At 70.2% G+C, this 57,671-nt stretch carries 47 protein-coding genes, 2 tRNA genes and 1 pseudogene (2 of these 50 cut by a window edge); 33 read left to right on the forward strand and 17 right to left on the reverse strand.

Annotated elements, in window-relative coordinates:
* Positions 1-476 carry the 3' end of an allantoicase gene (gene alc, locus OG322_RS25115; protein WP_124284001.1) on the forward strand. 670 nt of this gene lie to the left of the window's left edge, so 476 of the gene's 1,146 nt are visible here — the last part of the coding sequence; the start codon falls outside the window, past its left edge; it ends in the stop codon at positions 474-476.
* 78 nt (positions 477-554) lie between these two features.
* Here alc and pepN (OG322_RS25120) read toward each other — a convergent pair whose 3' ends face one another.
* Entirely contained in the window at positions 555-3,131 is a 2,577-nt protein-coding gene (gene pepN, locus OG322_RS25120) for an aminopeptidase N (RefSeq protein WP_329306962.1), read from the reverse strand.
* Between the two features lie 113 nt (positions 3,132-3,244).
* Here pepN (OG322_RS25120) and OG322_RS25125 point away from each other — a divergent pair, with 113 nt between their 5' ends.
* The gene (locus OG322_RS25125; RefSeq protein WP_329306963.1) at positions 3,245-3,745 is read left to right on the forward strand and encodes a DUF1203 domain-containing protein; all 501 of its coding nucleotides are present in this window, start codon (positions 3,245-3,247) and stop codon (positions 3,743-3,745) included.
* Positions 3,746-3,921: 176 nt separating this feature from the next.
* On the opposite strand, the gene OG322_RS25130 is transcribed toward OG322_RS25125, so the two are convergent.
* From OG322_RS25130 to pepN (OG322_RS25145), 4 genes are all read right to left on the reverse strand, one after another.
* Complete coding sequence (locus OG322_RS25130) at positions 3,922-4,950, reverse strand: aspartate-semialdehyde dehydrogenase (RefSeq protein ID WP_207319307.1); 1,029 nt, start codon at positions 4,948-4,950, stop codon at positions 3,922-3,924.
* 177 nt (positions 4,951-5,127) lie between these two features.
* Entirely contained in the window at positions 5,128-8,439 is a 3,312-nt protein-coding gene (locus OG322_RS25135) for a S8 family serine peptidase (protein ID WP_329306964.1), read from the reverse strand.
* Positions 8,440-8,615: 176 nt separating this feature from the next.
* Complete coding sequence (locus OG322_RS25140) at positions 8,616-9,683, reverse strand: hypothetical protein (RefSeq protein ID WP_329306965.1); 1,068 nt, start codon at positions 9,681-9,683, stop codon at positions 8,616-8,618.
* A gap of 237 nt (positions 9,684-9,920) precedes the next feature.
* Entirely contained in the window at positions 9,921-12,521 is a 2,601-nt protein-coding gene (gene pepN, locus OG322_RS25145; protein ID WP_266412010.1) for an aminopeptidase N, read from the reverse strand.
* 134 nt (positions 12,522-12,655) lie between these two features.
* Between pepN (OG322_RS25145) and OG322_RS25150 the strand changes: the two genes are divergently transcribed.
* The 4 genes from OG322_RS25150 (at position 12,656) to OG322_RS25165 (ending at position 15,559) form a co-directional block, all read left to right on the forward strand.
* Positions 12,656-13,306, forward strand: coding sequence for a mycothiol-dependent nitroreductase Rv2466c family protein (locus tag OG322_RS25150; RefSeq protein ID WP_123471073.1), 651 nt, complete (start codon positions 12,656-12,658; stop codon positions 13,304-13,306).
* Between the two features lie 69 nt (positions 13,307-13,375).
* Positions 13,376-13,834 (forward strand): GNAT family N-acetyltransferase, encoded by a 459-nt coding sequence (locus OG322_RS25155; protein WP_123471070.1) that lies wholly within the window; start codon positions 13,376-13,378, stop codon positions 13,832-13,834.
* A 41-nt stretch (positions 13,835-13,875) separates the two neighbouring features.
* On the forward strand, positions 13,876-14,106 hold the full coding sequence (locus OG322_RS25160; protein ID WP_164494298.1) for a hypothetical protein: 231 nt from the start codon (positions 13,876-13,878) through the stop codon (positions 14,104-14,106).
* Positions 14,096-15,559: a pyridoxal phosphate-dependent decarboxylase family protein gene (locus OG322_RS25165; RefSeq protein WP_123471064.1), complete on the forward strand. Its 1,464-nt coding sequence runs from the start codon at positions 14,096-14,098 to the stop codon at positions 15,557-15,559. The genes OG322_RS25160 and OG322_RS25165 overlap by 11 nt, the downstream gene beginning before the upstream one ends.
* A gap of 25 nt (positions 15,560-15,584) precedes the next feature.
* Here the strand turns inward: OG322_RS25165 and OG322_RS25170 are convergent.
* From OG322_RS25170 to OG322_RS25180, 3 genes and pseudogenes are all read right to left on the reverse strand, one after another.
* Positions 15,585-15,701, reverse strand: a pseudogene (locus OG322_RS25170) (NUDIX domain-containing protein); the annotation flags it as partial.
* 39 nt (positions 15,702-15,740) lie between these two features.
* On the reverse strand, positions 15,741-16,706 hold the full coding sequence (locus OG322_RS25175) for an aldo/keto reductase (RefSeq protein WP_123471493.1): 966 nt from the start codon (positions 16,704-16,706) through the stop codon (positions 15,741-15,743).
* Between the two features lie 156 nt (positions 16,707-16,862).
* Positions 16,863-17,702, reverse strand: coding sequence for an MOSC domain-containing protein (locus OG322_RS25180; RefSeq protein ID WP_329306966.1), 840 nt, complete (start codon positions 17,700-17,702; stop codon positions 16,863-16,865).
* A gap of 102 nt (positions 17,703-17,804) precedes the next feature.
* Here OG322_RS25180 and OG322_RS25185 point away from each other — a divergent pair, with 102 nt between their 5' ends.
* The 4 genes from OG322_RS25185 (at position 17,805) to OG322_RS25200 (ending at position 20,929) form a co-directional block, all read left to right on the forward strand.
* The gene (locus OG322_RS25185; RefSeq protein ID WP_123471059.1) at positions 17,805-18,473 is read left to right on the forward strand and encodes an O-methyltransferase; all 669 of its coding nucleotides are present in this window, start codon (positions 17,805-17,807) and stop codon (positions 18,471-18,473) included.
* Between the two features lie 224 nt (positions 18,474-18,697).
* On the forward strand, positions 18,698-19,369 hold the full coding sequence (locus OG322_RS25190; RefSeq protein WP_123471057.1) for a hypothetical protein: 672 nt from the start codon (positions 18,698-18,700) through the stop codon (positions 19,367-19,369).
* 384 nt (positions 19,370-19,753) lie between these two features.
* On the forward strand, positions 19,754-19,903 hold the full coding sequence (locus OG322_RS25195; protein WP_164494320.1) for a hypothetical protein: 150 nt from the start codon (positions 19,754-19,756) through the stop codon (positions 19,901-19,903).
* 153 nt (positions 19,904-20,056) lie between these two features.
* Positions 20,057-20,929, forward strand: coding sequence for an alpha/beta fold hydrolase (locus OG322_RS25200; protein ID WP_206432309.1), 873 nt, complete (start codon positions 20,057-20,059; stop codon positions 20,927-20,929).
* Between the two features lie 135 nt (positions 20,930-21,064).
* Here OG322_RS25200 and OG322_RS25205 read toward each other — a convergent pair whose 3' ends face one another.
* Together OG322_RS25205 and OG322_RS25210 are read right to left on the reverse strand one after the other, a co-directional pair.
* Positions 21,065-21,706, reverse strand: a complete 642-nt coding sequence (locus OG322_RS25205; RefSeq protein WP_123471054.1) for a superoxide dismutase — start codon at positions 21,704-21,706, stop codon at positions 21,065-21,067.
* A gap of 201 nt (positions 21,707-21,907) precedes the next feature.
* The gene (locus tag OG322_RS25210) at positions 21,908-23,326 is read right to left on the reverse strand and encodes an amino acid permease (RefSeq protein WP_124283999.1); all 1,419 of its coding nucleotides are present in this window, start codon (positions 23,324-23,326) and stop codon (positions 21,908-21,910) included.
* Between the two features lie 490 nt (positions 23,327-23,816).
* Here OG322_RS25210 and OG322_RS25215 point away from each other — a divergent pair, with 490 nt between their 5' ends.
* Positions 23,817-24,413: a biotin transporter BioY gene (locus OG322_RS25215; RefSeq protein WP_123471049.1), complete on the forward strand. Its 597-nt coding sequence runs from the start codon at positions 23,817-23,819 to the stop codon at positions 24,411-24,413.
* Here OG322_RS25215 and OG322_RS25220 read toward each other — a convergent pair.
* Together OG322_RS25220 and OG322_RS25225 are read right to left on the reverse strand one after the other, a co-directional pair.
* The gene (locus tag OG322_RS25220) at positions 24,394-25,716 is read right to left on the reverse strand and encodes an FAD-binding oxidoreductase (protein ID WP_329306967.1); all 1,323 of its coding nucleotides are present in this window, start codon (positions 25,714-25,716) and stop codon (positions 24,394-24,396) included. The two genes, OG322_RS25215 and OG322_RS25220, sit on opposite strands and share 20 nt — an antisense overlap.
* An 87-nt stretch (positions 25,717-25,803) precedes the next feature.
* Positions 25,804-27,264 (reverse strand): amino acid permease, encoded by a 1,461-nt coding sequence (locus OG322_RS25225; RefSeq protein WP_124283997.1) that lies wholly within the window; start codon positions 27,262-27,264, stop codon positions 25,804-25,806.
* A 229-nt stretch (positions 27,265-27,493) separates the two neighbouring features.
* On the opposite strand from OG322_RS25225, the gene OG322_RS25230 reads away from it, so the two are divergent.
* Positions 27,494-27,982, forward strand: a complete 489-nt coding sequence (locus OG322_RS25230; RefSeq protein ID WP_073739017.1) for a ribose-5-phosphate isomerase — start codon at positions 27,494-27,496, stop codon at positions 27,980-27,982.
* Between the two features lie 88 nt (positions 27,983-28,070).
* Complete coding sequence (locus OG322_RS25235; protein WP_123471042.1) at positions 28,071-28,880, forward strand: Fpg/Nei family DNA glycosylase; 810 nt, start codon at positions 28,071-28,073, stop codon at positions 28,878-28,880.
* A 42-nt stretch (positions 28,881-28,922) separates the two neighbouring features.
* Here the strand turns inward: OG322_RS25235 and OG322_RS25240 are convergent, their stop codons facing one another.
* Positions 28,923-30,155 carry a GNAT family N-acetyltransferase gene (locus OG322_RS25240; protein ID WP_123471040.1) on the reverse strand — a complete coding sequence of 411 codons (1,233 nt, stop codon included), beginning with the start codon at positions 30,153-30,155 and terminating at the stop codon, positions 28,923-28,925.
* A gap of 106 nt (positions 30,156-30,261) precedes the next feature.
* Between OG322_RS25240 and OG322_RS25245 the strand changes: the two genes are divergently transcribed.
* A complete protein-coding gene (locus OG322_RS25245) occupies positions 30,262-31,407 on the forward strand; it encodes a PP2C family protein-serine/threonine phosphatase (protein ID WP_123471038.1) in 1,146 nt (381 codons plus the stop codon).
* Positions 31,408-31,457: 50 nt separating this feature from the next.
* On the opposite strand, the gene OG322_RS25250 is transcribed toward OG322_RS25245, so the two are convergent.
* Entirely contained in the window at positions 31,458-32,621 is a 1,164-nt protein-coding gene (locus tag OG322_RS25250; RefSeq protein WP_123471036.1) for a cation:proton antiporter, read from the reverse strand.
* A gap of 293 nt (positions 32,622-32,914) precedes the next feature.
* Here OG322_RS25250 and OG322_RS25255 point away from each other — a divergent pair, with 293 nt between their 5' ends.
* The 3 genes from OG322_RS25255 to OG322_RS25265 are packed head-to-tail and all read left to right on the forward strand — an operon-like array spanning position 32,915 to position 36,747.
* Entirely contained in the window at positions 32,915-33,769 is an 855-nt protein-coding gene (locus OG322_RS25255) for an ABC transporter ATP-binding protein (RefSeq protein WP_123471034.1), read from the forward strand.
* Positions 33,769-36,252, forward strand: coding sequence for an ABC transporter permease (locus OG322_RS25260; RefSeq protein ID WP_123471032.1), 2,484 nt, complete (start codon positions 33,769-33,771; stop codon positions 36,250-36,252). Before OG322_RS25255 ends, OG322_RS25260 begins: the two co-directional genes overlap by 1 nt.
* Before the next feature lie 9 nt (positions 36,253-36,261).
* The gene (locus OG322_RS25265) at positions 36,262-36,747 is read left to right on the forward strand and encodes an HD domain-containing protein (RefSeq protein WP_123471029.1); all 486 of its coding nucleotides are present in this window, start codon (positions 36,262-36,264) and stop codon (positions 36,745-36,747) included.
* Between the two features lie 47 nt (positions 36,748-36,794).
* Here the strand turns inward: OG322_RS25265 and OG322_RS25270 are convergent, their stop codons facing one another.
* Positions 36,795-37,946, reverse strand: coding sequence for an acyltransferase family protein (locus tag OG322_RS25270; RefSeq protein ID WP_123471027.1), 1,152 nt, complete (start codon positions 37,944-37,946; stop codon positions 36,795-36,797).
* A 480-nt stretch (positions 37,947-38,426) separates the two neighbouring features.
* Between OG322_RS25270 and OG322_RS25275 the strand changes: the two genes are divergently transcribed.
* A complete protein-coding gene (locus tag OG322_RS25275) occupies positions 38,427-38,621 on the forward strand; it encodes a hypothetical protein (protein WP_123471025.1) in 195 nt (64 codons plus the stop codon).
* Positions 38,622-38,732: 111 nt separating this feature from the next.
* Here the strand turns inward: OG322_RS25275 and OG322_RS25280 are convergent.
* A tRNA-Gly gene (locus OG322_RS25280) sits at positions 38,733-38,806 on the reverse strand.
* Positions 38,807-38,972: 166 nt separating this feature from the next.
* Between OG322_RS25280 and OG322_RS25285 the strand changes: the two genes are divergently transcribed.
* The 5 genes from OG322_RS25285 to clpX all read left to right on the forward strand — a co-directional run bounded on the left by OG322_RS25285 (position 38,973) and on the right by clpX (position 43,696).
* A tRNA-Pro gene (locus OG322_RS25285) sits at positions 38,973-39,049 on the forward strand.
* A gap of 150 nt (positions 39,050-39,199) precedes the next feature.
* On the forward strand, positions 39,200-40,606 hold the full coding sequence (gene tig / locus OG322_RS25290) for a trigger factor (RefSeq protein WP_123471022.1): 1,407 nt from the start codon (positions 39,200-39,202) through the stop codon (positions 40,604-40,606).
* Between the two features lie 265 nt (positions 40,607-40,871).
* Positions 40,872-41,477 (forward strand): ATP-dependent Clp protease proteolytic subunit, encoded by a 606-nt coding sequence (locus OG322_RS25295; protein ID WP_164494417.1) that lies wholly within the window; start codon positions 40,872-40,874, stop codon positions 41,475-41,477.
* A gap of 79 nt (positions 41,478-41,556) precedes the next feature.
* Complete coding sequence (locus OG322_RS25300; protein ID WP_123471017.1) at positions 41,557-42,240, forward strand: ATP-dependent Clp protease proteolytic subunit; 684 nt, start codon at positions 41,557-41,559, stop codon at positions 42,238-42,240.
* 157 nt (positions 42,241-42,397) lie between these two features.
* Positions 42,398-43,696, forward strand: a complete 1,299-nt coding sequence (clpX, locus tag OG322_RS25305; protein WP_123471015.1) for an ATP-dependent Clp protease ATP-binding subunit ClpX — start codon at positions 42,398-42,400, stop codon at positions 43,694-43,696.
* Positions 43,697-43,768: 72 nt separating this feature from the next.
* On the opposite strand, the gene OG322_RS25310 is transcribed toward clpX, so the two are convergent.
* Positions 43,769-44,761, reverse strand: coding sequence for a hypothetical protein (locus OG322_RS25310; protein ID WP_266412026.1), 993 nt, complete (start codon positions 44,759-44,761; stop codon positions 43,769-43,771).
* Positions 44,762-44,911: 150 nt separating this feature from the next.
* On the opposite strand from OG322_RS25310, the gene OG322_RS25315 reads away from it, so the two are divergent.
* The 10 genes from OG322_RS25315 to OG322_RS25360 form a co-directional block, all read left to right on the forward strand.
* Positions 44,912-47,533, forward strand: a complete 2,622-nt coding sequence (locus OG322_RS25315) for a valine--tRNA ligase (RefSeq protein ID WP_123471010.1) — start codon at positions 44,912-44,914, stop codon at positions 47,531-47,533.
* Between the two features lie 115 nt (positions 47,534-47,648).
* Positions 47,649-49,172: a bifunctional tetrahydrofolate synthase/dihydrofolate synthase gene (folC, locus tag OG322_RS25320; RefSeq protein ID WP_123471007.1), complete on the forward strand. Its 1,524-nt coding sequence runs from the start codon at positions 47,649-47,651 to the stop codon at positions 49,170-49,172.
* Positions 49,173-49,177: 5 nt separating this feature from the next.
* A complete protein-coding gene (locus tag OG322_RS25325; protein ID WP_123471005.1) occupies positions 49,178-49,534 on the forward strand; it encodes a DUF4233 domain-containing protein in 357 nt (118 codons plus the stop codon).
* A 115-nt stretch (positions 49,535-49,649) separates the two neighbouring features.
* Complete coding sequence (gene ndk, locus OG322_RS25330; protein WP_123471003.1) at positions 49,650-50,063, forward strand: nucleoside-diphosphate kinase; 414 nt, start codon at positions 49,650-49,652, stop codon at positions 50,061-50,063.
* A gap of 293 nt (positions 50,064-50,356) precedes the next feature.
* The gene (locus tag OG322_RS25335) at positions 50,357-51,376 is read left to right on the forward strand and encodes a rod shape-determining protein (RefSeq protein ID WP_024492993.1); all 1,020 of its coding nucleotides are present in this window, start codon (positions 50,357-50,359) and stop codon (positions 51,374-51,376) included.
* Between the two features lie 98 nt (positions 51,377-51,474).
* Positions 51,475-52,527, forward strand: coding sequence for a rod shape-determining protein MreC (mreC, locus tag OG322_RS25340; RefSeq protein WP_123471000.1), 1,053 nt, complete (start codon positions 51,475-51,477; stop codon positions 52,525-52,527).
* Between the two features lie 11 nt (positions 52,528-52,538).
* A complete protein-coding gene (mreD, locus tag OG322_RS25345; protein WP_123470998.1) occupies positions 52,539-53,204 on the forward strand; it encodes a rod shape-determining protein MreD in 666 nt (221 codons plus the stop codon).
* A gap of 61 nt (positions 53,205-53,265) precedes the next feature.
* Positions 53,266-55,431, forward strand: a complete 2,166-nt coding sequence (mrdA, locus tag OG322_RS25350; RefSeq protein ID WP_123470996.1) for a penicillin-binding protein 2 — start codon at positions 53,266-53,268, stop codon at positions 55,429-55,431.
* Positions 55,431-56,621 (forward strand): rod shape-determining protein RodA, encoded by a 1,191-nt coding sequence (rodA, locus tag OG322_RS25355; protein ID WP_123470993.1) that lies wholly within the window; start codon positions 55,431-55,433, stop codon positions 56,619-56,621. The genes mrdA and rodA overlap by 1 nt, the downstream gene beginning before the upstream one ends.
* A gap of 48 nt (positions 56,622-56,669) precedes the next feature.
* Positions 56,670-57,671: the 5' portion of a CYTH and CHAD domain-containing protein gene (locus OG322_RS25360; RefSeq protein WP_123470990.1), read on the forward strand. The gene runs 516 nt beyond the window's last position; only the first 1,002 of its 1,518 coding nucleotides appear in the window; its start codon is at positions 56,670-56,672; its stop codon lies beyond the right edge, outside the window.

Here is a 57,671-nt window from a genome sequence, read left to right on the forward strand (position 1 = left end):
CGTTCGACCTGATCTCGGTCCTGAACGGCGGCAGCTACGAGGACGCCTCCGACCGCTTCTACTCCTCGCCGACCCAGATCATCCTGCCCGGCACCTCCCGCAAGATGGACGACGGCTGGGAGAACCGCCGCCGCCGGGTCCGCGACACCAACGACTGGGTGCGCTTCCGGCTGCCCGCCCAGGGCGCGGTCCGCGCGGTCGAGATCGACACGGCCTACCTCAAGGGGAACGCGGCCGGCTGGATCTCCCTCCAGGGCCGCAACGGCGAGACGGGCGAGTGGTTCGAGATCATCCCCCGCACCAGGCTCCAGCCCGACACCCCGCACCGCTTCCCGCTCCGCGCCCAGGCCGTGGTCACCCACGTCCGCCTGGACGCCTTCCCCGACGGCGGTGTGGCGCGGATGCGCCTGCACGGCTCGCTGACGGAGTCCGGCGCGGCCGCACTGGCCGCCCGCTACGAGGAGTCGGGCGCGTAGTTCCGCCCGGTACCCCCCGCTCCCGCCCGGCGGACGGCTGCGCTGCTGCGCCTGCCCGCCGGGCGGTTTCCAAGAGGGCTACGCGGTCGTTGCCGCCGCGTCCGCCGCACGGGCCCTCAGCGCCCGCTCCACACCCGAACGGGACTCCGAGATCAGCCGGCGCAGGGCCGCGCTCGGCTCGGCCGAGGCCAGCCAGGCGTCCGTGGCGTCCAGGGTCTCCTGCGAGACCTGGAGCGCCGGGTACAGACCGATGGCGACCTGCTGGGCCATCTCGTGGCTGCGCGAGTCCCAGACGTCCTTCACCGCGGTGAAGAACTTCTCCGTGTACGGAGCCAGCAGCTCGTGCTGGTCGGTCTGGACGAAGCCGCCGATGACCGCCTCCTGGAGGGAGTTCGGCAGCTTGTCGGACTCGACGACCGAGGCCCACGCCTCCGCCTTCGCCTCCTGGGAGGGACGCGCCGCACGGGCGGACGCCGCGTGGCGCTCGCCCGCCGCCGTCCGGTCGCGCTCGTACTCGGCGGCGATCTCGTCCTCGTCCAGCAGCCCCGTCGCGGCAAGCCGCTGGACGAAGGCCCAGCGCAGCTCGGTGTCCACGGCCAGGCCCTCGATCGCCTCGGTGCCGTCGAGCAGCGACTGGAGCAGATCGAGCTGCTGGGGGTTGCGGGCCGTGGCCGCGAAGGCACGGGCCCAGGCCAGCTGGTGGTCGCTGCCCGGCTCCGCCGCACGCAGGTGCGCGAGCGTCGCCTCGGTCCACTGGGTCAGCCCCGCCTCACGCCACTGGGGCGCCGAGTACAGGTCCAGCGCCATCTTCACCTGGCGGTGCAGCGACTGGACGACGCCGATGTCCGACTCCTTGCCGACACCGGACAGGACGAGCGACAGGTAGTCCCGCGTGGCCAGCTCGCCGTCCCGGGTCATGTCCCAGGCGGAGGCCCAGCACAGGGCGCGCGGGAGCGACTCGGCGAAGTCGCCCAGGTGCTCCGTGACGACCCGCAGCGACTCCTCGTCGAGCCGGACCTTCGCGTACGACAGGTCGTCGTCGTTGAGCAGGACCACGGCGGGACGGGCGGCGCCGGCCGGGAACGGCACAGTGGTGCGCTCGCCGTCGACGTCCAGCTCGATCCGGTCCGTACGGACCAGCTTCCCGGCCGCGTCGAGCTCGTAGCAGCCGATGGCGATCCGGTGCGGGCGCAGCGTCGGCTCGCCCTTCGCCCCGGCGGGCAGGGCGGGCGCCTCCTGGAGCACGGTGAACGAGGTGACACGGCCGTCGCCGTCCGTCTCGATCTCCGGGCGCAGGATGTTGATGCCGGCCGTCTCCAGCCACGCCTTCGACCAGGTCCTCAGATCGCGGCCGGAGGTCTCCTCCAGCGCGCCCAGCAGGTCCGACAGCTGGGTGTTGCCGAAGGCGTGCGCCTTGAAGTAGGCCTGGACGCCCTTGAAGAACTCGTCCATGCCGACGTACGCCACCAGCTGCTTCAGGACCGAGGCGCCCTTGGCGTACGTGATGCCGTCGAAGTTGACCAGGACGTCGTCCAGGTCACGGATGTCGGCCATGATCGGGTGCGTCGAGGGCAGCTGGTCCTGCCGGTACGCCCAGGTCTTCATGGTGTTGGCGAACGTGGTCCAGGAGTGCGGCCACGCCGAGCCCTCGGCGTACGCCAGGCAGGCGATCGAGGTGTAGGTGGCGAACGACTCGTTCAGCCAGAGGTCGTTCCACCATTCCATGGTGACGAGGTCGCCGAACCACATGTGGGCCAGCTCGTGCAGGATCGTCTCGGCCCGCGTCTCGTACGCCGCGTCCGTCACCTTGGAGCGGAACACGTACTGGTCGCGGATGGTGACCGCGCCCGCGTTCTCCATCGCGCCCGCGTTGAACTCCGGGACGAAGAGCTGGTCGTACTTGGCGAAGGGGTACGCGTAGTCGAACTTCTCCTGGAACCAGTCGAAGCCCAGCCGGGTCACGTCGAAGATCGCGTCCGCGTCGAGGTACTCGGCGAGCGACGGGCGGCAGTAGATGCCCAGCGGGACGGACTGGCCGTCCTTCTCGTAGCTGCTGTGCACCGAGTGGTACGGGCCGGCGATCAGCGCGGTGATGTACGTGGAGATACGCGGCGTCGGCTCGAAGGACCAGATGTCGTCCCGGGGCTCCGGCGTCGGTGAGTTGGAGACCACGGTCCACCCGGCCGGGGCCTTCACGGTGAACCGGAACGTCGCCTTCAGATCGGGCTGTTCGAAGCTGGCGAAGACGCGGCGCGCGTCCGGCACCTCGAACTGGGTGTAGAGGTAGGCCTGCTGGTCGACGGGGTCGACGAACCGGTGCAGGCCCTCACCCGTGTTGGTGTACGAGCAGTCGGCGACGACCTTCAGCTCGTTGGAGCCCGCCGCCAGGTGCGCCAGAGTGATCCGGGAATCGCGGAACACGGCCGCGACATCCAGGGCCTTGCCGTTCAGCTCGACCTCGTGCACGGCCGGGGCGACCAGGTCGATGAAGGTCTCCGCGCCGGCTTCGGCGGATTCGAAGCGCACGGTGGTGACGGACCGGTAGGTCCCGCCCTCCTGCGCTCCGGAGAGGTCGAGATCGATCTCGTACGCGTCCACGGTCAGCAGGCGCGCCCGCTCCTGTGCCTCTTCGCGGGTCAGATTCGTGCCAGGCACGCGGTCATCTCCTTGGTGTGTGATGTTTCCGGTCATCCTTCCACGTGACCTGTACCCAAGGCGATGTCCGTTTTCCGCCGGACCGGGCGGGTGGGGCGGGTCATTCTCGCTGTATGACCAGTTACGAGGCACGCGCGATCGACCCGGCCGCGCTCAAGGAACTGCGCAAGACCGATGACGCGGAACGCCCCTGCGTCCCGTACACCGCCACGGACGCGGGCAGCCCGCTGCGCTGCTGCCTGCGGGGCAGCGAGGTGGGGGAGCGCATTGCCCTCGTCTCCTACGCGCCGCTGCGCCGCTGGGCGGCCATGACCTGGGCGAGGCCGGGGGCGTACGACGAGCAGGGCCCGGTCTTCATCCATGCCGAGGAGTGCGACGGGCCGGCGCCCGGCAGGACCGGCTATCCGTTCTCCCGGGCGGGTGCGCTGCGCACCGTGCGGCGCTACGACGCGGACGGGCACATCGTCGGCGGCCGGCTGATGGAGATCCCGGCGGACGAGGAGCGGGGGTACGACGAGGCCATCGCGGAGGCCTTCGCCGATCCGGAGGTGGCGCTGGTGCACGTACGGGCCGTGGAGTACGGGTGCTTCCACTTCGCGGTGCTACGGGACTGACACCAGTGGTAGCCGCACCGTTCCTGCCATGGGTGGGATGTCAGGCATGAAGATCAGTGTGAGCCTGCCGCGGGAGGATGTCGCCTTCGGCCACGGGCGCGCACACGCACGAGGAGGGGCGGGCCACCGGAACCCGGTGGCCCGCCCCTCCTCGTGCGTGGACGGAGAAGCGGGTGTCAGCCCTTCAGCTCCGCGGCGACCAGCTCCGCGATCTGGACCGCGTTCAGCGCGGCGCCCTTGCGCAGGTTGTCGTTGGAGACGAACAGCGCGAGGCCGTGCTCGACCGTCTCGTCGTTCCGGATACGGCCCACGAACGAGGCGTCCTTGCCGGCTGCCTGGAGCGGGGTCGGGATCTCGGAGAGCTCGACGCCCTCGGCGTCCTTCAGCAGCTCGTAGGCGCGCTCGACGCTGATCGGGCGGGCGAAGCGGGCGTTGATCTGGAGGGAGTGGCCGGAGAAGACCGGGACTCGGACGCAGGTGCCGGACACCTTGAGCTCCGGGATCTCCAGGATCTTGCGGGACTCGTTGCGGAGCTTCTGCTCCTCGTCCGTCTCGAAGGAACCGTCGTCGACGATCGAACCGGCGAGCGGCAGCACGTTGAAGGCGATCGGGCGCTTGTAGACGCCCGGCTCGGGGAAGTCGACCGCGTCGCCGTCGTGCGTCAGCTTGTCCGCGTCGGCGACGACCTTGGAGGCCTGGCCGTGCAGCTCCGCGACACCTGCGACACCGGAGCCGGACACCGCCTGGTAGGTGGCGACCGTCAGCGCGTCGAGCTGCGCCTCCTGGTGCAGCGGGCGCAGCACCGGCATGGCGGCCATCGTGGTGCAGTTCGGGTTGGCGATGATGCCCTTGGGGCGGTTCCTGATCGCGTGCGCGTTGACCTCGGAGACCACCAGCGGGACCTCGGGGTCCTTGCGCCAGGCGGAGGAGTTGTCGATCACCACGGCACCCTGGGCGGCGACCTTCTCGGCCAGCGCCTTCGAGGTCGCGCCGCCCGCGGAGAACAGCACGATGTCCAGCCCGGTGTAGTCCGCCGTGGAGGCGTCCTCCACGGTGATGTCCGTGCCCTCGTACGTGATGGTGGAGCCCGCGGAACGCGCGGAGGCGAAGAGCCGCAGCTCGGCGACGGGGAACTTCCGCTCGGCCAGGATTGCGCGCATGACTGTGCCGACCTGACCGGTGGCGCCGACGATTCCGACCTTCACAGGAACTCCTTCAAGCGTACGAGCGGCACGGTTGCCACTCCATGATGCGTCTGTCCACGGCTTTCTTGTCCAATCCATTGTCCGGGGAGCGGACAGTGCGCGCACAGCACGGCGGGGCGGGAGCTCCACGAGCTCCCGCCCCGCTGTCGTGCAGATCACATGTTCAACGCGGTGCCGCTACGGCGTGACCTTCTCGATCACGACGCTGCCGGTGCCCGCCGCGGTGCCCCGCGCGTTCACCAGCTGGACCTCGCCGAAGAACTGCCGGCCCTCGGGGGCCGCCCCGGCGACCGCGACCTCGGCGCCGACCTGCGCCGATGCACCGGCGGCCAGGTTGACGGCCTTCGACTCGTCGACGGAGATCGTGCCGAGCGACGGCGTGTAGTACACGTCGCGGTAGCCGTACTCGGTGGTCCCGGCCGGGACGTCGTAGCCCTCGACGACGACCGTGTACGTGCCGGCGGTGGGCTTCACCAGACTGACCGCCTCCTCGGAGCCGGCCGTGGTGGAGGAGCCCACCTGGGTGGCGCCCTTGTAGACGTACATGTCGAGGTCGGCGTTGGCGTCCGCGGTGCTTCCGATGGCGACGTCCAGCTTCTCGACGCCCTCACCGATGGTGACCGTGGTGGTCCGGGTGTCGCCGGTGCCGATCGACGGGCGGTCGACCTTGGCCGAGCCCAGCGAGCCGCCCTTGAGCCTGCCTTCCAGGGCGCCCGCGTTGTTGGTGACGGTCCAGTCCACCGTGGCCGGGGTGCCGATCTTCGCCTCGGCGATGGTCTGCACCGCCGGGTCGAAGGTCGCGCCGAGCAGCGAGACATCCAGCTTGTACGGGTTGTCCAGCAGCGGCGACGTACGCCGGGCCTCGACCTCGATCTCCCAGACACCGGCCTGCGGCTTGGCGTACGAGCGCGCGTCGGGGCGGCAGGTGTTGGCCGGGTTCTCGTAGTTCGGGTAGCAGAACGGCGTCCCGCTGTTCTCCACCGCGACCCCGTACGGGTGGATGGAGATGAAGCGGGTCTGGCTGCCCGAGCGCAGGGCGCTCATCGCGACCTCAAGGGTCTTGGCGCCCTCCGGCACGTTCACGAAGTACGACGTGGTGCCGTTGCGCTGCACGGAGCCGGACGCCTTGAACGCGTAGCCCGGCTTCACCAGGTCCTTGGCGACGACGACCGTGGTGAGGATCTGCTGGTCCACACCGGAGGTCTTCGCGTCGTCGAGCTGGAGGATCGCACTGTGCACGCCCGCGCTGCCCGGCTTCGCCTGGACCTTGACCGTCACCGGCTTGCCGAGCGGCAGCGAGACGTCCGGGGAACCGGTCAGCTTGAAGGTGCCGTCGTTGTACTTCCACGACAGCTTGTGCTTGACGTCCTTGTCCGGGCCCGTGGTGCGGGTGACCGTGACGTCGTACGACTTCTTCTGGCCGGCCTTGAGGCCGCCCTCGCGGTCGTACAGGCCGGTACCGAAGCCCGGGGTCTTCAGCGCGAAGTCGATCGCGGTGTCGACCGGGGCCTTGACCTTGTACTCGTGCGCCGGGGCGCCCTGCTTCTGGATCTGCTTCCAGGCGCCGATGATGTCGATCAGACCGGCACCCTGGGCGTGCGCGGGCACTCCCTTGATCTGGGTGGCGGTGCTGGTCAGCGCGGTGCGCAGATCGGCCGGGGGCAGCTCGATGTGCTTCTGCTTCGCGGCGGACAGCAGCAGCGCCGTCGCACCGGCGGCCTGCGGCGAGGCCATCGACGTGCCCTGGAGCATGGAGTAGCCGGCGGGAAGCGAGTAGCCCGACTCCTTGACCGGCGAACCGGGCAGCCAGGTCTGCGTCGAGTTGATCGACGCACCGGGCGCCGTCAGGGTCGGCGTGAAGCCGCCGTCCTCACGCGGACCGCGCGAGGAGAACGGCAGCATGTCGTACTTCTTGGTGACGCCGGAGCCGTAGTTGGCGGCCCAGGTCTCCTTGGAGATGGACGCGCCGACCGAGATGACGTGGTCGGCCAGGCCGGGGTCACCGATGGTGTTGACGCCCGGACCGTCGTTGCCGGCCGAGATGACCAGCTGGACGCCGTAGATGTCGATGAGGCGCTTGTACAGCTCCGCGCGGGCGTTGTTGCCGTCGTTCAGCGGCGGCAGGCCGCCGATCGACATGTTGACGACATCGACACCGCGGTTCACGACGAGGTCGATCATGCCCTCGGTGAGCGCGATGTTGGTGCAGCCGCCGGACCAGGTGCAGGCGCGCGAGGAGACGATCTTCGCGCCGGGCGCGGCACCGTTCATCTTGCCGCCGAACAGGCCGTTCGCGGCGGTGATGCCGGCGACGTGCGTGCCGTGCTCGGACTCGATGACACCGATGCTGACGTAGTCGGAGGTGTCCCCGGCGGCGTTGTAGACGACCTTCTTGCGGGTCTCGACGACGAACGGGATGCGCTCGACGACATCGGTGCGCGGGTCGTCCTTGCCGAAGTAGGAGACCTGGTGCTTCTCCTTGTACGGCTTCAGGACGGCGTCGTCGGAGAAGTCCGCGTTGTTGTTCAGGTCCACCCGGGTGGTGCCGGTGACCGGGTCGTACAGCACGGCCCACACGTCGGTGGTGTCGCCGTCGCGGTTCAGGTCGCCCGCCATGTCGCCGCCCTTGGTGGCGGCCTCGGCGAACAGGCTGATCCTGTACGAGCCCTTGGGCGCGGAGTAGGTGCGGCCCTTGTAGGTGAACGTCGGGCCGGACACGGCGTCCGTCATCCGCAGCCAGGTGCCGTCGCCGTCACTGACCGGGTCGGTGGCCGTCACCCAGTCGGTGATCTTGCGCTCGCCGGTGGTGGTCTTCTGGAGGGCCGGGTGAGCGATGTCGACGCCCGCGTCCAGAACGCCGATGGTCACGCCCCGGCCGTCGGCCTTCGGGTGCTGCTCGACGAAGCTGACCGCGCCCGTCTCGAACGACGGGTTGTACGGGTTCTTCGCCGGCGTCTTCCTGCCGGGCGCCGGGTAGCTGCCCGTCGACTTCGCCTTGGCCTTGGTGCCGGTCGCCCGGTCGGCCGCGGGGGTCGGGTCGTCCAGCATGATCTCCTGCTTGAGATCGATGCCGTGGACGGAGCTCAGCTTCGACGCCGCCTTGATGGTGGCCTCGGCGCTCGCGGTCGGCACGGTCACCCGTACGTACCCGAGCCTGTCGTACGCGCGCCCCAGCACGGAGCCCTTGACGGCGTCCAGTTGCTTGGTGACCTGCTCGGTCGCACCGGGCGCGGTGGCGACCATCATCGTGATGTTCTTCTCGCCCTTGGCCCGTGCCTTGGCGAGCACATCGGCGTCGGCCGTGCCGAGCTTGTCCGCCGTGGCGTTCCCGGCGGCGGCCTTGACGGGGGCGGTTGCCGGGTCGTCGGCGGCGAAGACGGGGGCGACGCCGGTGGCGGCCAGTGCGGCCACCAGGCCGGCGGCGGCCGCGACTCGGGCCGCGCGTCTCGCTCCGGGTATGTAACCGGGGGATTCGGAGGTCATCAGCATCCCTGTATGTGAAAGAGAGAGTCCGGAAATCGGTACCGGATGACCGCTCACCCTTTCGTAAATGACAGGGGTTTGTGGAGAGTTGTGGTGGGAGAGTTGTGTACATGGCGGACTTCCGCCACTGTGGCCGAAGCGTCACGAGGGACGAAACGGTGGATACGAGGTCACTGGGAGTCTCACCGGGGCAGGATCACCACGCACGCGGCCGGCTCGCGCGCGGCCGCCGCCATCAGCGCCGTCCGCACCACGACCGCCTGCTGCTCCAACGCCTCGCGCAGCTTCCTCGGGGAGAGGTGGACGACGGTGACCCCGAGCCGTTCCAGGTGCTCGCGCCGGGCGGCGTACGCGGACCACTCCGCCTCGTGCTCCTCCTGCCGGCGGTCGTCGCCGAGCCGGCTGTACCGCGGGGCCCTGGTGTCCAGTTCGAGGGCGACCGCCTCCTCGGGCCAGTAGGCGTCGACCCCGCCCAGATGCGGGCCGCCGGGCAGTCTCAGGTCCACGTTCCACAGCGGTTCCGGCAGTTCGTACCCCCGCACCAGGTCGTACAGCCGGTCCTCGGCCAGCGCCCGGCCCTCGGCGAGCAGCGAGTCCACCGCGTTCACCACCTGGGGGCGACCCAGCACCTTGGCCCGGTTCAGCTCGCCGACCACGACGGCCGGTTCGCAGTGACCGTCGCGGACCGCCTCGGTGAGCAGCCGGCGTACGGCGAACGCGTCGGCGAGCCCGGCGACCGCATCCGCCAGCGCGCGGGCCACCGGGGCCACCGGCAGCCCGTCCAGCAGCTCGGGCTCCGGCAGCTCGGACGTGCGCACCAGGCGGGCGTACCGGACCGACCGCGGCCGCCGGCCCCGCGGCACCAGCACGTCGATCCGGTCCAGGGAGACGGCGGGCGGCGCGGCGGCGAACCCGTGGAGTGAGAGCGCGGCGAGTCCGGTGACCATCGCCTCGCCGTACGCGGGGTCGGCGCCACCGGTCCGCGCCCCCGCGGCCCGCCGGGCGGAGACCGGTGGCCGTCCCGCGTGCAGCAGGGCGGACCGCAGCCGCTCCCGGCCGCTGAGCGGTCCCGGGTGCAGCACATAGACACCGGGCAGCGGCTGCTGCCACGGACCACCGGTCCGGCACTGCCCGGCGGCCTGCGCGGCGGAGACGCCGCAGGCCTTCAACTGGGCGGCGGAGAGCACGCGTTGCCGCACATCGGAGGTGATTCGGAGAGGGCAGGGGGAGAGCGGGGTGTTCTGGGTCATGCTCCGGGGTATCCCGCGCGCCACCGGGGCCGTAACCCCTGTTACAGGCCCGTCGACATTTCAGGACAACACCGTCCTGAAGTACGGGAGTTCGACAGTCGAAATGGCCCGCCCCGCCAGGGATTGCGAACCGGCCGGAGGGGCGCGCCCACCCTGGGCGAGCGCCTCCCGCCCACGCCCCCGGGACCCGTCCGGCGGTCAGGGATCACACCCCTCGCCGGACGGGCCGGAACAGGCTCAGACCGCCGCCGCCGCGTCACACTCCTGCGCCCGCAGACCCCGGGCGAGGTCGTCCCGCGCCTCCAGCACCAGCCGCCGCAGCGCCGGCGCCGCGTCCGCGTGCGCCGCCAGCCACGCGTCCGCCGCCGCCAGCGTCGAGGCATCGCTCTGGAGGGCCGGGAACAGGCCCTTCACCACGGTCATCCCGATCTGGATCGACCGCTCGGCCCACACCCGCTCGATCGCCTCGAAGTACCTGGCCGCGTACGGCGCCAGCAGCTCCCGCTGCGACGACTGCGCGAAGCCCAGGATGGTGGCCTCCACCAGCGCGTTGGACAGCGCGTCCGACTCCACGACAGCCGCCCACGCCTGCGCCTTGACCGCAGCCGACGGCCGCGAGGCCAGGCACCGCACCTGGTGGCGCTTCCCGGACGCGGTGTCGTCGCGGGCCAGCTCGGCATCGATCGCCGGCTCGTCGGCCGGTCCGTGCGAGGCCAGCGGCGACAGGAACGTCCACCGGAGCTCCTGGTCGACGTCGAGCCCGTCGATCCGGGCCGTTGTGTCGAGCAGCCCGGACAGCAGCTGGAAGTCCGTGTCCGACGCGGCGACCGCCGCGAAGAACCGGGCCCACGCCAGCTGGTGCTCACTGCCCGGCGCCGCGAGCCGCAGCTCGCGCAGCGCGCCCTCGGCCAGCGCCCGGCCGCCCTCCTCGCGCCATGCGGGCGCCGCGTAGTGCACCAGCGCGGTCCGGGTCCAGGCGTGCAGCATCTGCAGGACACCGATGTCCGTCTCCCGGCCGGAGAAGTCCAGGACCAGCGAGACGAAGTCGCGGGTCGGCATCAGGCCGTCCCGGGTCAGGTTCCACAGCGCGGACCAGCACAGCGCCCGCGCGAGCGGGTCCGTGATGTCACCGAGGTGCGAGCGGAGCGTGGCCAGCGACACCTCGTCGAAACGGACCTTGCAGTACGTCAGGTCGTCGTCGTTGACGAGGATCAGCTCGGGCCGTTCGGCCCCGGCCAGCTCCCCGATCACCGTGCGCGGCCCCGCCACGTCCACCTCGGCCCGTGCGTAACGCACCAGGTCGCCGCCGGAGTCGCGCCGGTACAGACCGACCGCGACGCGGTGCGGGCGCAGCTCCGGGTAGGACCGGTCCGCCTCCTGGAGGACGGCCAGTTCGGTGATCCGGTCCGCGGCGTCGTACGTCACCAGCGGGGTCAGCGCGTTGACGCCCGCGGTCTGCAGCCAGGAGCGCGACCAGCCGGTCATGTCCCGCCCGGACGTCTCGGCCAGCACCGACAGCAGGTCGCCCAGCTGGGTGTTGCCGTACGCGTGCTTCTTGAAGTAGCGCCGGGCGCCCTCCATGAACGCGTCCCGGCCCACATAGGCCACCAGCTGCTTGAGCACCGAGGCGCCCTTGGCGTAGGTGATGCCGTCGAAGTTGAGCTTGGCGTCCTCCAGGTCACGGATGTCGGCCGTGACCGGGTGTGTGGACGGCAGCTGGTCGGCGCGGTAGGCCCAGGACTTGCGGTTGTTGGCGAAGGTGATCCAGCCGTCCTCGAACCGGGTCGACTCCACCATGGCGAAGACGCCCATGAAGTCGGCGAACGACTCCTTGAGCCACAGGTCGTCCCACCACTGCATGGTGACGAGGTCGCCGAACCACATGTGCGCCATCTCGTGCAGGATGACGTTGGCCCGGCTCTCGTACGCCGCCTGCGTCACCTTCCCGCGGAAGATGTACTCCTCGCGGAACGTGACGCAGCCCGGGTTCTCCATCGCGCCGAGGTTGTACTCGGGCACGAACGCCTGGTCGTACTTCCCGAACGGGTACGGGTAGTCGAAGTTGTCGTGGAAGAAGTCCAGGCCCTGCTTGGTGATCAGGAAGACGTCGTCGGCGTCGAAGTGCCGGGCGAGCCCCTTGCGGCACAGCGCGCCGAGCGGGATCTCCAGCTTCGTGCCGTCGTCGAAGGTGCGGGTGTAGGAGTCGGTCACGTAGTGGTACGGGCCGGCCACGACCGCGGTGATGTACGTGGAGATCGGCTTCGTCTCGGCGAACCGCCAGACGCCGCCGTCCCGGGACTCCTCGGCGCCGTTGCTCCAGACCGTCCACGCCTCGGGCGCCGTCACCCGGAAGCGGAACGGGGCCTTCAGGTCGGGCTGCTCGAAGTTGGCGAAGACGCGCCGCGAGTCCGCCGGCTCGTACTGCGTGTAGAGGTAGACCTCGCCGTCCTCCGGGTCGACGAAGCGGTGCATCCCCTCGCCGGTCCGGCTGTACGCGCACTGCGCGTCCACCACCAGGACGTGTTCGCCCTCCGGCAGATCCGCCAGCGCCACCCGGGTCCCGTCGAAGACGGCCGCCGGGTCCAGCGCCGTGCCGTTCAGCGTCACCGCGTTCACGGCCGGAGCGATCAGATCGGCGAAGGTCGACGCACCGGCGCGCGCCGTGCGGAACCGGATCGTGGTCACCGAGCGGAACGTCCGCGGACCGGAGTCCGGCCCGCCGTCCCCGCCGGGCTCACCGATGGCGGACCGGACGTCGAGCTCGACGTCGTATCCGTCGACGGTCAGCAGCTCGGCCCGCTCGCGGGCCTCGTCGCGGGACAGGTTTTCACCGGGCACGAGCACACTCCTTTGTGTCACGTTCGAATAGTTTGATCCTCCCACGCCACCTCCCGGCCCGGCACTCGGGAATGGCCGGAGCGTCCTGCGGTGTTCTCGCGCACAGATGGAGATCGGTCCGCTTGAGGAGAGACATGTCTGACAACAGCACGGCCACCCGCAAGATCCCCGCCGATTTCTGGTTCGACCCGCTCTGTCCCTGGGCCTGGATGACCTCCCGCTGGATGCTGGAGGTGGAGAAGGTCCGCGACGTCGAGGTCCGCTGGCACGTGATGAGCCTGGCCGTGCTCAACGAGGACCGGCTGGACGAGCTGCCCGAGGAGTACCGCGACCTGCTGGAGAACAAGGCCTGGGGCCCGGTCCGCGTGGTGATCGCCGCCCAGCAGAAGCACGGCGACGACATCGTCGGACCTCTCTACACGGCGCTCGGCACCCGCTTCCACAACCAGGGCGAGGGCCCGACCCGCGAGGCGATCGCGGGCGCGCTGAAGGACGTCGGCCTGCCGGCCGAGCTCGCGCAGTACGCCGACTCCGACGCGTACGACGCCGAGCTGCGCGCCTCCCACAAGGAGGGCATCGACAAGGTCGGCCAGGACGTCGGCACCCCGGTCATCGCCGTGCCGGGCGCCAACGGCGAGCAGATCGCCTTCTTCGGCCCGGTCGTCACCCCCGCGCCGAAGGGCGAGGAGGCGGCGAAGCTGTGGGACGGCACGCTGCTGGTCGCGTCGATTCCCGGCTTCTACGAGATCAAGCGGACCCGGACGGCGGGGCCCGACTTCACGTGACCACCAGGGTGCGGGCACCGTGCGTCACGGAGCCCGCACCCGGCGCAGCCCCAGTGAACGGAGAACCGCATGAGGGTACGGCCCGGACGCCCGTCCGAAGCCGCGGAACTGACCGGGCTCGCCCTGCGCTCGAAGGGTCACTGGGGCTACGACGAGGCGTTCCTTGCCGCCTGCCGTGACGAACTCACCATGGCCCCCGCCGACATCGACCGCCGCCGGACCGCGGTCGCCGAGGAGGACGGCCGGGTCCTCGGCTTCACCACGCTGGAGGGAGCGCCGCCCGCCGGCGTGCTCGGCATGATGTTCGCCGAGCCGGACGCGCTGGGGCGCGGGGTGGGCCGGCTGCTCTTCGGGCACGTCGTCGCCGAGGCCCGCAGGCTCGGCTTCGCGCGCTTCACGATCGACGCCGATCCGAACGCCGAGGGGTTCTATCGCGCCATGGGAGCCGTCCGTATCGGGGCGACGCCGTCCGGATCGGTCCCGGGCCGCGAGCTGCCGCTGCTGGAGTTCACACTCACGCCACGCTGAACCCTTGCCGCGGGCTCGCACTCTCGTTCATGATCGGCGGCATGTCAGCCGACGTCCCCGCGGACATGACACCGGACCCGGAGCCGGACCCCCGCCTGCCGCGCCAGGTCCGGATCGGACACGGGCTCGGCTCGCCGCGCACCGGCACGTTCGCCGTCCTGCCGGGGCCGGCCCCGCGCCACCACCTCGCCGGCGTCCCGGCCGCCGCGAGCCCGTGGCCGCCGCACCGGTCCCGAGCCCCGCTCCAGGAAGAGCCCGCCCATGCCGACTGACCCCGTACCCGCCGTTCCCGCCGCCGACGTACTCGCCGAACTCGGCGCCCTGCGCGGCGCCGACGCCCCCACCCGGGGCGGCCGGACCTTCGCCTACGTCTACGACGCGGGCCTGGAGGGCCTCGACGAGCTGGCGGCCGCCGCGTACTCGGCGTACGCGACCGTCAACGGCCTGGATCCCACGGTCTTCCCGAGCGTCGCCCGGCTGGAGAACGACGTGGTGGGCGCGGCGGCCGCGCTGCTGGGCGGGTCCGGCGCACAGGGCACGTTCACCAGCGGCGGTACGGAGTCGATCCTGCTGGCGGTGAAGACCGCCCGCGACCACGCGATGGCCGAACGCGGGGTGACCGGGCCCCAGCTGGTCCTGCCGTCCACCGCACACGCGGCCTTCCACAAGGCGGCCGCCTACCTGGGCCTGGAACCGGTCGTGGTGCCCGTCGACCGGTCGACGTACCGGGCCGACGCCACCGCCATGGCCGCCGCGATCACCCCGGACACCGCCCTGGTGGTCGCCTCGGCGCCCTCGTACGCGCACGGGGTGATCGACCCAGTCCCCGAGATCGCCGCGGCCGCCGCCGAACGGGGCGTCCTGTGCCATGTGGACGCCTGCATCGGCGGCTGGCTGCTGCCCCATCTGCGGCGCGCGGGACAGGAGATACCGCCGTTCGACCTCTCCGTCCCCGGCGTCACCTCGCTCTCCGTGGACCTGCACAAGTACGGCTACGCGGACAAGGGCGCCTCCGTGGTGCTCTACCGGGACGCCGGGCTCCGCCGCCACCAGTACTTCGCCCACGCGGGCTGGCCCGGCTACCCGGTCGTCAACCCGACCGTCCAGGGCACCAAGCCGGCAGGGCTGCTGGCGCAGGCGTGGGCGGTACTGCGGTACGTCGGCGAGGACGGCTACACCGCACTGGCCGCCCGGGTGGCCGAGGCCTCCGGCCGGCTGCTCGCGGGGCTGCGCGCGACGGCGGGCGTACGGGTGCTCGGCGATCCCTCGGCCGGACTCGTCGCCTTCACCGTCGTGGACGGCCCGGACGGCGAGCCCGGACTGAGCCTGCTGCTGCACCTCGCGGACGAGATGCGCGAGCGCGGCTGGTACCTCCAGCCGCAGCTCTCCTTCGACGGGCTGCCGCCCAACCTCCACCTCACCCTCACCCCGGCCACGGTCGGCCAGGTGGACGCCCTGCTCACCGACCTCGATACGGCGCTGCACGCGGCCCGCGCCCTGCCCCCGGTCGCGGTGGACCCCGCCCTCGCCGAGCTGGCCGCGGGGCTCGACCCGTCGAAGCTCGGCCCGGACGAGATCGAGGCGGTCCTGGCCTTCGCGGGCCTCACCGGCGACGGCGGCCTGCCGGCCCGGATGGCCCCGGTCCTGATCCTGCTGGACGCCCTGCCCGGCCCGCTGAAGGAACGGCTGCTCGCGGAGTTCGTGGGGTCGGTCTTCCGGATCTGACGGCCGGTTCGGCGACCGGGCCGAGCCGGTCGGCCGGAAGCTCCGGCACGGTCTCCTCCCGCACTTCGCGCACCGCCGCCGGCACATCGCCCTCACCGGCCCCGACCCCGCCGCCGACCGTGAACCACCAGCGTGCCCCCACAGCAACAGCAGCCCTTCCGGCCCTGCTCTCCCGTACGGCTCAGGAGTAGAAGTTCCGCTGCCACCGGTGCTTGGCCAGCACGCCGAGCTGGTCCGCGGTGAGCGGACGCCCGTCGCTGAGCGCGGTGTTGCGCTCCACGTTGCGCACACTGCGCATACCGGGGATGACGGTGGAGACCGCGGGCGAACTCAGCACGAACCGCAGCGCGTACTCCGCGACCGCGTCCTGCTCGATGCCCAGGTCCGCGACGATCGCCGCCACCCGCCGTTCGACCTGGGCCGGTCGGTCGTCGCGGAAGTAACGGTTGCGCCAGTCGCCCTCGGGGAACGTCGTGCCGGCGGTGATCCGGCCGGTCAGCCCGCCCTCGTCCAGGGCCACCCGGACGATGACCCCGACACCGTGCTCCTCGCAGGCCGGCAGCAGTTCGTCGGCCGGTGCCTGGTCGAACACGTTGTAGATGACCTGGACGCTGTCCACCGCACCGCTGCGGACCAGCGCGAGCGCGCTCTCGGGCCGGTGGTCGTTGACGGAGACCCCGAACAGGCGGATCTTCCCCTCCCGCTTCAGCTCGGCGACCGTTTCCAGCCAGTCCCCGCGCCCCACCCACTCGTCGTGCCAGACGTGGAACTGGAGCACGTCGAAGTGGTCCAGGCCGGATGCGCGCAGACTGGTCTCCAGGCTCGTACGGATGTACTCGCCCGGGAACGCCTGCGCCGGGTCCGTGCCGTCCGCCGGGGGCCACACCCCGTTCTTCGGCGGCACCTTGGTCGCGACCAGTACGTCGTCCCCGGCCCGCTCCCGCACGACCTGTCCGACGATGCGCTCGCTCTCGCCGTAGCCGCGCGCCGTGTCGATGAAGTTCACGCCGAGGTCGACGGCCCGGTGGAGGGCGCGTACGGATTCGTCCTCCGTCGCGCCCACCCAGCTGGACTCGCCGATGCCCCACGCGCCGTAGCCGATCTCGGACACCGGCAGTCCGCTGCGTCCCAGCTCGCGGTAGCGCACAATCATCCTCCACGTCATGGTTCCCGTGCCGGCCGGAGCCAGGGCTCCGTACCGGCAAATGACCTTGACGATAGGTGACTTGTGCGTTGAGGTCAGGCGATTTTCGGTGCGTCGGCCCACGGTACGGGCGCGGCGCGCGGCCCGGGGCCGGTGCGCCTACGGGCTGACCAGGCTGTGGACCGTGACCGGGTCGCCGACGCTCACCACGCCCTCGCAGACCACCGCGTTCTTCACGCCGAAGCTGACCCGGTTGCCGTACTCCGCCTCGCGCCGGTACGTCGCCAGGGTCCGGACCGGTTCCGGGCCCCTGCGGCGGCCGGTGCTCTGGTCGACGAGCGGGACGCTGCACCGCATCGCCCTTACCGAGTGGGCGAGTTCGACGGAGCCCAGGGTCATCCGGTGCACCCGGTCCTCGAAGTGCGGTTCGTCCTTGCCGGTCAGGACGATGTTGGGCCGGAAGCGGTCCATCGGGACGGCGTCGGCGTCGCCCCGTGCGGCGATCCGGGCGTTCAGGTCGTCCAGGGAGGCCGTCGAGGTGACCAGCACCGCGTGCGCGTCGGCGAAGTTGACCTTGCCGGGGGTGTCGCCCCAGCCGTCCCGGTCGAAGCCGGGGGCCGCACGCACCAGGCGGGACTTGGCTCCCAGCACGTCGGAGAACCATTCCGCGGCCGTGTCCCCCTGGTCGACGGCCGGGCCGAGGGGGCGGTCGAACATGCTGACGTCGCGGCGCGGGCCGTCCCGGTCGACGTCCAGACGCAGGGGTTCGACGCCCTCGGCGCAGAGCGTCAGCACCGCACCGGACCGCAGGATCCCGACCCTGATCGCGGCCATCGCGGGGTGCGTGCGCTGGCTGCGGAAGGCGCCGTCCGCGGCGTCCACCACCATGAAGGTCCGGTCGTGCTCAAGGCCGGTACCGATGACCTGCGCGGAGCCGGCAGCGGTCCCCGCGCAGCCCTTGACCGGGTAGTACACCAGCTCTCGCACGGTGATCGTCATGATGTCCTCTCCGGAAAACACGCTGGGGCCCCATCATCCCATTCACCTCGCATGAGGTAAGTTCCCTTTAGGAACTTAGTTGGGTCGAGAGGGGAACATGCCATGACGCAGCCGCGGTGGGCCGAGGTCGACGACTACTTCAACGCTCTGCTGGTGGGCTCGGACGAGGCACTGGAAGCGGCGGTGGAGGCCAGCGACAGGGCCGGGCTGCCGGCGATCCAGGTCGCCGCCAACCAGGGGAAGCTGCTGAACCTGCTGGCCCGGCTCCAGGGGGCGCGCACCGTTCTGGAGATCGGCACCCTGGGCGGATACAGCACCATCTGGCTGGCCCGCGCGCTGCCCGAGGGCGGCAGGGTCGTCACACTCGAAGCCGATCCGGAGTGCGCCGAGGTGGCGCGCCGGAACATCGAGCGCGCCGGCCTGGCGGATGTCGTGGAGATCCGGGTCGGCCTGGCCCTCGACACGCTGCCGGAGCTCGCGGAGCAGGGGTACGGGCCGTTCGACGTCGTGTTCATCGATGCCGACAAGCCGAGCAACCCCGACTACCTGGCCTGGTCGCTGAAGCTGACCCGGCCCGGGAGCCTGATCGTCGCCGACAACGTCGTGCGCGACGGAGAGGTGGTCGACGCCGGGAGCAAGGACCCGAAGGTGCAGGGGGTGCGCCGGTTCACCGAACTCGTCGCGGCCGAGCCGACCTTGACCGCGACCGCACTGCAGACCGTAGGCAGCAAGGGGTACGACGGGCTGCTGATGGCCCTCGTCACCGGCTAGGCCCCGGAGCCGGGTTGATACGATCACGCCTTCCCGGCCATCACCTCGTGGAGAGACCATTGCAGCGCCCCCTTGTCCCGCTTGTTGTCGCCGCGGCACTGCTATGCGCTGGATGCTCCGGGGAATCGGGATCGGGATCGCGATCGGCGCGAGAGGCGGAGAAGCCCGGGAAAGCCTCCCAGTCCCACTCGGCGGCGGACCACGGGGCAGCGGTACGGGCCGCGGTGGCCGCGACGAAAAGGAGCAGCGCCCGGATCGATGAGCAGATCGAGATAGGGGACGGCACCACCAACTACGTCGTCTCGATCAAGGGTGACTTCGACTGGGCGGGCGCCAGGGGGCGCCTCGGGGTTGCCCTCCACAATGCGGCGACTCCTCGGAAGACGTCGCCCCGCATGGAGGAGATCTTCGACGGCGAGACGGTCTACATGGGTGGATTCGCCGAGATGGAAGGCTCCTGGGGATCGATTCGCCGGGACAAGGCCGAGGCTCATTACGTGCTGCGGGCACCGATGAACGACCCCGAACACGTCTTGCGCCAGGTGGCGCAGATGCGCCAGACCTCGAAGGTCGGCGAGGAGACAGTGAGCGGCACGCCCGCAGTTCACTACCGCGGTGTGCTCACCGATGAGACGGTCACGCTGCGGATGGCGAAGGACATGCGGGCCAAGATCGGCACCATGCGAGAACAGGTTGGTGGGATCACCGTGTACGCGGATGCCTGGGTCGACCGGAACGGGCGGATCGTGCGCACCAGGCTCGACTGGCCCATGGGAGCGGCGGGCGCCAGGGCGACGATGGATCTGGCGGACCACGGGAAGGCGGTGCGGGTGAATGCTCCGGACCCCGGCAAGGTCGTCCTCATGCCGGCTGTCGGCGGCCCGCTGCCCGGCTGACCTGCCCCCTGCCGCGCAACATGACAGAAGGGCCCTCGCCTGTCTCGTTCAGGCGGGGGCCCTTCTTCCATCCGCATGCCCGGTGAGGGTTGAGGGGACGATCACGAGGCAGGACGTTCATGTGCCTCCCGGCCAGGGGGCGAGCAGCAGTACGTCGGCGCGCTCCTCGGCGGCCGCGCAACGCTTCGCCGGTTCACCGAACTCGTCGCGGCCGAGCCGAGGTTGACCTCGACCGTGCTGCAGACCGTGGGGGCATGGGACACGACGGGCTGATGATCGCCCTGGTCTGTGGCTGACACCTGCATGGGATGCTCGCGATGATCAAGGCAAGCGGTCTCTCCGGCGGCGGCGAAGTGTCGGTGCACGTACCGGAGAGGGGGGCCCGTGCCCCGGGGTATCGACTTCAGTTTCGGCGACGCCCCGGTGCTGCTCGAACTCGACGACTACGACGAGCCGGTGCGGGTGAAGCAGCCCAGCCGTGCGGACATCGTTCGCGCCGAAGAGGTGCAGGGGCTGGACCTGACCTCCGGCTGACTGCCGGCCGGCACAGCGCTCCGGGACAAGGCCGAAAGGGCTTTTCTCCGCCTCGGGGCGAGCCCCTGCCTGCTCGCCCCGAGCTGGACAGCGTTCGGCGTCGGGAGAGGAAAACGTTCGACAGGTGGGGCGGGGGCGGTGATGATCGGATGCATGAGTTTGCGCATAAGTGACCCGGTTCGTATCGGCACGGAACAGGTGGCGGGAGGGCGGCTGCTGGGCTGGGCCGAGTGGGGGCCGCTGGACGGGGTGCCGGTGCTGTTGTCGCCCGGTGCGGCTACCAGCAGGCATCTCGGGTTCGGTGCCGATGTGCTGGACGGGCTCGGTGTGCGGCTGATCTCCGTCGACCGCCCCGGTCTGGGGGTCTCCTCGCCTGCGCCGGGGCGTACGTTCGGTGACTCCGTCGGCGACGTCCGCGCGTTCGCCGCCCTGCGTGGCCTGGAGCGGCCCCTGATGGTCGGCAACTCGCAGGGGGCGCCCTTCGCCCTCGCCTGTGCCGCTGCCGGAGTGGTCGGCGCGCTCGCGGTGGTCTCCGGCGCGGACGAGGTCGCCGCACCTCGGTTCGCCGACGCGCTTCCGGACGAACTGCGGCACCTCGTCGAACTGGCGGTGTCCGACCCGGCCGCCGCAGAGAAGCTCTTTGCCGGGTTCACCCCGCAGGTGATGTGGGACATGGTCATGTCCGGCAGCCCGGAGTGCGACCTCGCCGTCTATCGACAGCCCGCGTTCGCGGCCGCCTACCGGCGCGCGCTCGACGAAGCCTTCGCGCAGGGGGCCGACGGCTATGCCCGGGACACCGTTCTGGCCATGGGGCACTGGGGCATCGAACTCTCGGACATCGACGTACCGGTGGACCTCTGGTACGGGGAGAAGGACACCGGCCACTCGCCCGACCAGGGGGCCGGTCTGACCTCGCGCATCCCCCGGGCGGTCCGGCACCTGGTGCCGGATGCCGGCGGGGCGGTGCTCTGGACACACGCCGAGCAGGTGCTGAGCACCCTGCTGAAGCACACCCCTGCCTCCTGACCCCTACCCCTGGCGCGGAACGTGACAGAAGGACCCCCGCCTGTCACGTCCAGGCGAGGGTCCCCCCTTCATCCGCCTGCCCGGTGAAGGTTGAGAAGACGATCACGAGGCAGGACGTTCAAGCGTGCCTCCCGGTCAGGGGGCGAGCAGCAGCACGTCGGCGCGCTCCTTGGCGGCCGCGTACCGCTTCGCCACGTCCTGCCAGTTGACGACGCGCCACATCGCCTCGATGAAGTCGACCTTCTGGTTCTTGTACTGGAGGTAGAAGGCGTGCTCCCAGGCGTCGAAGACCAGGACCGGGACGGAGCCCTGGCCGACATTGCCCTGGTGGTCGTAGACCTGCTCGACGATCAGCCTGCCGCTGACCGGCTCGTACGCGAGGACGCCCCAGCCGGAGCCCTGCGTGGTGGCCGCGGCCTTCGTCAGCTGGGACTTGAAGCCCGCGAAGGAGCCGAAGGATTCGGTGATCGCGTCCGCGAGGCCGCCGACACCGTCCGCGGCGAGGGGCTCGCCGCCGCCGTCACCGGTCATGTTGTGCCAGTAGATCGAGTGCAGGATGTGGCCGGAGAGGTGGAACGCGAGGTTCTTCTGGAGCCCGTTGATCGCTCCCCAGGCCTCCTTGTCGCGCGCCTCCTCCAGCTGCTCCAGGGTGTCGTTCGCGCCCTTCACGTACGCGGCGTGGTGCTTGTCGTGGTGGAGCTCGACGATCTGCGGATTGATGACCGGTTCGAGCGCCGCGTAGTCGTACGGGAGTTCCGGGAGCGTGTACGTGGCCATGATTCGAACCCTCCAGCTGCTGTCCTGTTGTTATTGCAATCTATATGCAAGAGCAGGCTAACAGCAGCAGTGGCTGAGGGGAGATCAGTCCTTCGGCGTAGGACTCCGGCCCTCCCCCGTCCGCGCGGCCCGACCTCCCCGGCCCGTACCCGGCGCCCCCTCATCCGCAGCAGTCCGCGGGCTTCGGTCCGCCGGCGGCCCTCAGGCCCCCGCACCCGCGGAGCGCCGCTGCCGCAGGACGCCGATGACGATCAGTACCGCCGTCAGCGCGCCCGTCGCCAGCAGCTGGTCGCGGGTGTCGGGCTGGCGGAGCATCAGGAAGAAGATGCCGACCATGGCCACCAGGGCCACCACCGTCAGGACCGGGAACAGCCACATCCGGACCACCAGCTTCTGCGGCTCCTCGCGCTCCAGCCGGGCGCGCAGGATCAGCTGGGAGACGGCGATGAAGATCCAGACGACCAGGATCACCGCGCCGGTCATGTTGAGCAGCCAGGGGAAGACGTCGTCCGGACGCCAGTAGCTCAGCAGCACGCACAGGAACCCGAACACGGACGAGACCAGGACCGCGCGGCGCGGCACGCCGGACGAGACCCTGCCGAGCCGCTTCGGGCCCTGGCCGCGGGCGACCAGGGAGCAGGCCATGCGCGAGGCACCGTAGATGTTGGCGTTCATCGCGGAGAGCAGCGCCACCAGGATGACCACGTTCATGATCTCCGCGGCGCCGCTGATGCCGAGGTGGTCCAGGGCCGCGTAGAAGGGGCCGACCGACACGACCTTCGGGTCGTCCCACGGGACCAGCGTGACGATGACCGCCATCGAGCCGACGTAGAAGAGCGCGATCCGCCACATCGCCGTCCGCACGGCCTTCGCGACACCGCGCACCGGGTTCTCGGACTCGGCCGCGGCGATGGTGACGGTCTCCAGACCGCCGTACGCGAAGACGGAGGCGAGCAGCCCGATGACCAGCCCCTCGGAGCCGTTCGGCATGAAGCCGCCCTCACCGCTGAGGTTGGCGGTGCCGGGGGCGTCCGTGTCCGGGAGCACGCCGAGGACCGCCAGCACGCCCAGCACCAGGAACAGCGTGATCGCGACGACCTTGAGCGCGGCGAACCAGAACTCGAACTCGCCGAACTTCGTCACCGAGGCCAGGTTCGTCCCCAGGAACACCACCATGAACAGCGCCACCCAGGCCCACTCCGGAGTCCCGGGCAGCCAGCCGGTGACGATCTTCGCCGCCCCGATCCCTTCGAGGCCGACGGCGACGCAGAGCAGCACCCAGAACGCCCAGCCCGCCGTGAACCCCGCCCACGGGCCGATCGCCCGCTCGGCGTGCACGGAGAAGGAGCCGGACGCCGGATTGGCCGCCGACATCTCGCCGAGCATCCGCATCACGAGCATGACCAGCAGCCCGGAGCAGGCGTACGCGATGACGATGGAGGGGCCCGCCGCGGCGATTCCCGCGCCGGAGCCGACGAACAGCCCGGCGCCGATGACACCGCCGAGGGCGATCATCGACAGATGGCGCTGCTTGAGTCCGTGGGTGAGGGCCGAGTCGGTCCCGTTGGCGGAGGTGACGGCCGGGGTGCCGGTGGGGGGAGGCACGGAGGTCCGAGGCATGGACGAACTCTGTTCGCTCGGTGAGATGGGGGGACGTGTCCCAGTCTGGACGCGCGCACCGTTCAGGCGGAACGGATGTCCGCTATACGGGCACCATGCTCACACAAGGTGCACATCCCGCTGCTCGGAGCGGGGCGCCGCAGGGGCGCCGCCAAGGCTCTTCCGGAGCCCTTGCCGCGACTCTGCCGCGACTCCGCCGCGGTCCTGCTGTGACCCTGACGCGGTCCGGTCGCCGTCCGGTCGCCGTCCGGTCGTTTAGAGGGAGTCAACAGTCGGCTCCCGGTGCCCTTCCCGGTCAGCAGGTGGTTGATCCGCTCCCACCTCAGTGATGAGCATCACGTCCAGGGGTGATTGTGTGCCGCTCTTTGTGCGAATCCCACCAATCCCTCAACCGCCGCTTTGTGGGCCGCTGATGGTGATCGGGTGTGGCTGCGTCGGATAGCGTCGGGCTCAGCCCTGTCCCCACCTGCCCTCACCTCGCGGAGTCCCGATGAGTACTGCTGCCGCCGCCCCCGTCCGTACCGGAGCGGTCCTCGCCGACCTGCTGCCCGCCGCCCGGCACCGCTACGCCGTGGACACCGCCCTGGTGCTCGGCGGCGCCGCGCTCACCGGCATAGCCGCCCAGATCGCCGTGCCGGTCCCCGGCTCCCCGGTCCCGGTCACCGGTCAGACCTTCGCCGCGCTCCTGGTCGGCACCGCGCTCGGCGCCCGCCGCGGCTTCCTGGCCCTCGCCGTGTACGCGCTCGTCGGCATGGCGGGCATGCCGTGGTTCTCGGCCGGCAGTTCCGGTGCCGGCGGTGCCTCGTTCGGCTATGTGCTCGGCATGCTGCTCGCCGCGACCGTGGTCGGCGGCCTCGCCCGCCGCGGCGGCGACCGTTCGGTGCTGCGTACGGCGGGCACCATGGTGCTCGGTTCGGCGCTCATCTACGCGGTCGGCGTGCCCTATCTGGCGCTGTCCACCGGCATGTCGGCGAGCGCCGCGATCGCGGCCGGCCTGACGCCGTTCCTGCTCGGCGACGCGCTGAAGGCGGCGCTCGCGATGGGCGCGCTGCCCGCGTCCTGGAAGCTCATCGGGCGTCGCGGCTGATGCCGTAACTCCCTCCGAAGAGGCTCGCCGGGTCGTACTGCGACACCAGACCGGCGAGCCTCTTGTGCGTCCGCGGGTCGTGGAAGCCGTCGGTGCGGTCCCCGCCGCCGAAGGAGAAGTTCAGCGAACGGCCCACGACGAGCGGGGCGACGGCCCGGGCCACCTCTTCGTACAGGGCCCGGACGGAGGTCACGTCCGTACCGTCGAGCGGTGACAGCAGCCGCAGCAGGAATCCGGCCTCGCGGAACGGCACCGCGTTCTCCGCGGCCGGCCCGGTGGCCAGTGCGCCGCCCAGGTGGTTGAGCTGGACCACGGTCATCATCGGGGCCTTCCGGCCGGTCAGCTCCAGCACCCGCGCCGCGCGTTCGGGGTCCAGTCCGCTCAGCATCAGCCCGTCCCCGTAGTACGCGTGCGGAAACGGCGGGTCGTTGTGGATGGTGTGGCTGTCGGTGTACGGCATCTCCCGCAGCGAGTCCGCCGACGCGGGCCCGATCGCCCGCAGGGGCACGACGAGGCGTTCGCCCTCGGCCGCGCTGCCGGTGTACGCGACCCGTACGGAGATGACGTACCGGCCCCGCATCGGCTCCGGCATCTGCGGCACGTCCGGGTACACGAGTGCGGCCACCGACGACGTCAGCGCGTCGGGCACGGTCCGGGTCCACTCCAGATAGCGCCGGAGCACCCGCGCACCGGTCTCGCCGTCCCCGTCGAAGGCGAGCGAGCCGCCGTACAGCCGGGCCACCGGGGCGAGGCCGGTCTCCAGCCCCGTCACCACGCCCAGCCGGTGCCCGCCGCCGCGCAGCCCCCAGAACAGCTCGGGCTCGTCCTGCGGGGTGACATGGCGCGGCACCCCGTCGCCCGTCACCACATCGAGTGAGCGCACATGGTCGGCGGCGTACCCGAACTCCCGGGCCAGGATGCCCAGCCCGCCGCCCAGCGTGTAGGAGACGGCGCCCACCCCGGGGGCGGAGCCGTTCAGCGGGGCGAGCCCGTGCGGTGCCGCCGCCTCGACCACCTGCCCCCAGGTGGTGCCCGCCCCGACGGCGGCGGTGCGGCGCACCGGGTCGATCCGTACGGAGTCCATCCGGGCGGTACTGATCAGGACCCCGCCCTCGACGGCGCCCGGCAGGCCGTGCCCGGTGGCGTGGACGGCGACCCGGAGCCCGCCCGCGGCGGCGCGTGCCACGGCGTCACGTACGTCATCGGCCCCGGCGGCCTCGACGACGAGGTCCGGGCGGATCGTGAAACCGGTCTGGAATCCGGACGGGAATCCGGACCGGGAACCGGCAGGGGCGGCAGTCATGGCGGAGGCTCTCCAGTCGCTCGCTCGATGGGCTGACGAAGGAGAGCCTCCCCGGTATACCTGACAGGGACCGTCAGGTATGGGTGATCAGCTGTCGACGGTCCCGGCCGGGACGTCGCCGCGGGGCCGGCGCGCCTCACGCACCAAGGAGAAGGCCACCACCAGGACCGCGACCAGCAGCGAGAGCAGCACCTGCTCGCGTCCCGCGTCATCGGTCAGCATGTAGACCAGCACGAACGAGATCATCGCGATGGTCGCCCAGGTCAGGTACGGGAAGAGCCACATCCGCACGACGAGCTTCTCGGGCGACTCGCGCAGGATGATGCCGCGCATCCGCAGCTGGGTGAAGCAGATGACCAGCCAGACGAACAGGGCGACCGCACCGGAGGAGTTCAGCAGGAACGCGAAGACGGTGTCCGGCCATTGGTAGTTGAAGAAGACGGCGACGAACCCGAAGACGACCGAGGACAGGATGGCCGCCTGCGGCACGCCCCGCTTGTTGGTCCGGGCGAATGCCTTCGGGGCGTCACCGCGGCCGCCGAGCGAGAAGGCCATCCGCGAGGCCGTGTAGAGGCCGGAGTTGAGACAGGACAGCACGGCCGTCAGCACGATGACGTCCATCACCTGGCCGGCGTGCGGGATGCCGATCGAGTCGAGCGCGGCGACGTAGCTGCCCTTCTCCATGATCGAGGCGTCGTTCCACGGCAGCAGGGTCAGCACGACGAAGATCGAGCCCAGGTAGAAGACGGCGATCCGCCAGATCACGCTGTTGGTGGCCTTCTGGACGGCGCGCTGCGGGTTCTCCGACTCGCCGGCCGCCAGCGTCACGATCTCACTGCCCATGAAGGAGAAGACCACCATCAGCACCCCGGTGAGGATGGCGCCCGGCCCCTTGGGGAAGAAACCGCCGGTGTCGGTGAGATGGGCCAGCCCCGAGCCGGCGTTGTCCGAGCCCGGCAGTACGCCGAAGACGGCGAGCAGGCCGACGATCACGAAGGCGCCGATCGCGACCACCTTGATCCCGGCGAACCAGAACTCGAACTCGCCGTACGAACCGACCGAGACCAGGTTCGTCGCTGTCAGCACCAGCATCACGATCAGCGCCCAGGCCCACTGCGGGACGCCCGGCACCCAGTTCTCCAGGATCTTGGCACCCGCCGTGGCCTCTACGGCGAGCACCACGACCCAGAAGAACCAGTAGAGCCAGCCGATCGAGAAACCGGCCCAGCGGCCCAGCGCCTGGTCGGCGTAGGCGGAGAAGGAGCCCGACGCCGGTCGCGCGGCGGCCATCTCCCCGAGCATCCGCATCACGAAGACGACCATCAGGCCGACCAGCGCGTACGACAGCAGGATGGCCGGTCCGGCGGCGGCGATCCCCGCGCTCGAACCCACGAAGAGGCCCGCGCCGATCACCCCGCCGATCGCGATCATCGAGAGGTGACGGTTCTTGAGACCGGCCTGGAGCCCGTCCTCGGGGCCCTTGCGGTCCGAACGGTCCGGCCCCTCGGGCTGCCGGCCCGGTCCGGCCAGAGTCGTCTGCGACGTCATGGATCGAATCCTCACGTTTTCGGATCACTCGGTTGCGTGCCCGCCGCGGCACGGTGGTGAGCGGCGAGCGTTGCATTCAAGCCCGGCGGACCCTGAAAGCGGAACCCCTGAGTCCGAATCGTTGACACGATCGTTGCCTCAGTGGCTTTGCACACACAGGGTCCGCACATCAGGGCCACACCGCACCCCGTCGTCGGTTACCCGGCGAAGCTCGTGCCACACTCCTCCCATGCGCGTGTACCTCGGCTCCGACCATGCCGGTTACGAACTCAAGAACCACCTAGTCGAGTGGCTCAAGGCCCAAGGCCACGAGGCCGTCGACTGTGGTCCCCACATCTACGACGCCCAGGACGACTATCCGCCGTTCTGCCTGCGCGCCGCCGAGAAGACGGCCGCCGACCCGGACAGCCTCGGGATCGTCATCGGCGGCTCCGGCAACGGCGAGCAGATGGCCGCGAACAAGGTCAAGGGCGTCCGCGCCGCACTCGCCTGGAGCGAGCAGACCGCCGCGCTGGGCCGCGAGCACAACGACGCCAACGTGATCTCCATCGGCGGCCGGATGCACACCGAGGAGGAGTGCACGAAGTTCGTCGAGATCTTCCTCGCCACCCCGTACTCCGGCGAGGAGCGGCACAGCCGCCGCATCGCGATGCTCACGGCGTACGAGAACACCGGCGAGCTTCCCCCGGTCCCGGCCCACCACCCGCAGCAGGGCTGACCGCCTCACGACCCTCCGCTGTGCCGCCGGCGCCCCCCGGCGGCACAGTCATGTCCGCACCACCGCCTCACCCAGGAGAGCCGCCGCCGTGCCCGAGGGACACACGATCCACCGCCTCGCGGCGGACCACCGGGACAGGTTCGCCGGACGGCCGGTGCGGGTGAGCAGCCCGCAGGGCAAGTTCTCCGGCAGCGCCGCCCTGCTCGACGGCCGGGTGCTCGGCGGGGTGGACGCGCACGGCAAGCACCTCTTCCTCGGCTTCGAGTCGACCGGCTGGGTCCACATCCACCTCGGCCTGTTCGGCAAGCTCGGATTCGGTACGGCCCCGGCCCCGCCGCCCACCGACACGGTCCGGCTCCGGCTGCTGACCGACGAGCACCACGCGGATCTGCGCGGCCCCACCACCTGCGCGCTGATCACCGACGCCGAGAAGCAGGCGATACACGACCGCCTGGGCCCCGACCCGCTGCGCCGCGACGAGGACGGCGAGCGCGCGTGGCTGCGGATCTCCCGGAGCCGGATCACCGTGGCCGCCCTGCTGCTGGACCAGAAGGTCGTCGCGGGCGTGGGCAACGTGTACCGCGCGGAGGTGCTGTTCCGGCACGGCATCGACCCGTACCGGCCCGGCAGGGACCTCACGCGCCGCGAGTGGGACGCGATCTGGACGGACCTGGGCGAGCTGATGCGCGAGGGCGTACGCAACAACCGCATCGACACGGTCCGCCCCGCGCACCTGCCCGAGGCCATGGGCCGCCCGCCGCGGGTGGACGACCACGGCGGCGAGGTGTACGTCTACCGGCGCGCCCGGCAGGCGTGCCACATCTGCGGCACGGAAATCCGCACAGCGGACCTGTCCTCCCGGAACCTCTTCTGGTGCCCGGGCTGCCAGTCCCGCTGACCGCCCCCGTCGCCCTCAATCGCCGGACGGGCTAGCCGTGTCCTAGAACCCCTGGGGCAACCACGGCGCCACGTCGGACAGGAACGCCGACGACACCTCCGCCACCGCCCCCGCCCGGAATTCCCGCACCCGCCCGGCCAGGGCCAACCCGCCCAGCGACTCGCCGCCCAGATACGCGGTCCCCAACTCCCGTACCGAAAGCGCCAGATCCGCCGCGTCATCCGTGCGCTTGCACGACGCGCCCCCCTTCGCGTCGGCCGTCAGCCGCCAACGCCCCGCGTTCCAGGGGCAGAACGCGTCCTCGACCTCGAACACCACATCCACCGGCGCCCGGTAGCTCCGCGCCTCCAGCGCCGCGCCCACGTCCACCAGCCGCACATGGAGCGAATCCCGGATGCGGACCTCGCACCGCCGCACGTCCGACACCAGATGCAGCACCGCGTCGTCCACCGGCCGGTTCCGCGCCTCGACCGTCGACGTCAGGTCGATCCCGAAGAGGAACCGCCACAGCGCCGCATACGCCGCCGGATCCAGTGCCGCCAGATCGCTCACCGCGATCCGGCCCTTGGGCCCCGACATCTCCCAGTCCGGTTTGATGTGGTACGTCGTATAGCCCACCACCTCGCCGTCCCGCTCGGCCAGCACGCACTGCAACGCCGAACCGCCCTGCCGCGAACTCGCCGGATCGGTGAGCGACTTGCGCTCCCAGCCCGGACCGTGAGCCGGAGTGCCGGGGCGGCCCGGCACCAGGCGCGCGTACACGCTCTCGCAGGCCGCGACCGCCTCGTCCTTCTTCGCGTACCGCAGCCGGATCTCGTCCGTACCCTCGGGGACGTTCAGCCGCACCCGGTCCGTGTCGATCGCCAGGGACATCTGGCGGGTCGCCGCCCCGTACCCGTACCGGCCGTAGATCGCCGGTTCCGACGCCGTGAGCACGGCGATCGGCTCACCCAGGGCCCGCACGTCGTCGAGCTGGCGGCGCATCATCGAGGTCAGCAGCCCGCGCCTGCGGTGGGTGGCCGCGACGCTCACCATCGTCACCCCCGCGGCCGGCACCAGCGCGCCGCCCGGAACGGCCAGCCGGAAGCTGAACGCCCCTGACGTGGCGACCACATCGGGGCCGTCCCAGATCCCGACCGAGCGCTCGTGCTCGGTCAGTGCCTCCTCCAGCTCGCGCTGCTCGGGCGAGTCGGCTACGCCTCCGAAGGCGAGCTCCAGGCACTCGAACCATTCGTTCCATTCGGACGGCCGCAACACGCGGAGCTCTGTAGTCATATGCCATGCCTACCAGGGGCAGCGGCGGACGGGCGACCCATTTTCGAACGCATTGTCACAGGGGTCCCCCTGCACCGGAGGCCCTCGGGTGGATAAGGTCCCCGCAATGGCCCGACGCGCAGGAGCAGAGACTTACCCGGCCCGATTGAGGAAATCGGCGCACCGGGTACGCAGCACGCTGCGCAGATCCGGCGTCGACTACTTCCGTGGCGACGGCTCCGACTGGATCGCCCTGGCCGCCCTGCTGCTGATCATCCCGGCCATCACCTGCGGCACCCTCCTGAACCCCGTGTGGTGTTCACCGACCGCACTCGTCCTGCCGATCGTCGCGGGCGGCCTGCTGCTGCGGCCCGCCAGCCTGCTCGGCCTGTACGCGGCTGCTGCCGCTGCCCTGATCGTCGAGTCCATCGGGCTCGGCCCGTTCAAGGACGGCACGGTCGGGGTCACCCCCGGAACCGTGCTGACGGTCGCGGCCTGCGGCTTCTTCGGGCTGGTGCTCGCCCAGTTCCGGGCCAGGGTCGGCGTCCCGTGGCGGCGCGGCGGCACCATGCTCTTCGACCTGCGTGAACGCATCCGGGTCCAGAGCGCGCTGCCCCGGCTCCCGCAGGGCTGGCACCGGGAGATGTCGCTGCGCCCGGCCGGCGGGCAGTCCTTCTCCGGCGACTTCGTCGTCGCGGCCCGCACCAACGGAGGCCGCACCCTGGAGGCCGTGCTCACCGATGTCTCCGGCAAGGGCATGGACGCGGGCTCCCGCGCCCTGCTGCTGTCCGGCGCCTTCGGCGGGCTCCTCGGATCGCTGCCGCCGCACGGCTTCCTGCCCGCCGCCAACGGCTATCTGCTGCGCCAGGACTGGGACGAGGGCTTCGCCACCTCGATCCATCTGGTCCTGGACCTCGAATCCGGCGACTACGAACTCCTCTCGGCGGGCCATCCCCCCGCCCTCCAGCTCCACGCCGGCAGCGGCCGGTGGGAGGAGAAGGCCGCGGAGGGCCCGCTGCTCGGGGTGTACGACGGGGCGGAGTTCGACGCCGTGAAGGGCTCGCTGGCCCCCGGGGACGTACTGATGCTGTTCACCGACGGACTGGTGGAGACGTCCGACCGGGACATGGCGGAGGGCATCGACCGGCTGACCGGCGAGGCCGACCGCTATGTCTCGACGGGCTTCGAGGGCGCGGCCTGGCACCTCATCGAGGCGTGTGCCAAGGACGTCAACGACGACCGGGCACTGTTGCTTCTGTCACGTAAATCCTGAACCGTACGCAATCGGCCCGAACCGGGCGTACGTCAACGGCTTTCGGTCCGTCACCGGATCGGGGCGAGTGCGGTGTCGCGTCCGCCCGGAAGGATCCTGGCCAGCCAGTGCGACCGTCCGGCCGCCAGGGGCGCCAGGACCGCGAGGACGAGTACGTATCCGGCGATGAACGGCGCCAGCCGCTCGTCGAGTCCCGCGCCCGCCGCCATCGTGGCGAGGATGAGCGCGAACTCGCCGCGCGCCACCAGGGTGGTGGAGATGTTCGCCGTGGCCTGCGGGCCGAACCCGTACAGCTTGGCGGTGGCCATCCCGGCCAGGACGTTCATGGCGAGGGTCACCGCGACGGCGGCCAGCACGGCCCACAGCACGACCGGCAGATCGCCGGGGTTGATGGAGAGGCCGAAGGCGAAGAAGAAGATCGCGCCGAAGGCGTCGCGCAGCGGGTGGACCAGCTTGAGGATGCGTGTCCCCGAGGTGGTGCTGCCGAGCATCAGACCCACCATGAAGGCGCCGATGGCGTCCGCGACCCCGAACCACTCCGAGATACCGGCCACCAGGACCGCGGCGCCGAGGAAGGAGATGACGAGGAGTTCGTCGTCCCGCGTGTTGATCAGCTTGCTGATGACCTTGGTGCCGAACCGGGCGGCCAGGGCCAGCACCAGCAGGAAGCCGAAGGCCTTGCCGCCGTCGACCGCCGCCGCCGCGAGGCTGTCGGCGCCCGAGAGGATGGGCTGGAGGGCCGCCAGGTACAGCGCCAGGAACACGTCCTCGACGACGATGATCCCGAGGATCGGCTTGGTCTCCGGATTGCCGATCCGGCCCAGGTCGACCAGGACCTTGGTGACGATGGCCGACGACGAGATGCCGAGCACCCCGGCGAGCACCAGTGCCTCCGACGTGCCCCAGCCCAGCGCGAAGCCGAATCCGAGCCCGGCGCCGACGTTCAGGGCGAGATAGGCGCCGCCGGCGAGCGCCATCCTGCGCCCGCCCGCCTTGAGGTCGTCGAGGTGGAACTCCAGGCCCAGGTAGAAGAGCAGCAGCACCAGGCCGAGCGCGGAGAGCATCTCCAGGTCGTGCGGGTCGGCTACGAGGACGATGCCGGGGGTGTGCGGGCCGAGCAGGATTCCGGCCAGGATGAACAGAGGGATGGTCGGCAGTCCGATGCGGCTGCCGACGCGGGCGAGAACGGCGGCGGCGAGGAAGGCGCCGCCCATGGCGATGAGCGTGTCTGCGTGTCCGATGAGCCCAGTCCTTCACTTGGTCAAGAGAGCGTCAAGAAATCGTCAGTAATTAGTTTACCGAATGATTGACGTTGCAAATATCCCCGCGTCCGGCGCCCCCGGGCAGACCTCCCGCAGACCGCCCGACAGGCCTCTCGGGGCGCACCCCCGGGAGCACCCTGGGGTTTCCCCCACCCCCGATCCGCCAGCAGCCGCCATGGCCCCGGACCAGCACAGATCCGTACGTTCGAGGTATCGATCACGTATGGCTACGGAAGGCGGACATCATGGGGCTTCGGCGCACCAGGCAGGGCGCGCAGGAGAGCGTGCGGACAGCACGTGAGGCTCGGACCGCGCAGACCTACGCAGGGCCCGCCGCCGCGGACCTGGCCGTGGAACTGCGCGGCGTCCGCAGGCAGTACGGCCGCGGCGGCTCCGCCGTCCACGCCCTGCGCGGCATCGACCTCGCCCTGCCGCGGGGCAGCTTCACCGCCGTGATGGGCCCCTCCGGCTCCGGCAAGTCGACGTTCCTCCAGTGCGCGGCCGGACTCGACCGCCCCACCGCGGGATCGGTCAGCCTCGGCGGCACGGAGATCACCGGCATGAGCGAGAACAAGCTCACCGAACTGCGCCGCACCCGGCTCGGCTTCGTCTTCCAGGCGTTCAACCTGCTCCCGTCCCTCACGGTCGAGCAGAACGTCGTCCTCCCCATGCGCCTGGCCGGTCAGCGCACCGGCTCCGCCCGCAGCCGCCGCGAGGCCGCCGAGATGCTCACCCGGGTCGGCCTCGGCGACAAGGGGGACCGGCGCCCCGGCCAGCTCTCCGGCGGCCAGCAGCAGCGCGTCGCCGTCGCCCGCGCCCTGGTCACCCGGCCCGACGTGATCTTCGCCGACGAACCGACCGGCGCCCTCGACACCACCACGGCCGCCGAGATCCTCCAACTGCTCCGGCACGCGGTGGACACCCTCGGCGCGACCGTCGTGATGGTCACCCACGACCCGGCGGCCGCCGCCTACGCGGACAACGTGCTCTTCCTCGCCGACGGCGAGATCGCGGACAGCCTGCCCCGCGCCGGCGCCGACCGGATCGCCGCGCGGATGACCGCCCTGACCGCTCCCGCCTACGCAAGGGCCGCCGCCTGATGTTCACCCCGCACGTGCCGAACGGTCTTGCCCGCGCGGCCGTACGCTTCAAGCCCTCGTCGTTCGTGGGTACCTTCGTCGCCCTCCTGCTCGCGGCGGCCATCGTCTCCGCCTGCGGCATCCTGCTGGAGACCGGCCTGCGCGCGTCCGTCCCGCCCGACCGCTACGCCAAGGCGCCGGTGGTCGTCGCCGCCGACCAGCAGGCCCGCCTGACCGTCGGCAGCGGGGAGGACCGCCACGTGGAGGCCAGTGCGCTGCCGGACACCGCCCGGCTGTCCGACGCGCTGGTCGCGAAGGCCGCCTCCGCCCCCGGCGCCGCGGCCGCGATCGGCGACGTCGGCTACCCCGTGCACCTGGGCACCGACCCACTCACCGCGCACGGCTGGGGCTCCACCGCCCTCACCGGCACCCGGCTCGCGTCCGGCGACGCACCGCGCACCGGCGAGGTCGTCGTCCCGGCCGGCAGCGACAAGGCCCGGACCGGGGACCGCGTCACCCTGGACACCCCGGCGGGCGCGAAGGAGTTCCGGGTCTCCGGCACCACCGCCACCGACGCCACCGTCTGGTTCACCGACCGCCAGGCCGTGGCGCTCTCCGGCCACCCCGGCCGGGTCGACGCCATCGCCGTACTCGCCGCCGACGGCACCGCCACGGACACCCTCGCCCGCCAGATCACCGACGCCGTGGGCCACACCTCCGGCGCCAGGGTCAGCACCGGGAACGACCGCGGTGCGGTGGAGGACCCGGGCCTCGCCGCCGCCAAGGAACTCCTGGCCGGGCTCGGCGGCTCCTTCGGCGGCATCGCCGCGATGGTCGCCGTCTTCACCGCCGCCGGTACGGTCGCCCTCTCCGTCGGCCAGCGCAGCCGCGAATTCGCCCTGCTGCGTGCGATCGGCGCCACCCCGCGCCAGCTGCGCCGCACCATCGCCACCGAGTCCCTGCTCGTCGCACCGCTCGCCGGGGCGGTCGGCTGCCTGCCCGGAATCGCCCTGGCCACCTGGTGGTTCGGCCAGCTCAAGGAGAAGGGCGCCATCCCCGAGGCCGTGCGGCTGCAGGTCTCCTGGCTGCCGCTGACGATCGCCGTCGCCGCCACGATGCTCACCGCGCTGGGTGCCGGATACACCGCCGCGCGCCGTCCGGCGAAGACGAAGCCGGGCCTCGCCCTCGCCCAGTCCGCCGTGGAACGAGCGCCGTTCGGCTGGATCCGTACGCCGCTGGGCATCGCCGCCCTGGCCGGCGGCGCCGTCTTCGCGGGCATCGCCGCCTCGCAGACCGGCGAGGACGCGGCCAACGCCGCACTCGGTGTGGTCATGCTCTTCATGCTCGCGGTCGGCCTGCTCGGCCCGCTGATCGCCCGGATCTGCGCCTCGCTCCTGGGACTCCCGCTGCGGGCCGGTGGCGCGTCGGCCTCGCTGGCCGCGGCCAACTCCCGTGCCAACTCCCGGCGGATGGCCTCAGCGATCACGCCGATCGTGCTCGCCATGGCCTTCTCCTCGACCCTGGTCTTCATGCACACCAGCGAGGACCGGGCGATCGAGCACCAGCAGCGCGACGGCATCACCGCCGACCACATCGTCTCCGCGCCGGCCGGTCTCGCCTCCGACGCCACCGAGCGGGCCGCCGCGACCCCCGGCGTCTCCACCGCCGTCGGCCTGCTCCGCACCTCCGTCCTGGTGCCCTCCGGCTCGGGCGGGGACAAGTGGCTGGCGAACTCCGCCGCGCAGGGAGTCATCGGTTCGGGCCGTGAACTCGCCGAGGTCCAGGACCTCGACGTCCGCACGGGATCGCTCGACGCCCTCGCCCCGGGCACCGTCGCGATCGACACCACGCTGGCCGACTCGGTGAAGCTGCACACCGGCGACCGCCTCGCGCTGCGCCTGCCGGACGGCACCGAGGCGTCCCCGAAGATCGTCGCGGTCTACGGCCGGGGTCTGGGCACCGGACTCGTCACCCTGCCCGCCAACGATCTGCGGGGCCACGTCACCTCGCCGTACGCCTCCGACGTACTGGTACGGGCCACCCCGGCGGGCGCGGGGCGGCTCGCCGCACTCGGCACCGTGACCGATCCCTCCGGCTACGCCACCGCGCAGAGCCGGGACCGTGAACTCAACGCCTGGGCCAACACCGTCATGGCCGCGGTCCTCGGTGGATTCGCCGCCGTCGCGGCGGTCAACACGCTGGTGATGACCGTCCTGGACCGGCGCAGGGAACTGACCATGCTCCGGCTCGTCGGCTCCACCCGCCGTCAGGTCATGGGCATGATCCGCTGGGAGGCCCTGCTGGTCACCGTGGCCGGGGCGGCGCTCGGCACGGCCATCGCGCTGGCCACCCTCATCCCGATGATGCGGGGCCTGACGGGCGAATCCCCGTACATTCCACCGGCGTTGTACGGATCGTTCCTGGCCGCGACCGTGGGCCTCGGCCTGGCCGCCGCCCTGGTGCCGGCCCGCGCCGCCCTGAGCCGGGCCGCGGCCCGTCCGTAGAGTCGGGCCATGACAGCACCACGCGCGCAGCTGACCCTGGCCGACGTCGAGCGCATCGCCCGCGAGGCCCACGAGGGCCAACGGGACAAGGCGGGCCGCCCGTACGCCGAACATCTCGCGGCCGTCGCCGAGGGCGTACGGGCCAGGGGCGGCAGCGACGACCAGATCGCGGCGGCCTGGCTGCACGACGCGGTCGAGGACGACGCGCTGTCGGCGCGGTGGCTGGCCGGGGCCGCTCTGCCGCAGCGGGTCAAGGACATGGTCCTCGCCGTCAGCAAGCGGCACGGCGAGGACCTGCCCGCGTACACCCGCCGCATCCTGGCCACCCCGGGCGCACTGCTGATCAAGGAGTCCGATCTCGCGCACAACGCCGACCCGGCCCGGCTCGCGGTGCTGGACCCGGCGACCCGTACCCGGCTGGCCGAGAAGTATGCGCAGGTACGGAGCCTGCTCGGACTCACCGCACCGGAAACGCCCACCGAACAGCGGTATTGAGCCAACACGGCGAAGCCCGGCCCCTCGGGGCCGGGCTTCGCCATGTCTCAGATCTTGGCGGCGTCCCGTCGGAACGCCCAGTTCATGTCCGGTTCGGTCACGCATCGCATGACCCGCCGTACCGGCGGCGTGCACAGCAGCGTCACCCCGACCGATGCGGCCACGGTGACGATCACCAGACCGGTCGGGGAGACCAGCCAGTCGTTGCGGTCGAAGATGCCCGCGTAGTCGGCGCCCTTCACCAGGAACCCGTGCAGCAGATAGCCGCAGATCGTCCCGGCGCCCAGCACCGTGAACCACATGTGGCGGCGCGGCACCCAGGCCAGGAACCCGATGGTGAGCAGCGTCGCGCAGCCGAACAGCGCGAGGGTCATCACCGCGCCGGACCACCACGGGGCGTTCATGTCCTGGGCGCTGGAGTCGCGCAGGAACCAGCCCAGCTGCATCCGGGGCGCCGCCCAGTAGGCGAAGACCGCCGCACCGGCGAACAGCGGCAGCGCGAGCAGCTGCACCTCGCGGCGCTTGACCAGCCGGAAGTGTTCGGGCTTGAGCTGGAGTCCGAGCACGAAGAACGGCAGGAACTGCAGAACGCGCGGCAGGTCGAGATCGTCGCCGATGCTGGGGGCGAACGAGGCGAGGACGGCGATCGCGAGCGAGACCGCCAGCGGGTGGCGCAGGTTCTGCCAGATCGGCGTGGTGAGCCGCCAGATGAACAGCGCGGCCAGGAACCAGGTGAGGTACCAGGGCTCCAGCAGGCTGATCGCCGTATCGGGCGAGTCGTTCGCGTACCGCCGGAACAGCGAGTACGCCGTCTCGAACACCACATACGGCACGGCGACCCCCGTGACCAGGCGCTTCACCTTGGCGGGGGTCAGGCTGAACGAACGTGAGAAATAGCCGGAAATGATGATGAAGGCCGGCATGTGGAAGGTGTACGTCACCATGTACAGCGCGCGGGCCGCCCTGCTTCCCTCCATGACCGGCACCCACGAGTGCGCCACCGCGACCAGCACGATGGCGAGGTATTTGGCGTTGTCGAAGTAGGCGTCACGCTTCTTCGCAGGCGCGTTCTGCGCAGGCCGCTCCGCCACCGCGGAGGGGGAGTCCGGGGTCCTCGCGGGCGCTTGGGGTCTGGGCTCCGACTCCCGGGTCTCCGGTGGGAGCGGGGCCCTCTGAAATACGTTCGGAGCGTGGAACATCTCAAGCACCCTAGACGTCTCGATTGCATTTCGTAAAACCGCCATCGGATATCGCGTGTGCCCGGTTGATTAAAAGCCAAACCTTTGATTTGCGCCCGATATGGGCGCATTAATCCTCCTTAAATGGCGCATATCGCCAGGCGGTTGGGGGAAGTGAATTACGTCGCGTTGGACCCGGGGAATTCCATGTGAATAAAGTGTGTGGATAAGGAAACGATCACCGTTGAAGATCATTCCCGCCATCGGGTCATCGCTGCGCGCTTCTCCTCGCGCCCCCCTTGCGGCTGTTGGGCCGGCGGGCCGCGCCCAGGCCTCGCGCACCGGCGCGCAACCGGCGCAAGATGGCGCGATACCGACCGGTCCATGCGTCACCTGGCAGCGACCACAGGGGAGTTGGTGGCACGATGGACGCAAACGGAGGTGTGCGCGGCCGCACGCTTCCGGGCCGGCAAGGCGGACCGACCGAGGGTGTGATCAGTCGTGGCCATTTCACTGTCTGTGGTGCTTCTTTTGGCGATCATCCTGGTGGTCCTGATCCGAGGCGGCTCCATCAAGGCCGGACCCGCGATCGTCGCGGTGCTCTTCGGCTTCTTCCTGGCATCGACCGGCATGGCGCCGTCGATCCAGAAGTTCATGGACTCGATAGCGCAGAGCATCAACCAGATCAGCTTCTGATCCGGGGCCGCGGATCAGCAGCTGATCCGCGGCCGCTCCACACCCCCGGGAACGCAAAAGGCCCGGTCCGGCGGCATCCGAGAAGGATGCCGCCGGACCGGGCCCGAGCCATGGAGCGGGCGACGGGAATCGAACCCGCGTAGCTAGTTTGGAAGACTAGTGCTCTACCATTGAGCTACGCCCGCATGCAACTCGCCGCAGGTCACCAGGACCGCGGCACGAGAAGCATCGTAGCGGGTCGCGGGCGCTGCCCGCACACCCGATCCCCGCACCCGGTGTCGCGTTGTGCGACGTCCGGGGAAAAGCGGCCGATCCACTGCCGGTCTGCATGTACCCTACGTGTCGCACCGACGGGGTGTGGCGCAGCTTGGTAGCGCGTCCGCTTTGGGAGCGGAAGGTCGTCGGTTCGAATCCGGCCACCCCGACCACCGGCAAGGTCGCATTGTGGGAGTTCTACCCCTTGCCGTTACTATGCAAAATGCGTGCCCGTGTGTCTGATGTACCGGGCTCGGTCCGCGAAGCCGCCTCGTGTGCGGTGGAGCAGAACCCCAAGAAGTCAGCCACAAGGAGACCGAACCGTGAAGAGCGCCGTGGAGACCCTGAACCCGACCCGGGTTCGGCTCAGCATTGAGGTGCCCTTCGAGGAGCTCAAGGACAGCCTCGACGCGGCGTACAAGAAGATCAACCAGCAGGTCACGGTGAAGGGGTTCCGCAAGGGCAAGATCCCCAACCGGGTCATCGACCAGCGGTTCGGCCGTGGTGCGGTGCTGGAGGAGGCCGTCAACGACGCGCTCCCGAAGTTCTACACCGAGGCCGTCAACGAGGGAGAGCTCAACGTCCTCGGCCAGCCGGAGGTCGACATCACGGAGCTGAAGGACGGCGAACTGCTGGCCTTCACCGCCGAGGTTGACGTACGCCCCGAGATCGAGATTCCGGACTACTCCGGCATCGAGGTCACCGTCGACGCCCTTGAGGTCAGCGACGAGGACATCGAGAAGGCCGTGGAGCAGCTCCGCGAGCGCTTCGCCTCGACCAACCCGGTCGAGCGCGCCGCCGCCGACGGCGACGTCGTGACGATCGACCTGACCGCCAAGGTCGAGGGCGAGGTCCTGGAGGACGGCGTGGCCGAGGGTGTTTCGTACACCATCGGTTCCGGCGAGCTCCTCGAAGGCATCGACGATGCGGTCACCGGCCTGGAGGCGGGTGGCGAGACCACCTTCACCTCCGAGCTGAAGGGCGGCTCGGCCGAGGGCAAGGAGGCCGAGGTCACCGTCAAGGTCACCGCGGTCGCCGCCCGTGAGCTTCCCGAGCTGGACGACGAGTTCGCCCAGATGGCGAGCGAGTTCGACACGCTCGACGAGCTCAAGGCCGACAGCCGCAAGCGCCTGGAGAACACCAAGCAGTACGACCAGGCCACCCAGGCCCAGGAGCGCGTCCTGGAGGAGCTGCTGAAGCTCGCCGAGGTCCCGATCCCCGAGAAGCTGCTCGCGGACGAGGTCCAGACCCGCAAGCACAACCTGGAGCACCACCAGCTCGGCCAGATGGGTCTCGACCTGGAGAAGTACCTGGAGATCCAGGGCAAGACCCTTGAGGAGTTCGAGGCGGAGACCTCCGAGCAGGCCATCAAGGGCATCAAGACCCAGTTCATCCTTGACGAGCTCGTCAACAAGGAGAAGCTGAACGTCAACCAGGAGGAGCTCACCGAGCACCTCATGCGGCGCGCGCAGTCCTCCGGCATGAGCCCCGACCAGTTCGCCCAGGCCGTCGTCGAGGGTGGCCAGGTGCCGATGCTCGTCGGCGAGGTCGCCCGCGGCAAGGCGCTCGCCGTGGTCGTCGAGGCCGCCAAGGTCGTCGACACCAACGGTGAGGTCGTCGAGCTGGAAGACGACGAAGACGTGGCGGAGGAGGCCACCGAGGCGGTCGAGGCCGCCGAGGGCACCACCGACGCCGTGGCCGACGCGGCCGAGGAGAAGACCGAGGCCTGAGCCTCGCTCCGAACACGTACGACGGGCTCCGGACGCAATCGCGTCCGGAGCCCGTCGTCGTATCGGCGGACGTCCCCCACAACCCGTGTGCGGACTACGGAGCTTGCGCTCCCAGCGAACAGTTGCGGAAGCGGGATGGCGTTGTCCCACCTGCGCGTTAGGGTCCATGAATAGGAAGGGTCGGGGAGTCCCGGCCCACCCGGTACGAAGACGCTGAGACGGCCGGAGCCGTCAGAGACGAGCAGGTGGATACGTGACGAATCTGATGCCCTACGCCGCCGGAGAGCCGTCCCTCGGTGGAGGCCTCGGTGACCAGGTCTACAGCCGACTGCTCGGCGAGCGCATCATCTTCCTCGGTCAGCAGGTCGACGATGACATCGCCAACAAGATCACCGCGCAGCTGCTCCTCCTTGCCGCCGACCCGGACAAGGACATCTACCTCTACATCAACAGCCCCGGCGGTTCGGTGACGGCCGGCATGGCGGTCTACGACACCATGCAGTACATCCCGAACGACGTGGTCACCATCGGTATGGGCATGGCGGCCTCGATGGGCCAGTTCCTGCTCACCGGCGGCACCGCCGGCAAGCGCTTCGCGCTCCCGAACACCGACATCCTCATGCACCAGGGTTCGGCCGGTATCGGCGGTACGGCCTCGGACATCAAGATCCAGGCCCAGTACCTGCTGCGCACCAAGCAGCGGATGGCGGAGATCACCGCCCGCCACTCCGGCCAGACCGTGGAGACGATCATCCGCGACGGCGACCGCGACCGCTGGTACACCGCGGAGGAGGCCAAGGACTACGGCCTCATCGACGAGATCATCACGATCGCGTCGGGCGTTCCGGGCGGCGGCGGCACCGGTGCCTGATCCGGCTCCCACCGGACCGCGTCGCACTGCACCGCATCTCTCGTACGCCGAGACACCCAGCCCACAGAACGCCACCAGGATGGTGAACACCCACATGAACAACTTCTCCGGCGCCTCCGCGAGCGGCCTCTACACCGGCCCGCAGGTGGACAACCGCTACATCGTGCCGCGCTTCGTGGAGCGCACCTCGCAGGGCGTGCGTGAGTACGACCCGTACGCGAAGCTCTTCGAGGAGCGCGTGATCTTCCTCGGGGTGCAGATCGACGACGCCTCCGCCAACGACGTCATGGCGCAGCTGCTGTGCCTGGAGTCGATGGACCCGGACCGGGACATCTCGATCTACATCAACAGCCCCGGCGGCTCGTTCACCGCGCTCACCGCGATCTACGACACGATGCAGTTCGTGAAGCCGGACATCCAGACGGTCTGCATGGGACAGGCGGCCTCCGCCGCGGCCGTGCTGCTCGCCGCGGGTACCCCGGGCAAGCGTCTGGCGCTGCCGAACGCGCGTATCCTGATCCACCAGCCGTCCTCGCAGACCGGCCGTGAGCAGCTCTCCGACCTGGAGATCGCGGCCAACGAGATCCTGCGGATGCGGAGCCAGCTGGAGGAACTGCTGGCCAAGCACTCCACCACGCCGATCGAGAAGATCCGCGACGACATCGAGCGGGACAAGATCCTGACCGCCGATGACGCCCTGGCCTACGGCCTGGTCGACCAGATCGTCGCGACCCGCAAGAGCGCGGCCGGAGCGGCCGCCTGACGTCGGCCTTTACCCCTTGGTACGGCAGGGTCATCCGGCCTCGGCCGTGTGAACCGTGCCAAGGGGGGCCCGAACGGGGGGCCAGGCAAGGTACCGTCGGATAGAGGCACCAGGAGCCGCTGAACCAGGCGTCTCCCAGGCGAAGGGGAAGCACCTCGTGGCACGCATCGGTGATGGCGGCGACCTGCTCAAGTGCTCGTTCTGCGGAAAGAGCCAGAAGCAGGTGAAGAAGCTCATTGCGGGACCCGGTGTGTACATCTGCGACGAGTGCATTGATCTCTGCAACGAGATCATCGAGGAGGAGCTCGCGGAGACCTCCGAGGTGCGGTGGGAGGAACTTCCCAAGCCGCGCGAGATCTACGAGTTCCTCGAGGGGTACGTCGTAGGGCAGGAGCCCGCGAAGAAGGCCCTCTCGGTCGCTGTGTACAACCACTACAAGCGGGTCCAGGCCGGGGAGAACGGCGGCGGGACGGGCCGTGACGACGCGATCGAACTCGCCAAGTCCAACATCCTGCTGCTGGGCCCCACGGGCTCGGGCAAGACCCTCCTCGCGCAGACACTGGCCCGCATGCTCAACGTCCCGTTCGCCATCGCCGACGCGACGGCGCTGACGGAGGCCGGCTATGTCGGCGAGGACGTCGAGAACATCCTGCTGAAGCTGATCCAGGCCGCTGACTACGACGTCAAGAAGGCCGAGACCGGGATCATCTACATCGACGAGATCGACAAGGTCGCCCGCAAGAGCGAGAACCCGTCGATCACCCGCGATGTCTCGGGCGAGGGCGTCCAGCAGGCCCTGCTGAAGATCCTGGAGGGCACCACCGCCTCCGTACCGCCGCAGGGCGGCCGGAAGCACCCGCACCAGGAGTTCATCCAGATCGACACGACGAACGTGTTGTTCATCGTGGGCGGCGCGTTCTCCGGCCTGGAGAAGATCATCGAGTCCCGGGCCGGCGCGAAGGGCATCGGTTTCGGCGCCACGATCCGCTCCAAGCTGGAGATCCAGGCGAGCGACCAGTTCCAGGAGGTCATGCCGGAGGACCTGGTGAAGTTCGGGATGATCCCCGAGTTCATCGGCCGCCTCCCGGTCCTGACCTCGGTCCACAACCTGGACCGCGAGGCCCTGCTCCAGATCCTCATCGAGCCGCGCAACGCCCTGGTGAAGCAGTACCAGCGGCTGTTCGAACTCGACGGTGTGGAGCTGGACTTCGAGCGCGAGGCCCTGGAGGCCATCGCCGACCAGGCGATCCTGCGCCAGACCGGTGCGCGCGGTCTGCGCGCCATCATGGAGGAAGTCCTCCAGTCCGTGATGTACGAGGTGCCGTCCCGCAAGGACGTCGCCCGGGTCGTCATCACGGCGGACGTGGTCCGCAACAACGTCAACCCGACCCTGGTCCCGCGCGAGCCGCGGACGATCGGCAAGGGCGACGACGGGCGGCACGAGAAGTCGGCGTAGCGGTGGCGTAGACACACGCGAAGGGGCGCCCGGCCAGGTGAACTGGCCGGGCGCCCCTTCGCGTTGCCGGGATCAGATCTTGGTGCGTGAGGTGTTGTAGAGCTTGGCGGTGAGACCCGCTGCGTCGTCTTGTGCCATCCCCTTGCCGGTCATGGCCAGGCCGAGGTCGACCCCGATCACTGTGCCCACCGTGCTGTAGTCGGCCCAGACGCAGATCGGGACGGTGAATTCCTTGGGTCCCTTGGTGGCGCCGTCGCCTTCCTTGTTCAGCACCTTCATGTCCTGGCACTTCATGAGGGCACCCTTGAAGCCGGCCGGCGTGACGGCCTTGGGGCTGCCGACCAGTTGGACGTCCATTCCTTCGGCGCCCTTCTTGAAGCCCGACTCCGCGTTGTTGAAGGCGTTGTTGATGACCTTCGCCGGATCGGTGACGTCGCCCCAGAACCCCTGGAGCGTGATGGACTTGGCCGCGGCGGGATTGGCCTCCCCCGACTGGTAGGTGGCCCCGGCCTGCTGGGGGTCCTTGATCCCCAGGCCCTCGAGCGTGGTCTTGTCCTCGCCGGTGGCCGGTCCCGACTTCGATGCGCTGCCCTTCTTGTAACCGTCCAGCGTCGCCGCAGGCGTCAGCTTGTACCCCTTCGTGGAGTCCGCCACATCGCTGTTGCTCGCGCCTCCGCCCGACGTCAGGAAGTACACCCCGCCGCCGATGACCGCCAGCGCCACGATCACGCCGCCGATGATCAGGCCCGTCTTCTTCTTGGGTTGCTGGGCCGGGGGGAACGGGGGCTGCTGGCCGTAGACCGGCTGGCCGCCGTACGGGGGAGTGGGGGGCTGCTGGCCGTACGGGCCGGGCTGCTGGGCCTGCGGGTAGCCGTAGCCGGGCTGCGGGGGCTGCTGCTGCGGCGGGACGCCCTGGGGGGCCTGCTGCGGGTACCCGTAACCGGGCTGCCCCTGCGGCTGGCCCTGCGGCGGCGGGCCGCCGTAGGGGCCCGGCTGCTGGCCGTACGGTCCGGGCTGGCCCTGGGGCGGCTGTCCGTCGTACGGGCCCGGCTGGTTGAAGCTCATCTGCGGTTTCCCCTGTTCGTGATGCTCATAAGTTCTTATACGTTCCGAACATCCTGACGGAAGGTCCGCGGGGGTGGGGTACCGGGAGGCACACCGTTACTCAACAAACCGGTTTCAGTGCATGACTGTGACGGCCCTAAACTGTGGGGCGTGACCGAGAACGCAGCGCAGCAGCCAGCCAGCAACCCCGAACTGCCGACCCAGTACACGCCGGCCGAGGTAGAGGGGAAGCTGTACGAGCGCTGGGTGGAGCGCGGCTACTTCGAGGCCGACGAGCACAGCGAGAAGCCGCCGTACTCCATCGTCATCCCGCCGCCCAACGTCACCGGCTCCCTGCACCTGGGGCACGCCTTCGAGCACACGCTGATCGACGCGCTCGTCCGCCGCAAGCGGATGCAGGGCTTCGAGGCGCTGTACCAGCCCGGTATGGACCACGCCGGCATCGCCACTCAGAACGTCGTCGAGCGCGAGCTCGGCAAGGAGGGCAAGTCCCGCCACGACCTGGGCCGTGAGGCCTTCGTCGAGCGTGTCTGGCAGTGGAAGAACGAGTCCGGCGGCCAGATCTCCGGCCAGATGCGCCGCCTCGGCGAGGGCGTCGCCTGGTCCCGTGAGCGGTTCACCATGGACGAGGGCCTGTCCAAGGCCGTCCAGACCGTCTTCAAGCGGATGTACGACGACGGGCTGATCTACCGCGCCGAGCGCATCATCAACTGGTGCCCGCGCTGCCTCACCGCGATCTCGGACATCGAGGTCGAGTACCAGGAGGACGACGGCGAGCTCGTCTCCATGAAGTACGGGGAGGGCGACGAGACCATCGTCGTCGCCACCACCCGCGCCGAGACGATGCTCGGTGACACCGCCGTCGCCGTCCACCCCGACGACGAGCGCTACAAGCACCTGGTCGGCCGGCACATCAAGCTGCCGCTGACCGACCGCACGATCCCGGTCGTCGCCGACCACCACGTCGACCCAGGGTTCGGCACCGGCGCCGTCAAGGTGACCCCGGCACACGACCCGAACGACTTCGAGATCGGCAAGCGCCACGACCTGCCGTTCCTCACGGTCCTGGACGAGCGCGCCGTCATCACCGTCCCCGGCCCCTTCCAGGGTCTGGACCGGCTGGAGGCCCGCTCCGCCATCGTCGCCGCCCTGCGCGCCGAGGGCCGGATCGTCGCCGAGAAGCGGCCGTACGTCCACTCCGTCGGGCACTGCTCGCGCTGCAAGACCACCATCGAGCCGCGCCTCTCCCTCCAGTGGTGGGTCAAGGTCGAGCCGCTCGCCAAGGCGGCCGGTGACGCCGTGCGCGACGGCAAGGTCAAGATCCATCCGCAGGAGATGGAGAAGCGTTACTTCGACTGGGTCGACAACCTCCACGACTGGACGATCTCGCGCCAGCTCTGGTGGGGCCACCGCATCCCCGTCTGGTACGGCCCGAACGGCGAGGTCGTCTGCGTCGGACCGGACGACGAGGCGCCCACCGGCGAGGGCTGGACGCAGGACAGCGATGTCCTGGACACCTGGTTCTCCTCCGGCCTGTGGCCCTTCTCCACGCTCGGCTGGCCCGAGCAGACCGACAGCCTCGCGAAGTTCTACCCGAACTCCGTCCTGGTCACCGGCTACGACATCCTCTTCTTCTGGGTCGCCCGGATGATGATGTTCGGCCTGTACGTCAACGACGGAGTCCCGCCGTTCGAGACGATCGTGCTGCACGGCATGGTCCGCGACGAGCACGGCAAGAAGATGTCGAAGTCCTTCGGCAACGTGGTCAACCCGCTGGACTGGATGGACAAGTACGGCTCCGACGCGCTCCGTTTCACCCTCGCGCGTGGCGCCAACCCCGGTGTCGACGTCCCGATCGGCGAGGAGTGGGTCCAGGGTTCCGCCAAGTTCTCCAACAAGATCTGGAATGCCACCCGCTTCGCCCTGATGAACGGCGCCACCATCGAGGGCGAGCTGCCGGCCGCCGACGAGATGTCGGTGACCGACCGCTGGATCCTGTCCCGGCTGGGCAGGACCGTCGCCGAAGTCGACGCGTACTACGACGACTTCCAGTTCTCCAAGCTCAGCGAGGCGCTCCGGCACTTCGCCTGGGACGAGGTCTTCGACTGGTACGTCGAGCTGTCCAAGACCACGTTCTTCGGGGGCGGCAGGCCGGCCGAGGTCTCGGGCCGGGTCCTGGGCGAGGTCCTCGACGTGATGCTGCGCCTCCTGCACCCGGTCGTCCCGTTCGTCACGGAGACGCTGTGGACCGCGCTCACCGGCCGTGAATCCGTCGTCATCGCGGACTGGCCGCAGGACAGCGGCTTCCGGGACGACGCGGCCGAGAAGGAGATCGAGCTCGTCCAGCAGGTCGTCACCGAGGTCCGCCGGTTCCGCTCCGACCAGGGCCTCCAGCCCGGCCAGAAGGTCCCGGCCGAGCTGGACCTGACCGGTACGCCGCTCGCCGCGCACGAGGCGGCCATCCGCCAGCTGCTGCGCCTGCAGCCCGCCGGGGACGGCTTCCACGCCACCGCGTCGCTGCCGGTCGCGGGCGCCACGGTCGCGCTCGACCTGTCCGGCACCATCGACGTCGAGGCCGAGCGCAAGCGCCTGACGAAGGACCTGGGCGCCGCCGAGAAGGAGAAGGCGCAGGCCAACGGCAAGCTGACCAACGAGGCCTTCCTCGGCAAGGCCCCGGACAACGTGGTCGACAAGATCCGCGGCCGGCTCGCCAAGGCCGAGAGCGACATCGAGCGGATCACCAGCCAGCTGGCCGCCCTGCCCACGAGCTGACGGGCCTGAGTACGGAGCCCCCGCGAACCCGGCAGACCGGGAGCGCGGGGGCTTCGTCGTACGCCCGCCGCCGGGCGCTGCGCGCGATGTCGGCGCTCATCCGTAGACTGGCCCTGTGAGTGAGCCCCGCCCTTCCGACCGGCACGACGCGTCCGACTCCGACGAGACCTTCGCGGAGATCGTCGACGAAGCGACCCAGCGCGACCCCGACCTGGCGGTGATCGAGGCCGGGAGCCGGACGCTGCGCGCCGCCTCCGGGCCGCCCCAGGCGGACGAGGTCCCCGCCCGCCCCACCGATCCGGAGGTGGACAGGGCGCTGCGCGCGGTGGAGCAGGAGCTCGCCGGGCGCTGGGGAGAGACCAAGCTGGAGCCGTCCGTGGCGCGCATCGCCGCGCTGATGGACGTGCTCGGCGACCCGCAGCGCGCGTACCCCTCCATCCACATCACCGGTACCAACGGCAAGACGAGCACGGCCCGCATGATCGAGGGCCTGCTCGGCGCCTTCGACCTGCGCACCGGCCGCTACACCTCGCCGCACGTCCAGTCGATCACCGAGCGGATCAGCCTGGACGGCTCCCCGATGGACGCCGAGCGGTTCGTCGAGACCTATGAGGACATCAAGCCGTACGTCGAGATGGTCGACGCGCAGCAGCCCTACCGGCTCTCCTTCTTCGAGGTGCTCACCGGCATGGCGTACGCGGCGTTCGCCGACGCGCCGGTCGATGTCGCCGTCGTCGAGGTCGGCATGGGCGGCAGCTGGGACGCGACCAACGTCATCGACGCCACGGTCGCGGTCGTCACCCCGATCTCCCTGGACCACACCGACCGGCTGGGCTCCACGCCCGGCGAGATCGCGGTGGAGAAGGCCGGGATCATCAAGCAGGGTGCGACGGTCATCCTGGCCCAGCAGCCGGTCGACGCCGCTCAGGTGATGCTGAAGAAGGCCGTCGCGGCCGACGCCACGGTGGCCCGCGAGGGCATGGAGTTCGGTGTCGTCTCCCGGGAGGTCGCGGTCGGCGGTCAGCTGCTGACGCTGCGCGGTCTCGGCGGTGAGTACGACAACATCTTCCTTCCGCTGTACGGCGCCCACCAGGCGCACAACGCCGTGGTGGCGCTCTGCGCCGTCGAGGCGTTCTTCGGAATCGGCGCCGAGCAGTCCGGATCGCTCGACGCCGACATCATCCGCAAGGCCTTCGCCGCGGTGCTCTCGCCCGGCCGCCTCGAGGTCGTCCGCTCCAGTCCGACCGTCGTCCTGGACGCCGCCCACAACCCGGCCGGCGCCCGCGCCGCCGCCGAGGGGCTCTCCGAGGCGTTCGGCTTCTCCCGGCTGATCGGTGTGGTCGGTGCCAGTGGCGACAAGGACGTCCGGGGGCTCCTGGAGGCCTTCGAGCCGATCTTCGCCGAGGTCGTCATCACCCAGAACTCCAGCGGCCGCGCGATGGACGCGGACGCCCTGGCCACCGTCGCCGTCGAGGTCTTCGGCAACGAGCGGGTCCAGGTCGAACCCCGTCTCGACGACGCGCTGGAGGCGGCGATCACCCTCGCCGAGGAAGAGGACGAGTACGCGGGCGCCGGGGTGCTGGTGACCGGATCCGTGATCACGGTCGGCGAGGCCCGGCTGCTTCTGGGAAGGCGCTGACCCACGTGCGTACGCTCTGTGCATCGACACTGATCGGCGAGTTCTTCGTGATCGGCTTCGCCGGACTCGTCGCGATGAAGTCCGACGACCTGTCGTCCGCGACGGTGTGGACGGTCTGCGGTATCGGCATGCTGCTCTCCGTGCTGCTCTGCGGGGTGCTCACCCGCCCCGGCGGCGTGCAGCTCGGCTGGGCGCTCCAGATCGCACTGGTCGCCAGCGGCTTCGTGGTGCCGATGATGTTCATCCTCGGACTGGTCTTCGGCGGCCTGTGGTGGGCCTCGGTGCACTACGGCCGCAAGATCGACGAGGTGAAGGCCCGCTGGGCCGCGCAGGAGGCGGCGCAGGCCCCCGCCGCCGGCTGACCCGGCGCGCGGTCGGAGCACGGCCCTTGCCCGGCGGTCAAACCCGGCCGCCGGGCCGTCACCGCGCCCCTGTAATCTCGCTTCACCGCACCCGTATGCCTGCAAGGAGCCGCACATGACCCAGCGCACCCTCGTTCTTCTCAAGCCCGACGCCGTCCGTCGCGGTCTGGTCGGCGAGATCGTCGGCCGCATCGAGCGCAAGGCCGGCTGGAAGATCACCGCGCTGGAGCTGCGTACCCTCGACCGGGCCACGCTGGAGCAGCACTATGCCGAGCACGTCGGCCGCCCGTTCTACGAGCCGCTCGTCGAGTTCATGCAGTCCGGCCCGATCGTCGCCCTGGTGGCCGAGGGCGAGCGGGTGATCGAGGGCGTCCGCGCCCTGACCGGTCCCACCGACCCGATCGCCGCCGCGCCCGGATCGATCCGCGGTGACTTCGGCTCGATCACCCGGGAGAACCTCATCCACGCCTCGGACTCCGAGGAGTCCGCAGAGCGAGAACTGAAGCTGTTCTTTCCGGGACTTTCCTGACCTCGGCTCCGCCAAACAGCGCTCATGACCTGGGGCGACCGAAGTAATTCGGTCGCCCTTCGGCATAGGGTGACCGATCGCGGGAACGCATCCCCCCGACGTAACGTCACCATGAGTGGGACGGCCACCCGTTCTGCTCAGCAAGGCGAAGGACCCTCGCGCTGTGTCGGTGTATCCGGCACTACGATGGAAGCTTCCACGCCCGCAGCGCTCATCTCGCCTACCAAAACAAGCCATCAACGCTTTCGCTTGGGAAGGCCCGACGCATCCTCATGGGGAACAAGGGGAACTCAATGTCGTTCATCGGCCGTGACATGGCTATCGACCTCGGGACTGCCAACACGCTGGTGTACGTCAGGGGGCGCGGCATCGTTCTGAACGAGCCGTCCGTCGTGGCCATCAACACCAACACCGGCGGCATCCTGGCGGTCGGCGCCGAGGCCAAGAAGATGATCGGCCGTACACCGGGCAACATCGTTGCCGTACGGCCCCTGAAGGACGGCGTGATCGCCGACTTCGAGATCACGGAGCGGATGCTCCGCTACTTCATCCTGAAGATCCACAAGCGCCGCTACCTGGCCCGCCCGCGGGTCGTCGTCTGTGTGCCCTCCGGCATCACAGGGGTCGAGCGACGCGCCGTCATCGAGGCATCGACGCAGGCCGGCGCGCGCCAGGTGCACATCATTGAGGAGCCCATGGCGGCGGCCATCGGCTCCGGTCTGCCGGTCCACGAGGCCACCGGCAACATGGTCGTCGACATCGGTGGCGGCACCACCGAGGTCGCGGTCATCTCGCTCGGCGGAATCGTGACCGCCCAGTCGATCCGGGTCGCCGGTGACGAGCTGGACAACGCGATCATCCAGCACATCAAGAAGGAGTACTCGCTCCTCCTCGGTGAGCGCACCGCCGAACAGATCAAGATCACCATCGGCTCGGCGTTCGAGCTGGAGAAGGACGAGCACACCGAGATCCGCGGCCGCGACCTCGTCTCGGGTCTGCCCAAGACCGTGGTCATCTCCGCGACCGAGGTGCGCAAGGCGATCGAGGAGCCGGTCAACGCGATCGTCGACGCGGTCAAGACGACGCTCGACAAGTGCCCGCCGGAGCTCTCCGGCGATGTCATGGACCGGGGCATCGTCCTCACCGGCGGCGGCGCGCTGCTGCGCGGACTGGACGAGCGGCTCCGCCACGAGACGGGCATGCCGATCCACATCGCCGAGGACCCGCTGGACTCCGTCGCGCTCGGATCCGGCAAGTGCGTCGAGGAGTTCGAGGCGCTCCAGCAGGTGCTGGACGCCCAGCCCCGACGGTAGGAACTCCACGGCCCTCCGCGCGGACGCTGCCGCTCCGCGCGGAGGATCGTTGATATACAGGCACGAACATTCCTACGAGGAAGGCACGGCCGCCGCACGTGAGGGACACACGAGAGAGCCGGCTGCTCCTGGTGCTGCTGATCGCCATCGCATTCGCACTGATCACGGTGGACATCCGCGGTGGTGAGGCGTCGCCGGTGGACGGCGCCCGGCAGGCCGCCTCCACGGTCTTCGGACCAGTTGAGAACGGTGTCGCGGCAGCCGTCGACCCGGTGGGCAACGCCATAGGGGCGGTACGCGCCTCCGGCGACCGGCACGACAAGATCGCCGCACTGGAGCAGCAGAACGCCGCGCTGAAGGCCAAGCTCGGCAGCGACGACCAGAACCGCAGCCGGGTCCGCGAGCTCGACAAGATGCTGAAGAAGTCGGACGCCGGGCAGTACGGCATCAAGGCCGCCGAGGTCATCGCCATAGGAGCGGCCCAGGGCTTCTCCTGGACGGTCACCATCGACGCGGGCTCCAAGGACGGCCTCAAGCGCGACATGACCGTCCTCAACGGGGACGGACTCGTCGGCCGGGTCACCACCGTCGGCCCGGACACCGCGACGGTGCTCCTCGCCAACGATCCCGACTTCACCGTCGGCACCCGGATGGAGTCCACCGACGAACTCGGCTTCGCCACCGGCCAGGGCTCACGCCCGCTTGCCGTCCAGTTCCTGAACGGCAAGGCGAAGGTCAAGAAGGGCGACCGGCTCGTCACGTTCGGGTCCAGCAAGAACAAGCCGTTCGTGCCCGGCGTCCCGGTCGGCGAGGTCGTCCGCGTCGACCCGTCCGGCGGCGACCTGACCCGTACGGTCTACGTCCGTCCGTACGTCGGCTTCACCAAGCTCGACATCGTCGGCATCGTCGTCCAGGCCCCGCGCGAGGACCCCCGCGACACGGTCCTGCCGAAGAAGCAGGCCAAGCCCGCCAAGCCGAAGCCCACGCCGACCGTCACCGTCACCATCTCGCCCAACGGCGACATCGTGGACACCGGAGGGAACGTCGTCGGGAACATCCACCAGAGCGCGGACCCCAGCGGCGGCCCGAGCCCCGACCCCAGCGGGAACGCCACACCGAACGCCGACAACGCGGTAAACGAACAGAGGTAGAGCTGATCCCCATGCACGTCAACCGGACTCTGCTCTCCATCGTCCTGGTCGTGATCGCCCTCGTCGTCCAGGTCTCCGTGCTCGCCCGGCTCCAGCTGCCCGGCGCGGTGCCCGATCTGCTCCTCATGGTCGTCGTCGGACTGGCCTTCGTCTACGGACACGTCAGCGGCGCCCTCATCGGCTTCGGCGCCGGGCTGCTCGCCGACCTGGCACCGCCGGCGGACCACGCGGCCGGACGGTACGCCCTCGTCCTCTGCGTCATCGGTTACCTCGCCGGACTGGCCAAGCCGGAGAACGGCCAGCTCAAGTCGGCCTTCCTGCCGATGGCCGTGGTCGTCGCGGCGGCGATCGGATCGACCCTGCTGTACGCGGGTGTCGGCGCGCTCGTCGGCGACACGGCCGCCCGCCATGTGGGTCTGGGCAGCCTGCTGTTCACCGCGGCCGTCTACGACCTGCTCCTCGCACCGTTCACCGTGCCGCTGATCATGGCGATGGCCAGACGCACGGTGAACGACCCGCTCACCGAGTCCTCCTCCGGCGGCAAGGACGCCACGGCGGGCTGGCTCGCGGCGGGCACCGGCCTGCGGATCGGCGGCCAGCGCGGCGGACTGCGCGTCAAGGCCGCCCGCAACCGGGCAGCACGCGCCGGACGGATCAAGGGAGTCAAGCGACTGTGAGGCTGCATTTCCCCGGGGCCGCCCACCAGGTCCCCTGCCCGACCACCACCGGGGGCGCCCCGTGACCAACATCCCCGAGACGGGCCGGACCCAGCGGGTCCAGATCCGCCTCGTCGTCATCCAGGTCCTCGTCTTCTCCCTGCTGCTCACCCTCGGCGGCCGCCTCTGGTACCTCCAGATCCGCAACGGCCAGGAGTACTCCGACGAGGCGAAGAACAACCACGTCCAGCAGGTCGTCCAGCCCGCCGCCCGCGGCGCCATCCTCGACGCGCGCGGCGTGCCCCTCGCCGACAACGAGACCCGGCTCGTCGTCTCCGCCAGCCGCACCGAGCTGCTGAAGATGGCCGACGACGGCAAGAGCGTGCTGACCCGGCTCGCCGACGTGCTCGGCATGAAGCCCAAGGACGTCATCGACAAGGTCCGGCTCTGCGACGCGAAGACCCCGCAGCCCTGCTGGAACGGTTCGCCCTACCAGCCGATCCCGGTCACCGACGAGGCCACCACCCAGCAGGCCCTCCAGATCCGCGAACGTGCCGAGGACTTCCCCGGCATCACCGCCGAACCCACCGCCGTACGCCGCTACGCCGCACCCGGCAAGGCCAACAGCGCCCAGGTCCTCGGCTACCTCTCGCCCGTCACCGACAACGAGATCACCAAGGCCCAGGACAGCGACTCGCCGTACCTGCGCTCCGACCAGGTCGGCCGCTCCGGCCTGGAGCGCACGTACGACAAGGCACTGCGCGGCAAGGCGGGCGTCACCCGCTACGAGGTCGACAACCTCGGCCGGGTCATCGGCGAGGCGAAGAACGACAAGGCGGAGCCCGGCTCCAGCGTCGTCACCTCCATCGACGCCCGGGTCCAGGCCGTCGCCGAGTACGAGCTCAACCAGGCCATGAAGACGGCCCGCACCGAGTTCGACACCAACACCGGCGAGAACTACAAGGCCGACTCCGGCGCCGTCGTCGTCATGGAGGCCAAGACCGGCCGGGTCGTCTCGATGGCCTCGCTGCCCAACTACGACCCCAACGCCTGGGTCGGCGGCATCTCCGGCAAGGACTACGCCAAGCTGACCGGCAAGAACTCCAACTTCCCGCTGCTGAACCGGGCCATCCAGGGCCAGGCCGCCCCCGGCTCCATCTTCAAGGTCATCTCCTCGACCGCCGCGGTCAACGCCGGATACCCCTTCGACGGCAACTACCCCTGCCCCAGCTCGTACTCCATCGGCGGCCAGACCTTCAAGAACTACGAGTCCCAGGGCTACGGCGACATCACCATCGGCCGCGCCCTCGAAGTCTCCTGCGACACCGTGTACTACGGCATCGCGCACAAGGAGTGGCAGAAGGACGGCGGCAACAACCCCAAGAAGAAGCCCAACGACTGGTTCTACAAGACCGCCCACCAGTTCGGCCTCGGCAAGGAGACCGGCATCGACCTCCCCAACGAGGTCAGCGGCCGCGTCCCCGACCGCGAGTGGAAGAAGAACTTCGCCAAGGCCAACCACGACGCCTGGTGCAAGCAGGGCAAGAAGGACGGCACGTACGTCGAGAAGATCGCCTACGAGAACTGCCTCGAAGGCGACAAGATGCGCGCCGGTGACTCCGTCAACTACTCGATCGGCCAGGGCGACACCCTCGTCACCCCGATCCAGATGGCGACCATCTACGCGGCCATCTCCAACGGCGGCACGCTCTACGACCCCACCGTCGGCAAGGCGATCGTCAGCGGCGACGGCAAGACCGTCGAGCAGATCAAGCCCAAGTCGCACGGCAAGCTGCCCTTCACCGCCAAGACCCGCAACGAAATAGACCAAGCCCTCGCGGGTGTCGCGACCCGCGGTTCCGCCGCCTGGCGATTCGGCGGCTGGCCGCAGGACAAGATCCCGATGCACGCCAAGACGGGTACGGCCGAGGTCTACGGCAAGCAGACGACCTCGTGGTTCGCCACGTACACCAAGGACTACTCGATCGTCATGACGATCTCCCAGGGCGGTACGGGCTCCGGCGCGTCCGGGCCCGCCGTGCGCAACATCTACAACGCGATCTACGGTCTCGACGCCGCCGGCAAGCAGGACCTCAAGAAGGCCCTGCTGCCGACGCCGCAGAAGTCCCTGCCGAAGATCCAGCAGGACGGCTCCATCGAGACCCCGAAGATCAAGCCGTACGACCCGAACTCGCAGAAGCCGCCGGCCGAGCAGACGCTCGCCGCGATCATGGGGAGGCGCGACTGATGGCCGGTTTCTCCGTCCAGCGGTACGCTCCCGAGCGCTCGGCCTGGGGCCGGTTCACCGCCCGGGACTCCGTGGTCCGCCGGCTCGACTGGCCGCTGCTCGGCTCGGCGATCGCGCTCTCCCTCATCGGCTCGATGCTGGTCTACTCGGCGACCCGGGGACGGGACTCGCTCACCCACGGCGACCCGTACTACTTCCTCTTCCGGCACGCCCTCAACGCCGGCATCGGCTTCGCCCTGATGGTCGGCACGATCTGGCTCGGCCACCGCACCCTGCGCGGCGCGGTGCCGATCCTGTACGGCCTGTCCGTACTCCTCGTCCTGGCGGTCCTCACCCCGCTCGGCGCCACCGTCAACGGTGCCCACGCCTGGATCATCATCGGCGGCGGCTTCTCCCTCCAGCCCTCCGAGTTCACCAAGATCACGATCATCCTCGGTATGGCGATGCTGCTCGCCGCCCGCGTCGACGCGGGCGACCAGTTGCACCCCGACCACCGGACCGTCGCCAAGGCCCTCGGCGTGGCGGCGATCCCGATGGTGGTCGTCATGGGCATGCCGGACCTCGGTTCCGTGATGGTCATGGCAGTCATCGTGCTCGGCGTACTGCTGGCCTCCGGGGCGTCGAACCGCTGGATCTTCGGACTCCTCGGCGCGGGCACCGCGGGCGCTGTCGCCATCTGGCAGCTCGGACTGCTCGACGACTACCAGATCGCCCGGTTCGCGGCCTTCGCCAACCCGGCGCTCGACCCGGCCGGCGTCGGCTACAACACCAACCAGGCCCGTATCGCGATCGGCTCCGGCGGCCTCTCCGGCACCGGCCTCTTCCAGGGCACCCAGACCACAGGCCAGTTCGTCCCCGAGCAGCAGACCGACTTCGTCTTCACCGTCGCGGGCGAGGAACTCGGCTTCCTCGGCGCCGGGCTGATCCTCGTCCTGCTCGGCGTCATCCTGTGGCGCGCCTGCCGCATCGCCCGGGAGACCACCGAGCTGTACGGCACGATCGTCGCCGCCGGAATCATCGCCTGGTTCGCCTTCCAGTCCTTCGAGAACATCGGCATGACGCTCGGCATCATGCCGGTCGCCGGACTGCCGCTGCCGTTCGTCTCCTACGGAGGGTCCTCGATGTTCGCCATCTGGGTGGCCATCGGACTGCTCCAGTCGATCAGGGTGCAACGGCCGATAACGGCCTGAGCCGTGTGGGCCCTGCCCATCTGCCCGCATTCCCTCTAGATTCGACTCATGGCGGACTCGAAGCGTGAGATCGAGCGGAAGTACGAAGCCACCGACGCCACCCGGCTGCCCGACCTGAGCCGGGTGGCCGGCGTCTCGGCCGTCGAACACCTGGGGTTGAGCGAACTCGACGCCGTCTACTACGACACCGAGGACCTCCGGCTCGCGGCCGACTCCCTCACCCTGCGCCGCCGCACCGGCGGGGGCGACGCCGGCTGGCACCTCAAATTCCCGGTCGCCACCGGCATCCGTGACGAGATCCGGGCCCCGCTCTCCGATACCCTGCCGCCCGAACTCGCCGCACTGATCCGCTCCCGGGTCCGGGACGCCGCGGTCGTCCCCGTGGTCCGGCTCCGCTCCGCCCGGGACGTCCACCGCCTGACCGGACCCGACGGCGCGCCGCTCGCCGAAATCAGCGTGGACGCGGTCCGGGCCGAGCGGCTGCACGGCGGCAGCGCAAGCACCGCCTGGACCGAGATCGAGGCCGAACTCGCCGATGACGGCGACCCCGCCTTCCTCGACGCCGTCGAGCGGCGGCTGCGCAAGGCCGGGGTACGGCCCTCCGCGGCACCGTCCAAACTGGCGCGGGCACTCGCGGAGACCGGCCCGAAGGGGAAACCGGGCGGCAAACGGCCGCGGCCGCACACCGCGGGCGACCACGTCCTGGCCTATGTGCGCGACCAGAACGCGGCGATCGTCGCCCTGGACCCGGCCGTGCGCCGCGGCCTGCCCGACTCCGTGCACCGGATGCGGGTCGCCACCCGCAGACTGCGCAGCGCCTTCAGGACGTACCGCGGCATCCTCGACCGGAGCGTCACCGGCCCCGTCGCCGAGGAGCTGAGGTGGCTCGCGGCGGAACTGGGCGTCGACCGCGACCAGGAGGTCCTCGACGAACGGCTGCGCACCCGGCTTGACGGGCTGCCCCGCACCCTGGTCCTCGGACCGGTCCGCGGCCGGCTGCGGATCTGGTCGGTGGCCCGCCGCAGCGGCTCCCGCCGCCACACGGTCGCC

The organism is Streptomyces sp. NBC_01260 (assembly GCF_036226405.1).
Lineage (GTDB): Bacteria > Actinomycetota > Actinomycetes > Streptomycetales > Streptomycetaceae > Streptomyces > Streptomyces laculatispora.

Bases quoted from the DNA above. Each gene is read 5' to 3' on its own strand.
- OG322_RS25125 (WP_329306963.1), top strand. From the start codon at position 3,245: ATGACCAGTTACGAGGCACGCGCGATCGACCCGGCCGCGCTCAAGGAA.
- OG322_RS25135 (WP_329306964.1), bottom strand. From the start codon at position 8,439: ATGCTGATGACCTCCGAATCCCCCGGTTACATACCCGGAGCGAGACGC.
- OG322_RS25140 (WP_329306965.1), bottom strand. From the start codon at position 9,683: ATGACCCAGAACACCCCGCTCTCCCCCTGCCCTCTCCGAATCACCTCC.
- OG322_RS25150 (WP_123471073.1), top strand. From the start codon at position 12,656: ATGTCTGACAACAGCACGGCCACCCGCAAGATCCCCGCCGATTTCTGG.
- OG322_RS25155 (WP_123471070.1), top strand. From the start codon at position 13,376: ATGAGGGTACGGCCCGGACGCCCGTCCGAAGCCGCGGAACTGACCGGG.
- OG322_RS25160 (WP_164494298.1), top strand. From the start codon at position 13,876: ATGTCAGCCGACGTCCCCGCGGACATGACACCGGACCCGGAGCCGGAC.
- OG322_RS25165 (WP_123471064.1), top strand. From the start codon at position 14,096: ATGCCGACTGACCCCGTACCCGCCGTTCCCGCCGCCGACGTACTCGCC.
- OG322_RS25180 (WP_329306966.1), bottom strand. From the start codon at position 17,702: ATGACGATCACCGTGCGAGAGCTGGTGTACTACCCGGTCAAGGGCTGC.
- OG322_RS25185 (WP_123471059.1), top strand. From the start codon at position 17,805: ATGACGCAGCCGCGGTGGGCCGAGGTCGACGACTACTTCAACGCTCTG.
- OG322_RS25200 (WP_206432309.1), top strand. From the start codon at position 20,057: ATGAGTTTGCGCATAAGTGACCCGGTTCGTATCGGCACGGAACAGGTG.
- OG322_RS25205 (WP_123471054.1), bottom strand. From the start codon at position 21,706: ATGGCCACGTACACGCTCCCGGAACTCCCGTACGACTACGCGGCGCTC.
- OG322_RS25210 (WP_124283999.1), bottom strand. From the start codon at position 23,326: ATGCCTCGGACCTCCGTGCCTCCCCCCACCGGCACCCCGGCCGTCACC.
- OG322_RS25215 (WP_123471049.1), top strand. From the start codon at position 23,817: ATGAGTACTGCTGCCGCCGCCCCCGTCCGTACCGGAGCGGTCCTCGCC.
- OG322_RS25220 (WP_329306967.1), bottom strand. From the start codon at position 25,716: ATGACTGCCGCCCCTGCCGGTTCCCGGTCCGGATTCCCGTCCGGATTC.
- OG322_RS25225 (WP_124283997.1), bottom strand. From the start codon at position 27,264: ATGACGTCGCAGACGACTCTGGCCGGACCGGGCCGGCAGCCCGAGGGG.
- OG322_RS25230 (WP_073739017.1), top strand. From the start codon at position 27,494: ATGCGCGTGTACCTCGGCTCCGACCATGCCGGTTACGAACTCAAGAAC.
- OG322_RS25240 (WP_123471040.1), bottom strand. From the start codon at position 30,155: ATGACTACAGAGCTCCGCGTGTTGCGGCCGTCCGAATGGAACGAATGG.
- OG322_RS25245 (WP_123471038.1), top strand. From the start codon at position 30,262: ATGGCCCGACGCGCAGGAGCAGAGACTTACCCGGCCCGATTGAGGAAA.
- OG322_RS25250 (WP_123471036.1), bottom strand. From the start codon at position 32,621: ATGGGCGGCGCCTTCCTCGCCGCCGCCGTTCTCGCCCGCGTCGGCAGC.
- OG322_RS25255 (WP_123471034.1), top strand. From the start codon at position 32,915: ATGGGGCTTCGGCGCACCAGGCAGGGCGCGCAGGAGAGCGTGCGGACA.
- OG322_RS25260 (WP_123471032.1), top strand. From the start codon at position 33,769: ATGTTCACCCCGCACGTGCCGAACGGTCTTGCCCGCGCGGCCGTACGC.
- OG322_RS25265 (WP_123471029.1), top strand. From the start codon at position 36,262: ATGACAGCACCACGCGCGCAGCTGACCCTGGCCGACGTCGAGCGCATC.
- OG322_RS25270 (WP_123471027.1), bottom strand. From the start codon at position 37,946: ATGTTCCACGCTCCGAACGTATTTCAGAGGGCCCCGCTCCCACCGGAG.
- OG322_RS25295 (WP_164494417.1), top strand. From the start codon at position 40,872: ATGCCCTACGCCGCCGGAGAGCCGTCCCTCGGTGGAGGCCTCGGTGAC.
- OG322_RS25300 (WP_123471017.1), top strand. From the start codon at position 41,557: ATGGTGAACACCCACATGAACAACTTCTCCGGCGCCTCCGCGAGCGGC.
- OG322_RS25310 (WP_266412026.1), bottom strand. From the start codon at position 44,761: ATGAGCTTCAACCAGCCGGGCCCGTACGACGGACAGCCGCCCCAGGGC.
- ndk (WP_123471003.1), top strand. From the start codon at position 49,650: ATGACCCAGCGCACCCTCGTTCTTCTCAAGCCCGACGCCGTCCGTCGC.
- OG322_RS25335 (WP_024492993.1), top strand. From the start codon at position 50,357: ATGTCGTTCATCGGCCGTGACATGGCTATCGACCTCGGGACTGCCAAC.
- mreD (WP_123470998.1), top strand. From the start codon at position 52,539: ATGCACGTCAACCGGACTCTGCTCTCCATCGTCCTGGTCGTGATCGCC.
- rodA (WP_123470993.1), top strand. From the start codon at position 55,431: ATGGCCGGTTTCTCCGTCCAGCGGTACGCTCCCGAGCGCTCGGCCTGG.